Genomic DNA, 57143 nt, shown 5'->3' with positions numbered 1-57143 from the left:
CGCGTATGCGCAGCAGCGCCGGCGTGCGGGTGCCGCGAACGGACGGCACACGGATTGCGGACCCTGGCCGCATCCGTCAGACAACGCAACGAAGCGCCCCTATGGAGTGCAGATGAATCACGACCGCGATCAGTGGCTGCACCGGCCTGACCCGCCGATGCCCGACGTGGAGCCGGACCCCGAGCCGCCCGATCCCGACGACGTGCCGCCCGACATGCCGGAACCGTACCGCGAACCCGAAGGCGATCCGCCCGGGCATGCGCCGCCGGAACGCGAACCGCCTTTGCGCGATCCGCCCGTGCATGCACCGCCGGCGGGCGCGGCGCCGCGAACGCGAATGGAGGGCATGCAATGAGCATCCGTATCAGACCCGGCATGCTGCGCGACATCGCCGAGACGCTCGGCCGCCATTTCGAGGCGCGCGCGATGCCGTTCCATGTCGAGGAGCAGCCGGCCGGCGCATTGCATATCGGCTTTCGCGTCGACGGCCATCCGGCGTCGCTGACCGTGACCTTCGATGCCGACGCGTTCGCCGCGCTCGAACAGGCGGATATCGAGCGGCAACGCGGCACGCTCACGCGCGTCGCGGCCGAATTCGACGTGATGATGGCGCGCCGCGCACCCACCGCGTATGCGGGGGATTTTCATTTCAACCGGCTCTGAGCCGTCGATCCGACGGAGGATTTCGATGAACACGATCCAGACGATACGCGCGGGTGCATGCGCGTTCGCCGCCGCGTGCGCGTTGGGCGCATGCACGCAGGGCACCACCTACGGCACGCGCGCTGCGCCGCCCGCACCGCCCGACGGCCATGCGGCGCCGCCGAGCGCGACGATGCCGGATGCCAATACGCGCTACGAGACGCGCCCGTCGCCGGGCAACACGATGCCGCAGGGCGCGACCGGCGGCGATCCGGCCGACGTCCCGCCGCCGGGCCCGAACGGCGTGCAGGGCGACCAGCGGCTGCCGGGCACGCCGCCGCCGATGCAGTACTGACGCGTCGCGTGTGTCGCACGGCATGCGCGCCGAGCATCGCGCCGCGCGAAATGCGTGCCCCAAACTTGCCGCCGGCTTGTAAAAAAGCGGCCCCGTCAGGTTGCGTGATGGGGCACGAACCCGCGAAAGCCCCGGCACGGCGCGCGTGGACGGATTGGCACGAAAGCTGCGTAAACCCTGTCGACGAAATACCGCGAACCGAACCGTCAGGAGGCTTTCGATGTCCGTCTCGCTTGCGCTGCAGATGCGGCAGCATCTCGCACTTACGCCGAGGCTTCAGCAGTCGCTGCGGCTGCTGCAGTTGTCCTCGCTCGAGTTTCAACAGGAATTGCGGCAGGCGCTCGACATGAATCCGTTTCTCGAAGACGGCCAGGGCGACGGCGAAGAGGAAGTCCCCGCCGGAACGCCCGAGCAGGCGGCCGAAGCCGCCGCGCCCGAAGCGTCGCCCGAACCCGACGACGTGCGCCCGCCGGACGGCGAGGTGTCGTATACGGCCGCGCCCGCGCCGCGCGGTACGGGCCGCCAGGGCGACGACGCCGACGGCCTGTCGCCCGGCGAATGGATGGCCGCCGAGCCGTCGCTGCATCAGCAACTGCACGATATGCTGCGGCTCTACCCGCTGAACAAACGCGACCGCGAAGCCGCGCGCATCGTGATCGATGCGCTCGACGACGACGGCTACCTGCGCCAGGAGCTGCCCGACCTGCTGGTCGCGGCCGATCCGGCGCTGCTGCTGTCGCAACAGGATCTCGCGGTCGCGCTGCGGCTCGTGCAGATGCTCGACCGCCCGGGCATCGCCGCGCGCTCGCTGTCCGAATGCCTGGTGCTGCAGCTCGACGCGATCCCGGCGGGCACGCCGGCGCTCGCGGAAGCGAAGGCGATCGCGCGCGAGCATCTCGGACGGCTCGCGCGCCGCGAAACGGCCGAGATCCAGCGGCGCATCGGCTGCAACCCGCAGACGCTGCACGCGGCGTGCGCACTCGTGCGCGGGCTCGATCCGCGCCCCGGCAATCACTATGGCAGCACGCGCGGCGACTACGTGGTGCCCGACGTGATCGTGCGCCAGGTGCGCGACGAATGGATCGTGACGATCAACCCGGCCGTGCTGCCGCGCGCGCGCCTGCACGAGCGTTATGCGGCGCTGTTCGCGCAGTCGAGCGGCGAGCGCGATTCGCCGCTCGGCCAGCAGTTGCAGGAAGCGCGCTGGCTGATCCGCAACGTGCAGAAGCGCTTCGAGACGATCCAGCGCGTCGGCGAATGCATCGTCGCGCGGCAGCGCGATTTCTTCCGCTACGGCGAGATCGCGATGAAGCCGCTCGTGCTGCGCGATATCGCGGATGAGCTCGAGCTGCACGAATCGACCGTGTCGCGCGCGACGGGCAACAAGTACATGGCCACGCCGCACGGCACGTTCGAATTCAAGCACTTCTTCCCGCGCAAGCTCGAGGCGGCGGGCAAGGGCGTGTGCTCGGCATCGGCCGCCAAGGTGCTGATCCGCGACATGATCGCGGCCGAGCGTCAAACCGATCCGCTGTCCGACGTCACGCTCGCGCAGAACCTCGCGGGGCGCGGCATTCTTCTTGCGCGCCGCACGGTGACGAAGTATCGCCAGGCGATGAAGATTCCGCCGGCCGACCTGCGGCGCCGCGACGCCGCATGACGACCCGGGCGACCCAACCGCGCGCGTGCCGTCCGCTGCACCGACATTGCGTCGTATCGCGCGCGCCAACGAGAGGAGCGCAACCATGCCAGCAAAATCCCAGGCCCAGCAGCGTGCTGCCGGGGCCGCGCTGTCGGCCAAGCGCGGCGACACGAAGATGAAGGACCTCAAGCCGCCGGCGAAGTCGATGGCCAAGTCGATGAGCGAGAAGGAACTCGAGAGAATGGCTTCCACGCCGGTTCGCGGCAAACCCAGGCACAAGCACGATGCGTGATCGACGACGTGTGTTCGCGACCGCTGTCATCCAGGAGGGCTCCATGCTTCGATACGCCATCATTTTCTTCATCATCGCGATCGTCGCGGCCGTGTTCGGCTTCGGCGGCATCGCGGCCGGCGCGGCCGAGATCGCGAAGATCCTGTTCTACATCTTCGTCGTGATCTTCCTGGTCACGCTGCTGCTTGGCGTCGTGCGACGATGATCGGCGCGCCCGACCGCTCGCAGCGCGTCGCGGAACTCGAGCACGCGCTCGCGAACGGCTTCCCGTCGGAGTCGACCGTCGTCGTGCATGCGGACGACGCATCCGGGCGGTTGACGATCCAGGTGTCGTGGGTGCGCGTGCCGGCCGACGAAAGCGCGCGCGAATGGCGTTGCACGGTCGACCTGCGGTTCGATGCGCACGTGGTCGAGCGTTATGCGTGGCTCGACGAGGACGACCGGCTGCGCGTGCGCACGTATCTGTGCGATGGCGCGCGACGCGCGGTGGACGAACGCAAGCCGCGCGTCGAGGACGACGCGATCGAGTGCAACGTGGCGCTCGATATTACGGATACCGAACTCGACGCGGCATTGCGCGCGCCCTGACGCCGAGGCCGGCCGCCGCAGGCGCGCTCGCGCCGCAGCGGCTGCGTGCGTGGCGGCCGCCCATCGAATTCGACGAGGACGCCCCGATGACGAATCCCCCACCAGCCGGCAAGACGCAGCAGGCCGCGCAGCGATACGTGTGCAGGGCGTTCAGGCACCTGAAGCCGAACACGGCCGTCGGTGCCGAACGCCTGTTGCCGGGCGCCGCATATCCGCCGGATTCGGCGCAACGCGTGGGCATCGGGCAGGCGGTCGATCCCGACGCGGTAATGTGCACGTTCCCGGACGACATCGGCCGCCCTCGAATCCGGGCGCGCCGGCAGCAGGCGGCCGATCTGCCCGCATAGCGCCGCCATCATGGACGTCGTCGTCGCGCTGTTCGGACAGGGCCGGATGCTCGGCCCCGGCCAGATGGCGTTGCGTGCGATCGTCGTGTTCGTGGTCGCGCTGGTGCTGATTCGCATCGCCGGGCGGCGCGCGTTCGGGCAGCGTTCGCCGTTCGACTACGTGGTCGGCATTCTGCTCGGCGCGATCCTGAGCCGCGCGGTGGTCGGCGCGTCTCCGTTCGTCGCGACCGTCGCGGCGTCGCTCGCGATCGCGCTGCTGCATCGTGCGATCGGCTGGGCATGCGTGCGCTCGCGCCGGCTCGAGCGGTTGCTGGTAGGCGCCGAGCGCGAGGTGTATCGCAACGGCCGCTTCGACGACGCACAGATGCGTGCCGCGCTGCTTACGCCGACCGACGTGCGCGAAAGCGTCCGGCAGGCGACCGGCGCGACCGACCTGTCCGACGTCGACGCGGCGATCCTGGAGCGCAACGGACACGTGAGCATCGTGCGGCGCAGCCGCGGCCGCCGGCCGTAGCGTCGGCCGCGGACGGAGGCGTCCGACGCAACGACGCCGCAAGGAGGACACCCATGGCACGCATGATCTGGAAAGGCGCGATCAGCTTCGGGCTCGTTCACGTACCCGTGCAGCTGTTCCCGGCGACGCGCACCGTGAAGCCGTCGTTCCGGCTGCTCGACAAGCGTTCGATGGACCCGGTCGGCTATCGGCAGATCAACAAGCGCACCGGCAAGGAGGTCGCGCGCGAGGACATCGTGCGCGGCTACGAGTACGAGAAGGAGCGTTATGTCGTGCTGACCGACGACGAGATTCGCGCGGCGAACCCCGAATCGACGCAAACCGTCGACATCGTCACGTTCGTCGACGCGGACGCCGTGTCGTTCCTGTATCTCGACACGCCGTACTACCTGGTGCCGGACCGCAAGGGCGAGAAGGTCTATGCGCTGCTGCGCGACGCGCTGAAGGACAGCGGCAAGATCGGCATCGCGCATGTCGTGATGCACGATCGCCAGCATCTCGGCGCGCTGATCCCGGTCGGGCCGCTGCTTGCGCTCGATACGCTGCGCTGGCAGGAGGAACTGCGCCCGCTCGACGAGCTGCCGGTGCCGGCCGGCGACGCGAAGCGCGCGGGCGTCAGCGCGCGCGAGTTCGCGATGGCGAAGAAGCTGATCGACGACATGTCGGGCACGTGGACGCCCGACGAGTATCGCGACACGTTCCGCGACGACATCCTCGAACTGGTCGAGCGCAAGGTGCGCGCGGGCAGCGTCGAGGAGATCGAGGACCGGCCGGCGCAAACGGCGCGCACGGCGGCCAACGTCGTCGACCTGACCGAGCTGTTGAAGCGCAGCCTGAAAGGCGGTGGCAGCGCGCGTGCTGCGCGCGAGGACGACGACACCGGCGCGTCCGCGCCGCGCACCGCGAGCGGGCGACGCAAGCCGGCCGCGAAGGCTGCCGCGCGGAGCGCCGCGAAAGCACCCGCGAAACGGCCGGCCGCGAAGCAGGGCGCGACGGGCGCGCATGCGGCAAAGAAAACCGCCGCGCGCCGGAAGCACGCCGCATGACACCGCGCGACACGAGGTGACGCGATGGCCGGCAAGCTCGATCCCTATCGTCGAAAACGCCGCTTCGACGCGACGCCGGAGCCGGAAGGCGCGCGCGGGAAGCGTCGCGCAAAGCCGGGCGCCGAATCGAAGCAGACGAAGCAGACGAAGCAGACGAAGCAGACCAAGCAGTCGAAGCAGGCGCGCACGGCTGTCCGGGCGCGCCATCCGTTGCGTTTCGTGATCCAGGAACATCACGCGACGCGGCTCCATTACGACTTCCGTCTCGAACTCGACGGCACGCTCAAATCATGGGCCGTGCCGAAGGGGCCGAGCGTCGATCCGTCGGTGAAGCGTCTGGCCGTGCAGGTCGAGGACCATCCGCTCGAATATGCGTCGTTCGAGGGCGAGATTCCAGCCGGACATTACGGCGCGGGCACGGTCGTCGTGTGGGACGAAGGGACGTGGACGCCCGACGGCGGCGTCGCGCAGGCGCGCGACGGCTATCGCGCGGGCAAGCTGACGTTCCGGCTCGATGGCGAAAAGCTGCACGGCGGCTGGGCGCTCGTGCGCAGCGGGCGGCAGCAGGGGCGCCAGCCGCAATGGCTGCTGATCAAGGAGCGCGACGACGACGCACGCGATGCGGACGAATTCGATGTCGTTGCGCAGCAGCCGGGCAGCGTGCATGACCGCAGTGCGCGGGCCGCACGCGCGGCGCCCGCCGATGCATCACCGCCTGCACGCACGTCGCGACGCAGCCGCGACGATGCGCCCCGTACACGCGGCACGCCGCGCGACTGCAAGGATCGCAAGCCGCCAGCCGACGCCGACCTGTCGCACGTCGAAGGCGCTGTCCGCGCGCCGCTGCCCGAGCGCGTCGCGCCGCAGCTCGCGACGCTGGTCGATGCTCCGCCCGCGCAAGGCGACTGGCGCTACGAAGTGAAGTTCGACGGCTACCGGATTCTCGCGCGCGTGTCGGGCCGCGGTGCGCGGCGGCATGTTGCGCTGATGACGCGCGAGGGCCGCGACTGGACCGCGAAGCTGCGTGCGCAGCGCGATGCGCTTGCGGCGCTCGATATCGAAAACGCGTGGTTCGACGGCGAGGCCGTCGTGCTCGGCGACAGCGGCCTGCCCGATTTCCAGGCGCTGCAGAACGCGCTCGGCGCGGGCCGTTCCGATGCGATCACGCTGTTCGTATTCGATCTGCCCTATCTGAATGGCAAGGATTTGCGCGATGCGCCGCTCGCTGCGCGCCGCGCGTTGCTCGAACCGCTGCTGGCGGGCAGCGACGCCGCGCGGCTGCGCTATTCGCCGGATCTCGGCGGCGACGTCGCGTCGCTGATCGCGAGCGCGTGCGACACCGGCCTCGAAGGGTTGATCGGCAAGCGCGCGGATTCACGCTATCGCGCCGGCCGCTCGGCCGCGTGGATCAAGCTCAAATGCCGGCGGCGGCAGGAGTTCGTGATCGGCGGCTACACGGAGCCGTCGGGCAGCCGGCACGGCTTCGGCGCGCTGCTGCTCGGTGTGTACGAGCCCGAATCGGGCGGCAAGCGGCGGCGCGGCACGCCGCCGTTGCGCTATGTCGGCCGGGTCGGCACCGGGTTCGATGCGCGCATGCTCGACCGGCTCGCCGCGATGCTGCGCAGGCACGAACGCGACACGGCGCCGTTCGACCCGCCGCCGCGCGAACGGTCGCGCACGCGCGTGCACTGGATCGATCCGACGCTCGTCGCCGAATGCGAATTCGCGGAATGGACGGGCGACGGCATCGTGCGGCAGGCGGCGTTCGTCGCGCTGCGGGAAGACAAGCCGGCGGCGCGGATCGTCCGCGAGATGCCGCGCCGCACCGAAACGGAGACGACGATGGACGAACGCGATGCAGCGCACGACAAACACGACAAGCACGAACGCGCACGGCACACGGATACCGGGAGCGGCCACAAGCGTCGCGCGAAATCGCACGCGTCGTCCGGCGACGCGCGCGGCGAATCCGGCGCCGACCACGTCGGCCGCGTGCGCATCACGCATCCCGATCGCGTGCTCGATCCGCGGCACGGCACGCGCAAGATCGACCTCGCGCATTACTGGCAATGGGTCGCGCCATGGCTGCTGCCCGACCTGAAGGGCCGGCCCGTGTCGCTCGTGCGCGCGCCGGGCGACATCACGGGCGAGCTGTTCTTCCAGAAGCATGCGGAGCGCCTCGAGATTCCGTTCGTCACGCAGCACGAAGGGCTCGATCCCGGCCACGGGCCGCTGCTGTCGATCGACAGCGTCGACGCGCTGCTCGGTGCCGCGCAGATGGGCACGGTCGAGCTGCATACGTGGAATGCGCACGCATCCAATATCGAGCGGCCGGACCGCATCGTGTTCGATCTCGATCCCGATCCGGCGCTGCCGTGGCGCGCGATGATCGACGCCGCGCAACTCGTGCGCGGGCTGCTCGACGAGCTGGGGCTCGCGTCGTTCTGCAAGACGAGCGGCGGCAAGGGGCTGCATGTCGTCGTGCCGATCGCGCGGTACGCGGGATGGGACGACGTGAAAGACTTCGCGCGCGCGGTTGCGCAGCACGTGGCGGGCGCGCTGCCCGAGCGCTTCACCGCGACGATGGGGCCGCGCCACCGGCGCGGCAAGATTTTCGTCGACTATCTGCGCAACGGCCGCGGCGCGAGCACGATCGCCGCGTATTCGGCGCGCGCGCGGCCGGGCATGGGCGTGTCGGTGCCGCTCGGCTGGGACGAGGTGCCCGATACGACGGGCGGCGCGCAGTGGACGATCGACACGCTGCATGCGCGTCTCGACGGGCTGAAGCGCGATCCGTGGGAAGGCTATGCGGATGCGCGCCAGCGGATCACCGCGAAGATGCGAGCGCGGCTCGGCGCATCGTGAGCGCCGCGAGCAGCGGCACGTGACGATCATCGCGGTGCTGCACGGCAGGCGGCGCAGCACGGACGCCGCGATGCGGCGGTGGCCGGCCGCCGTCACGGCTTGCGGCCGAAGGCTTCGCGCAGTTTCCGCTTCGCGCGTTCGAGCGTCGCGCGGCGCGTTTTCGGCAGGTTGCGGCCCGCGCGGTTCACGTAGAAGTTCAGCATCGACATCGCCGACTGGAACGGCGAAGACTTGCGGCGGCGGCTCTGTTCGGCCGAGCGCTTCAGCGAAGCGGCGATCGCGCCCGGATCGTCGGACTTGAAGATGTCGGGCTCGATGTCGAGCACGTCGCTTTTTTGCGTGACTTCGGCGGACCAGCGGTGTTGCGGATCGGCGCTGCGGGCCCGGCCAGGGCGGCGCGTCGGGCGCTTGCCGTGCGCGCGGGAAGCGGAAGCGGAAGCGGAAGGCATTGCAGGGCTCCGTATGGCATCGCAGGGACGTACGGGCAACGGCGCCGCAATTCGCGTGCCGCGCGGCGACCTGCCGCCGGAGGCATGGCCCTTGCTGCAAGGTCCGGGCAGGCGTGCCATTCCGCCCTCTTCGTTCAGCACGAACACCTCGTGACATCCGCATTACATCCGCATTCGAACCGAATGGCCGGCGCGTTTGAAGCAAGCGCGCGCGGCCACCACGCAGGAGGACACCATGCGATCGAACTCCCGGATCAGTCTGGAAGACGATGCGACGGACGCCGACACGGTCGACGCCGGCGATTTCGATACGACGGTCCGTCTCGACGTCGAGGCAGGCACGGTCACGTTTCATGCGGCGTGGTCGATGGAGACCGATGCGCCACCCGACACGGGGCGGCATTCGGTCGTGCTGGTGCTCGACTGCGACACGATGGAACGCTACGCGGGCCTCGACGACGGCGCCCGGATGCGCGTGCACGCAATGCTGCACGAGGCCGTGCGGGACATGCTCGACCGGCTCCCCGACAACGACGACGACGATCTGACACTGACGGTCGAACTGACCGACGCGATGCTCGATGCGGCGATCCGCCTGCAGTAATCGTGCCGGGTCGGGTTACACGCCGTTGAAATCTTTTCAGCCCGTGCGCGGCGGCGCGGCATGGGCCGGTTTCGGCCGGTCTCTTCTGTCGCCGTCGTCCGGCCGGATGCGGCACGGCAATTGCTCCGTGACCGGGACGGCATAAAGGGTGCAGCGGCATCCACGGAGGTTTCCATGAGCGGCAGACTGGACCATTGCAAGGTAGCGATCCTGGCGGTCGACGGCTTCGAGGAGGCCGAGCTTGTCGAACCGCAACGTGCGCTGGCGGCCGAAGGCGCGCAGGTCGACGTGATTTCGCAGAAACGCGGCGAAATCCAGGGGTTCAGGCACGTCGACAAGGGCGCGCGCGTGAAGGTCGACCGCACGTTCGACGACGCGCGCGAGGGCGACTACGACGCGGTCGTGCTGCCCGGCGGTGTCGTCAACGGCGACGCGATCCGGATGATCCCGGCCGCGCGCGAGTTCGTGACGGCGGCCGTCGGCGCCGGCAAGCCGATCGCCGCGATCTGCCACGGCGGCTGGCTGCTCGTGTCGTCCGGGCTCGTGGAAGGGCGCACGATGACGAGCTGGCCGAGCCTGCAGGACGACATCCGCCATGCGGGCGGCAAGTGGGTCGACGAGGAGGTCGTGCGCGACGGCAACCTGATCACGAGCCGCAAGCCCGCCGACCTGCCGGCATTCAGCGGCGCGCTGGTCGAAAGTCTCGCGTCGCGGAGCGCGTAATCCGATGCCGGCCGATTCCCCCCGCCGCGTGACGCTGGCCGATGCGCCGCCCGAATTCGACGGCGCGGCGCTGCAACTGTGCTTCACCGTCGACGTCGACGGTCAGCCGGAGCACTGCGCGATCACGGTCGAGGCGCTCGAGGATCATTTCGGCGCGCCCTCGGCGCTGGAAGCCGACCTGCGCGACGCGTTCGAGCGCGGCCGCGCGCGTATCGAGGCTGCCTGCGCGGATGTGCTGGCGGACGGCAAGGGCGGCGTGGTACTGCACAGCGGCTATTTCCGCGCGCACGGCCGTGCGGCGGCGGGCAGCGTGAAGGCCGGCATGTCCCGTTCGCGGCGTTCCTGATCGAGGCGCCGTGGCCGACGCGTTTGACCCGCGTTCGCGTTCGGCCGCTCGGGTTCGGCCCGCTCGCATCCGGCATTACACATCGTTGAAAACTTTGCACGGGCGGCCGGACGCCGCGCGGTGCCGTATCGCGCCGCGCGCCCACGGCTCCGATGAGCACCGCTTCGCGCGCATTGGCATGGTCCGTGCACGCATCGACGATCGCCGGCGCGCGTGTCGCGCCGCATGCCGATGCGACGCCGTCGTCGCATCGCGTGAAGCCGTCAACGGGGAACGAGCATGCTGACCGCCCATGAATTTGCCGTGCTGTTCCTGGTGTATCGCGCACCGGAACAAATCCAGATCGATCGCGAGGACGTCGCCGCGCTGGTCGAACAGAACCTGATCGTGATGCAGGGCGACGACGCGTCGGGCGGGCGCCGGCCCGCGTTGACGGCCGACGGCCTGTCGGTGCTGCGGTGCGTGCAGCGGCACGACGGGTACGAGCCCGACGGCACCGATGCGTGACGTGTGACGATGACGCGCGGGCGCGCTGCTCACCGCGCGATCGCGACGGACGCGTTCACCTGCACGACGAGCGTGTCGCCGTCGAACGGCGGCGCGTACAGGAAGCGCTCGATCACGCCGGCCTCGAACAGCAGGCAGTACGTCGATCCGCCGAACTGGAAGCGGCCGATCTCGTCGCCCTTGTCGACGCGCTGGCCCGGCACGACCTCGATCACGCACGACGACACGTCGCCCATCCCGACGAACAGGGCGGCCACGGTGCCGATGCCCGGGTCGTCGCTCTCGATCGCGACGATCGCGCGCGCGGCGACCGCCGTCATGTAGCCCTGCGAGTCGTTGAGCCCGGCCGGGTCGGGGCCTTCGGCTTCGGCGACCGAGTAGTAGGTGCCGTCGATCCGGTATGCATGCGTGACGGTGCCGCGCACCGGCGCATGCCAGCGATGGTAGTTGTACGCGCTGAGATAGGCCTGGTAGAGATCGCCGCCGACGAAGCGCTCGGCGAGCGGCCGCCCCGCGCGCGTGAAGATGTCGTGCAGCGAATACGGCTGCGCCTTGATCCAGAAGGTGTCGCGCATCTTCACGTTCGTTTCGATGTGGTACGGCGCGGCCTCGCATGCGCTGACGATCACGTGCGGATCGTCCGGCGCGTCGACGGGCCGCGCGCCTTCCCGAAAGCGTCGCGTGAAGAAGTCGTTCCACGAATCGAAGCCGAGGTGCGGTTGATCGTCGCGATAGCGGAATTGCGACAGCCCGATGCGCTTGCTCGCTTCGTCGCAGAACCAGCCGTCGGGCGCCGACGTATCGAGATGCGCGCGCGAATGCGGGCCGCCGAGGAAGTCGCACCAGACGTTCAGTACCCGTTTCAGGTGCGCGTTGACGGTTGCGTCCCGAAACACGGCGTGGCCCGACGGCATGCACATCGGCCAGTCGAGGAACGCGTTCAGCGGGCACACGATCAGGCTCGATTCGCTGAACGGCGGCGTGTAGGTCATCAGGTGGTCGATCACGGTCATCAGTTCGCCGATCGACGTGTAGCCGAGCCGGCGGCCGGATTCGACCGCCTCGTCGATCGCGCGGACGAGACCCATGCGCAGCACGGCGCAGTCGTCGAACAGCCGCGCGAGCGCCTGCACGGCCGGCGAGCGCAATCGTTCGCCGGCATGCGCGCGCGCGTCGGCCGCGATTTTTTCGCGGAACGCGGCCATGTGCGCTTCCTCGCAGGTCAGCCATTCGCCGAGCCGGCGGCGCGCGGCGGGCGGCGTGTGGGGTTCGGTCGGCATCGTCGGCTCCTGCGGCTGGATTCGGTATGAACACGTAGCAAGACGCTTGCCCGGAGGCGGCATCGAAATTGCGGCGGTCTTTTCACCGGTTGTTCAGTTTTTCAGTGACGCAGGAGAGAAACGATGAATGCAGGTTCGAATGTGCGGCAGACGAAAGGCACGGCATCGGCCGACGAGCGCCGGGGCGGCGGGCAGCGCACCGTGACGCCGACGCGCACGCGGGTTCGTGCGGCGAAGCACGGCGAGACGCGACGGTCGAGGGAGCGCGATGCGAAAGGGACCGTGACCGCGGGCCATGGCGACAACGCGGGCGCGCCGCTGTGGGAGGACGACGGCGGGACGCTGCCGCCGGACGAGTGGTCGTGAGGTCGGGCGTTTACCGTCCCGCCTGTCGCTCTGGCCGGTAACGATCGACTAGTGCGCCATCGCTCGCTTCCCCGTCGCGAAAGGCCGGGGATACTGTGACATCACGGTTCGCGATCAGCCATGCGGCACCGATTGGATCGTCGGGTATCCGCGGACCGGTTTGCATCAATTCGATCATGACCGGGCGATTGAGGGATTCCGATCCGTTGGGTGAGCCGCGACGAGTACGGCAACAGGCAGCGCAGCCAGACAGCGATCGAGCCTGATCAAGCCATCCGGCGCGTCGATTCCGTCCCGCGCATTCAGCCAGTCCGTCCAGGGTCCTTTGACGCCACGCGGCAACACGACCGCCGTATCGCCCCATAACGCGGGCTCCACGCTCGGCAACCCGGGCCTGTCGCCGAGCAGCCGGCACGCAAACCGCGTTGCAACGATCACCACGGTCGCCGCATCGCCGCACCGCGCGAACGCAACCGCGTGACGCCCGAGCGTGCCGCGCACGCGCAGCGGCACATACGCACCGTCGGCGAACGTCGCCGGCCACCGCGCGCGCAGCGCGAGCATCCGTTCGATCAGCGCCCGTTTCACGCGCGCGTCCGGCCAGGTCGGCAGGTACGACGCGACCGGCCCGTCGACGCGCTCGGCCGCCAGCGCCGCGAACGGCACGTCGCGCCGGTTGTCCGGATCGACGAGCGAGTGATCCCATCGCTCGGTACCTTGATAGAGATCGGGCACGCCGGGGGACGCGATCCGCAGTGCCGTCTGCGTCAGGCTGTTGACGATGCCGGCCGGCGCGATCCGCGCCACGAACGCATGCAGCCGGTGCGCGAAATCGCCAGCGCCGCGCGGCGCCAGGATCGCGCGGACGAACGCTTCGCAAGCGCGCTCGTAGTCCGTCTCGGGCGCGAGCCAGTCCGTATGCCGCTTCGCTTCGCGCAGCGCCTTCGTCTGCCAGCGCACCACGCGTTCGGCAAGCGCCGCGAGCCCCGCGTCGTCGTCGGGCATCAGCGACGGCGGCCAGCAGCCGACCAGCGTCTGGTACAGCATCGCCTCGGCGGCCGGCCCCGGCGCCCACGCCAGGTCGCGATGCGCGCCGCCGCGCCGGGGCAGGTTGAGCGCCGACCAGTCGAGCGATACCGCGCGCCAGGCGTCGGGCATCTCGCTGAGCACCGCGAGCCGCGCGCGCGCGTCCTCGCCGCGCTTGTGGTCGTGCGTGGCCGTCGCGATGAGCGTATGCGGCACGATTCGGGCGCGGCGCCGGTTGCGCGCATGGAACGCGCCGCGCGACAGGCTGAAGTCGCTTGCGTCGGCGCCGACCTCGTTGCGCGACAGCAGCCGGCCGTAGCGATAGCAGGCCGTATCCTCAACACCCTTCGCGGCCAGCGGCGCGGTGAGCTGCGCGAACGCGACGCGGGCCGCATGCAGCGCGGCGGCGCCTGCGCGCGGCACGCGCCCGACCGGTAACCCGAGCCACGCGGCGACCCGGTCGAGCGCGTAGCGGTCGGCCGGATCGACGGCCGCGCATGCCCGTTGATACGCCTGCGCGAGCACCCGGCGGTCGGTGTCGGCGGGCGCGTCTTCCTGTGCCGGATACATTCGGTACACGGGCAGCCGCACCGCGAGCTCGCCCAGCACGCGCTGGATCGCGACCAGACTGACGTCGCGCGTCGCGGGCGACGCGCGCGCAATGCCGTGCAGCGCCCGCGCGACGCGCGCATGCTCGGCGGCGAGCTGGCGCATCAGCACGCGCCGCTTGCCGTCGAGCGCCTCCTGCGCGAACGTGCGCGACGAACCGGACACTGCCGCCCAGTGGGCGGCCAGCGGCGCGGCGCCGGCCGGGTCGTGCAGCAGCGCGCCGACGTCGTTCATGAAGTCGTAGCCGGTCGTGCCGTCGACGCCCCAGTCGTCGCGCAGCGCTTCGCCGGGCGCCAGGATTTTTTCGACGACGACGTACGGCCGCTCGTCGCGCAGCGCCGCGAGCCGCGCATGCAGGCGCCGGCAGTACGCGCGCGGATCGGCGAGCCCGTCGATGTGATCGACGCGCACGCCGTCGATATATCCGGCCGCGTAGAGGCGTAACGGCAGCGCATGGACGGCGTCGAACACCGCATCGTCGTCGATGCGGATGCCCGCGAGCGTCGCGATGTCGAAGAAGCGCCGCCAGTTCAGTTCGTCCGCGGCCGTGCGCCACCACGCGAGCCGGTAGTGCTGGCGTTCGAGCAGCCGGTGCAGCCACGCGCGCGAGCGTGCGCTGCGCGGATCGGCGCCGCGCAGCACGGCGTCGAACGCATGCGGGCCGTGCGCGGCCGCGTAATCGCGCAACGCCGCATGCGCGGCGGCCAGCCGGGCGCTGCCGTGCGCCGGCGCGGCGCCGAAGCGTTCGGCGAGCGTGTTCAGGTCCGAGCGGTTCGCGATGCGCAGGATGTCCGCATAAGTGGCGGCGGCCACGGGCAGCTGCCGCCCCGGGCACGCAACGAAGAAGCGGCCGGTCGACGGATCGGCGCCGAGCGCGATGTCGCCGGCCGTGAGCGCGTCGCCGTACGGCGTGCCGAGGCAGGGCAGCAGCACCTTGCCGTCGAGCGCCGCGTCGGGCGGATGCCAGTCGATGTCGAAGCAGCATGCGTACGGGCTCGCCGGCCCCCATTCGAGCACGTCGTTCCACCAGCCGTTCGACGAGCCGCCGACGCCCATGTGGTTCGGCACGATGTCGACGATCACGCCGATGCCGCGCGCGCGCAGCGCGCGGACGAGTCGGACCAGGCCGGCCTCGCCGCCGAGTTCGGCGCTGACCGAGCCGTAGTCGACGGTGTCGTAGCCATGCAGCGAACCGGGCTCGGCCGTCGTGACCGGCGACAGGTACAGGTGGCTCACGCCGACGCGCGCGAAGTAGTCGGCGTGCGTGGCCGCATCGTCGAACGTGAAACCCGCATGCAGCTGCAGCCGCAGCGTCGCGCGCGGCGTCATGCGTCGCGCTCCCGCGAACGGCGCGCGTGCACGACGGCCGCGATGCGCTTGCGCGCGTCGGCGTCGAACAGCGTGTCGACGGTGCGCGGCAGGCGCCGCAGCCAGTTCGGATGGCCGCATGGCGGCCCCGGCAGGTTCGGCTGCTCATCCAGCCCGAGCAGATCCTCGAGCGGCAGGATCGCGAGCGGCGACGGGCTGAGCGCGACATACGCGAGTATTGCGCTCACGGGCGGCGCGCCGGCCGGCGGGACAGCGCTGTTGGCGGGCGCGCAACCCGCGTGCTGCAATGCGTGCCACAGCGCCGCGCGTTCGGTTGCGCGTTCCGCCTGGGCGGCGATCAGGTCGGGATCGGACGCGGGCGGGGGCGTGGCGGGCGCGGCGCGGTCTGCTTCCGTGCGGGGCATGCCGTCATGCCCGACGTCGGCGCCTTGCACGATTTCGTTCGAGTCCTGCGCACTCGCATCGCTCGGCATGCTTTCGGCCGCGCCGTCTTGCTGCTTCCCGCTGTCGGCCGCCACCCGCCGCCACCCCAGATCGACCCCGCGCCACCAGCCGGCCACGGTCGGCAAGTCGTGCGTCGACGTCGTCGCGATCGCATCGCGATCCCACGCGGACGGCGGCCGGAACGCGCGGTTCGCATCGCGCTCGAACCACAGCACGCGCATCCCCGCGATCCCCTGTGCACCGAGCCGTTCGCGCAAACCGCCCGGCACCGTGCCGAGATCCTCGCCGATCGCGATCGCGCGATGGCGTGCCGCCTCGAGCGCGACGAGCCGCACGAGATCGTCGACCGGATAGCGCAGGTAGGCGCCGTCGCGCGGCGTGCCGCCGTCCGGCACGATCCACATCCGCGCGAAGCCGAGCACGTGGTCGATGCGGATGCCGCCCGCATGCGCGAACGCCGCGCGCAACAACTCGATGAACGGGACGAAACGGTCGGCGCGCAGCGCGGCGGGCGTCCACGTCGTGACGCCCCACGCTTGGCCGGCCGCATTGAACAGGTCGGGCGGCGCGCCGAGCGACACGCCGCGCAGCAGCGTCGTGCCGTGCGCCCACGCGTCGCTGCCCGCGCGGTCGGAGCCGACCGCGAGATCGGCGATCAGCCCGGTCGCCATGCCCGCGCCGCGCGCCGCATGTTGCGCGTCGCCGAGCGCGCGCGATGTGCACCATTGCAGGAACGTGTGGAACGCGATCGTGTCGGCATGCGCGTGCGCGAATGCATCGACTTCGGCCGATGACGGCATGCGCCACGGCGCCGGCCATTGCCGCCAGTCCGCGCCGATCCCGTGTTCGATGCAGAACGCCTGCAGCGCGTCGAAGCGCGCATGCGCGTCGAGCGCCGCGCCGCCGGCCGCGCGAAAGCGCTGGTACGCGTCGCGCGATGGCGCGCCGTTGGCACGCCATGCATCGAAGCATGCGCGCAGGCGGCGCAGCTTCGGCGGCAGCACGCGCGGCCAGTCGATCAGCGGCGCATCGATTGCATCGTCGCGCGCGTGAAGCGCAGCCTCGGCGCCCGGCACCGCGTCGCAGTCGAGATACGCGACGTTGTGCCAGCGCCGCGACGACGGCGAATACGGGCTGTCGTGCGCGGGCAGTGCGGGATAGCCGGCGTGCGTCGGGCTGATCGCCACCGCCTGCGCGCCGTGCCGCGCCGCGTGCGCGGCGAGCCGCGCGAGCGCGGTGTAGTCGCCCGCGCCGTCGTCGCCGGTACGGCGCAGGCTGTACAACTGGGCCGCGACGCCCCAGCGGCGGCCTGCGTCGGGCGCGCGCGCGAACGCGTCGAACGGGCGCGCGCGCAGCGGCGCGATCGCGAGCCCGATGCGCTGCTCGCCGATGTCGAGCGCGTGATAGCCGGGCATCGCGAGCGGCGGCAGCGTGCCGTGCTCGCCCGCACCGGCCACGCGCCCGTCGACGTAGCCGCCCGTTTCGAGCGCGACCCGGAAGTGTGCGCCCGGCAGTGCGATCGTATGCGGGAGCGTCAGCGGCAGGCCGGCATCGCCGGTGACGAAGCGCGGCGGCGCCGCGTTCGCATCGGCGAGCGCCGCCGCGCTGTCGACGCGCTGGAGCGCCGTGCCGCACGGCCAGCCGAGCGCGTCGACGAGCGCGGCGAGCGCATCGTCGCCTACCCGCCGCGCGACGCCGCCCGCATCGGTCCAGTCGGTTTCCAGTCCGGCCGAACGGGCGAGTGCCGCGATCGATACGTCGGTCGTCATGATCGGCCTCGCCCGTTCGTGCGGCGACTCAGCGCATCGTGGTTGACCGCGCCGTCGCGCCACGCGATGCACGCACGTGGCGGCAGGCGCAGGTCCCGCAGCCGGTCGCGCGCGCGCGGCGGCGTCTCGAACACGATCTTGCCGAGCGGCAGCGCGGGCAGCACCGCGTCGTGCGAGCCGAGGTTCAGCGCGATCGTCAGCGTGCTGCCGTTGCCGAGACGCCAGCGTGCGGCGAGCGCCTGCGGTTCGCCGTCGCCCGCGAGCAGGTCGACGCCGAGCGCGCGCGCGCCGGCCAAGTGCGGCGTCACGAGCGCCGCGCGCACGGTCAGCGCGCTGCGGTAGAAGTGCCGCCATGCATCGGCGTCGGGCCATGCGTCGTCGGCCGGGTGTTTCGACAACGAGCGCACGAACGTCGCGATGTCGTTCGGATCGGGAATCGCGTCGCGATGCGCGGGATCGGCGAACGCGGGAAACGCCGCGAATTCGCGGCGCCGGCCTTCGCGCACGGCGTCGGCGAGTGCGCCGCGATAGTCGGTGAAGAACTGGAACGGCTGCGTGCTGCCTTCCTCCTCGCCCATGAACAGCAGCGGAATCTGCGGCATGAGCAGCATCAGCGCGGTGGCCGCGCGCAGCGCGTCGTCGTTCGCGAGCGTGCGCAACCGTTCGCCGAACGCGCGGTTGCCGATCTGGTCGTGGTTCTGCAGGAATGCGACGAACGCGGTCGGCGGCAGGTGCGCGCTCGGCTCGCCGCGCGCGGCGCCGCCATGCAGCGGCGACGGCTCGCCCTGGTACGCGAAGCCTTCGCCGAGCGTGCGCGCGAAGTGGCGCAGCGGCGCGTCGGCATACGCGCGGTAATAGCCGTCGCGCTCGCCGGTCAGCAGCACGTGCGCGCTGTTGTGGAAATCGTCGTTCCACTGCGCGTCGAAGCCGCCGGGCCCGAGCAGGCTCGCCGCGTTGCGTTCGTTCTCGAGCACCAGATGCACCTGGCGTGCGTCGCCCGCGTGCGCGCGCACGCGGCGTGCGAGCTCGCGCAGCCACGCATCGTCGTCGATCGCATGCGCGGCGTCGATGCGCAGCCCGTCGAAGCGGTATTCGTCGAGCCAGTAGAGCGCGTTGTCGATGAAGAACGCGCTCGTCTGCGCACGCGCGAAGTCGATCGCGGGCCCCCACGCCGTTTGCCGGTCCGCGCGGAAGAACGCGGGCGCGTAGCGCGGCAGCAGGTTGCCGTCGGGGCCGAAGTGGTTGTAGACGACGTCCAGGAACATCTGCAGCCCGAGCCCGTGCGCGGCGTCGACGAGCGACTTCAGTTCCTCGGGCCGCCCGTACGACGCATCGGGCGCGAACGGCAGCACGCCGTCGTAACCCCAGTTGCGCGTGCCCGGGAACGCATTGACGGGCATCAGCTCGATCGCCGTCACGCCGAGCGCGGCGATGGCCGGCAGGCGCCGCTCGACGCTCGCGTAGCCGCCGCATGCACCGACGTGCAGTTCGTACAGCACCGTCTCGTGCCACGGGCGGCCGCGCCATGTGTCATGGCGCCAGCGATACGCGGCCGGATCGACGACCTGGCTCGGGCCGTGCACGTCGTACGGCTGGAAACGCGACGCGGGATCGGGCACGGCGAGATCGCCGTCGAGCACGTAGCGATACAGCGCGCCGGGGCCGCACGGCGCGACGGCGTCGAACCAGCCGTCGCCGACGGCCGTCATCGCGACGGATGGCCCGCCGTGCAGCTCGACGGCCGCGGTGCGGCTCGCGGGCGCCCACAGCCGGAAGCGCGTACGGCCCGCGTCGATGCAGGTCGCGCCGAACGACGACGCGAACGCATGCGTGCCGGGCGGATGAGCGGAACGTGACGTCATGGCGGTCCTCACGAAGGCGGGTCGGGCGGCACGGCCGCGACGGCGACCGCGGCCGCATGCGCGGCGACGTCGAGGCCGTCGGCCGGCCACGCGCGCGGGCCGGCATCCGGCGTGGCCGTGTCGACCAGCACGCGGTAGGCGAGCACAGGGGCGGGCGGCGCAAACGTGATCGTTTCGGACGACGCGTTCAGCATCACGAGCAGCGACTCGGTGCGCCCGGTGCGGCCCGCGCCGACGCGCCGCATCGTCAGCGCGCGGCGCTCGCGGTCGTGCCACGCGGGCACGGTCAGCACGTCGCCGCGTTCGTCGAACCAGTCGATCTCGGCCATGCCCGGCGCGCCGTCGTGATCGCCCGACGGATAGCGCGGCGCCGACATCAGCGGGTACATGCGCCGCAGCGCGGCGAGCCGCGACACGAAGCGCATCAGCTTCACGGCTTCGTCGCTGCGCGCCAGATCCCAGTCGAGCCACGACAGTTCGTTATCCTGGCAGTAAGCGTTGTTGTTGCCGTGCTGCGTGCGGCCGAACTCGTCGCCGGCGACGAGCATCGGCGTGCCGAGCGCGGTGAACAGCGTCGCGAGCATCGAGCGCGCGACGCGCGCGCGCACGTCGCGGATCGCCGCGTCGTCGCTCGGCCCTTCGGCGCCCCAGTTCGCGCTGCAGTTGTCGTCGCGGCCGTCGCGGTTGTCCTCGCCGTTCGCGTCGTTGTGCTTGTCCGCATAGGACACGAGATCGGCGAGCGTGAAACCGTCATGCGCGGTGACGAAATTGACCGATGCCCACGTATGGCGCCGCTGGTGGTTGAACAGGTCGGCCGATCCCGCGAGCCGCGCGGCAAGTTCCGGCCGCTGGCCCGCGTCGCCGCGCCAGAAGCGCCGCACGGTGTCGCGAAAGCGGTCGTTCCATTCGGCGAAGCCCGGCGGGTGGCGGCCGAGCTGGTAGCCGCCGGGGCCGAGATCCCACGGCTCGGTGATCAGCTTGCGCTGCGCGAGCACCGGGTCCTGCCGCAGCGCGTCGAAAAATCCCGCGCCGGGATCGAAGCCGTGATCCTCGCGGCCGAGCGTCACGCCGAGATCGAAGCGGAAGCCGTCGACGTTGAACGCGGTGGCCCAGTAGCGCAGCGAATCCATCACCATCTGCACGACGCGCGGGTGCGACAGGTTCAGCGTGTTGCCGCAGCCCGTCTCGTCGACATGAAAGCGATGGTCGCCCGGCACGAGCCGGTAGTAGCTCGCGTTGTCGAGGCCGCGCCACGACAGCGTCGGGCCGAGCTCGTTGCCTTCGCAAGTATGGTTGTAGACGACGTCGAGCACGACCTCGATGCCGGCCGCATGCAGCTGGCGGATCGCGATGCGCATCTCGTCGAGCCGCCGCGTCGCGAGATACGCGGGTTCCGGCGCGAAGAACGCGGCCGTGTCGTAGCCCCAGTAGTTGCGCAGCCCGCGTTTCACGAGTTCGCGCTGCTGCAGGAACGCATGGACGGGCAGCAGCTCGACCGTCGTGACGCCGATCGACAGCAGGTGATCGATGAACGCCGGATGCGCCAACGCCGAGAACGTGCCGCGTTCGGGCGCGCGCAGCCCGGCGCGGCGCATCGACACGCCGCGCACGTGCGCCTCGTAGATCACCGTGCTGCGCCACGGCACGCGCGGGCGCCGGTCGTTGCTCCAGTCGAACGCCTCGTCGACCACCACGCATTTCGGCATCGCGGGCGCCGAGTCGCGCCGGTCCATCGACAGGTCCGCGCGGCTCGAATGCACGCGATAGCCGAACAGCGCGTCCGACCAGCGGAAGTGGCCGACCAGCTTGCGCGCGTACGGATCGAGCAGCAGCTTGGTCGGATTGAAGCGATGGCCGTGCTGCGGCTGGTACGGGCCGTCCGCGCGCAATCCGTACACGGTGCCCGGATGCGCGTTGGGCAGGTAGCCGTGCCACACCTCGTCGGTGCATTCGGGCAGGTCGAGGCGCGCGAGTTCCCTGCGGCCGGTCGGATCGAACACGCATAGCTGGATGCGCTGCGCGTGCGCGGAAAACACCGCGAAGTTGGTCCCGAGGCCGTCCCAGGTCGCACCGAGCGGATAGCGGCGGCCGGATTCGAGGCGAGCGGGCAGGGCACTCGGCATGGGGCGGAACTCTCCGTGTCGAAGGGGTGGGGAATCAGGCGGGGCTCAGCCACAGCGTCGCGAGCGGCGGCAGGCGCAGCGTCGCCGACCACGCCTCGCCGTGCGCGGGCACGGCCTCGGCCCATACGGCGCCGTCGTTGCCGGCATTGGTGCCGCCGTACGATGCGGCATCGGTGTTCATCCGTTCGCGCCATTGGCCGGGCGCCGGCAGCCCGACGCGGTAGCCGGTGCGCGGCACCGGCGTGAAGTTGCAGACCGCGACCACCAGGTGCCCCGCGTCGTCGCGGCGTACGAACGCGAACACGCTGTTGTCGCGGTCGTCGCCGATCAGCCAGGCGAAGCCGGCTGCGTAGCAGTCGAGCGCATGCAGCGCGGGTTCGGCCGCATACGCGCGGTTCAGGTCGCGCACGAGCCGCTGCACGCCGCGATGTGCGGGCGCGTCGAGCAGATCCCAGTGCGGCGTCGAGTCGTGCGCGAATTCGGCCCATTGCGCGAACTCGCTGCCCATGAACAGCAGCTTCTTGCCGGGATGCGCCCACATGAAGCCGAAGTACGCGCGCAGCGTCGCGAGCCGCTGCCACGCGTCGCCGGGCATCTTCGCGACGAGCGAGCCCTTGCCGTGCACGACCTCGTCGTGCGACAGCGGCAGCACGAAGCGCTCGGAGAACGCGTAGATGAGCCCGAACGTCATCCGGTCGTGGTGATAGCGGCGGTGGATCGGGTCCTCGCGCAGATACGCGAGCGTGTCGTGCATCCATCCCATGTTCCACTTGAAGTCGAAGCCGAGGCCGCCATTGACGGTCGGCGCCGTGACGCCGGGCCACGCGGTCGATTCCTCCGCGACGGTGACGACGCCGGGCGGCGCGGCCGCACCGTGCAGCGTGTCGTTCAGCATGCGCAGGAACGCGACCGATTCGAGGTTCTCGCGCCCGCCGTACATGTTCGGCACCCATTCGCCTTCGTTGCGTGAATAGTCGCGGTACAGCATCGACGCGACCGCGTCGACGCGGATGCCGTCGACGTGATAGCGGCGCGCCCACGCGAGCGCCGACGCGACGAGGAACGCGCCGACCTCGGTGCGCCCGACGTTGAACACGCACGTGTGCCAGTCGGGATGCAGCCCTTCGCGCGGGTCGGCATGCTCGTACAACGCGGTGCCGTCGAACTGCGCGAGGCCGTGCGGATCGTCGGGGAAATGCGCGGGCACCCAGTCGACGATCACGCCGATGCCGGCCGCGTGCGCGCGGTCGACGAACCGCGCGAAGCCGTCGACCGGCCCGAAGCGCGCGGACGGCGCGAACTGCGCGAGCGGCTGATAGCCCCACGAGCCGCCGAACGGGTATTCGGCGATCGGCATGAACTCGACGTGCGTGAAGCCCATCCCGTGCACGTACGGAATCAGCCGCTCGGCAAGCTCGTCCCACGTCGCGCTGCGGTCCATCTCCTCGGGCACGCGCTGCCACGATTCCGGATGCACCTCGTAGATCGACCACGGCGCGCGGTAGCGGTCGGCGCGCGGCCGCGCGTGCATCCAGCCGTCGTCGTGCCACGCGAACGCGTCGAGCGCCGCGACATCGGCGACGACGGACGCCGTGCGCGGCGGCGCTTCCGTCGCGCGGGCGCACGGATCGGCCTTGTGCGGCAGCACGCGGCCGTCGGCCGCGCGCAGCTCGTACTTGTAGCGCTCGCCCGCGCCGATGCCCGGCACGAACAGCTCCCATACGCCCGACGGCCGCCGCAGCCGCATCGGATGGCGGCGGCCGTCCCATCCGTTGAAATCGCCGACCACCGACACGCGCTGCGCGTTCGGCGCCCATACCGCGAAGCGCACGCCATCGGTGTCTTCGATGCGCACGGGCGTCGCGCCCAGGCAGTCGAGCACGGCGGCCGGATCGCCGGCCGCGAAGCGCGCGAGCGCGGCGTCGTCGAGCAGCGTGCCGAACGCATACGCGTCGTCGGTCACCTGCCGCGCGTTCGGCCAGTCGATCGCGAGCAGGTAATGGGGAACCCCGCCGTCGTGCGCGATCGTGCCGGCGAAGCAGCCGGCGCGGTCGACGCACGCGAGCGCGCCGAGTTCGTCGCCGTCCGGCGACAGCGCGCGCACACGCTCGGCGCCGGGCAGCAGCGCGCGCACGACGATCCGGTCGGCCTGCCCGTGCGGGCCGAGACACGCGAACGGATCGGGATGGCGGCCGGCGAGCAGCGCGTCGATGTCGGCCTGTTCGAACAGCGTGTCGGTCATCGCGTTCCTCCGGGTTCGGGCGCGCTGCCGTCGTCGAGCAGGCGCTCAACAAGCGCCGCGAGCCCGCCGACCGGCACGCTCAGCCAGTCGGGCCGGTTCGCGGCCTCGTAGCACAGCTCGTACGACGCCTTGTCGATCAGGAACAGCGCGAGCAGGCGATCGGCATAACGCGGGTCGACGAAGCGTACGGGCGCGAGCGCGGCGGCCGCGCGATAGCATTCGACGAAACGGTCGGCGGCGGCCTGCCCGAACCGATCGAACAGCGCGCGCTTGCGGCCGGCTGCCTGCGGCGGCGCTTTTTCGATCGCGAATTGAGCGGTCGCGCTCACATACGACAGCGAGCGCAGGAAGCCGGCCACGTCGCGCAGCGGATGCGATTTCGCGCGGCGCCGTTCGAGCGGGCGCGCCGGTTCGCCTTCGAAGTCGATCAGCAGCGCATCGCCCTGCACGTCGAGCACCTGGCCGAGGTGGAAATCGCCGTGAATCCGCGTGCATTGCGCGTCGAGCGTGCGCGGCACGAGTTCCCCCAGCGCGCGCACGGCGGCGTCGCGCGACGCGAGCAGCGCATCGGCCGATGCGCGCATCGCGGGATCGAGCGCATCGAGCGCATCGAGCCGCGTGCGCAGCACGTCGAGCGCGCGTTCGAACGACGCGATCGCGTCCACGCACCAGCCGTCGACGTGATCGGGTGTCGCGCGTTCCGGCGCGAACGCGGGATCGTCGGACGGCTGCGCGAGCGCGACGTGCAACTGGCCGAGCCGCGTGCCGACGATGCCCGCGAACGCCGCATAGCCGACCAGCGCCTCGGGTTCCTCGTCCTGTTCGGCCGCTTCGTCTTCGTCGGCGGCCGGCAGCGCGAGCTCGTCGACCGCGCGCCGCAGGAAGTCGAACGAACGCGTCCATGCGTCGCCCTGGTTGTCGACGTAGCGCTGCAGGATCGCGACCGTGTGCGGCGTGCCGTCCGGATCGACGTGCACGACCTCGCCCGCGAGCGTCGCGGTGTTCGCATAGCCGATGCGCGTCAGGTGCCGGCTCATTTCCGCTTCCGGATGCACGCCGTGCGCGACCTTGCGCACCAGCTTCAGCACGATCGCGTCGCCGATCACGAGCGAGCTGTTGCTTTGCTCGGCCGCGAGCCAGCGCACTTCGGCGTCGTCGCCGGGATCGAGCGCGGCGAGCGCGCTCTCCGGCAGGAACGCGAGCCGGCCGCCGTCGGAGGTCGGCACCGTCGCGCCGTCGCGCAGCTTGCGCAGCATCCCGCGCGCGAACGACGGCAGTGCGAACGCATCGGTCAGGTAGCCGACCGTATGGCCGCGCCGCACGCGCGCGAGCGCGAGCTGCGCGAACAGCGGCTGGGACGTCTCGCCGCCCCAGGCCGTCGCGAGCGGCACGATATAGCGCTCGACGCCGCCGTCGCTGGCGCTGACCCACGCCTCCGCATACTGGAACGCTTCGCCCGGCACCGGCGTGACGACGTTCAGCCATGCATCGCCGATCGCGCGATCCTTCGACGCGAACCAGCGCCGCCGCGCGAGCCACGACGCGAGCGCATCGTGCGCGAGCGCGTGCAGCTGCCCGACGTCCGGCCGCGCGTCGCCGCGCCGCATCACGAGCGTCACGTATTCGGGCAGCGGCTCCGCATGCGGCTGCCGCCACGACGGCTCGCGGCCGTGCCCGGACAGCTCGAACCACAGGAACCCGTACGGCGGAAAGGTGAGGAGATACGGGAGCTGGCCGATCGGCGGAAACGGCGAATCCGACGTCATCTCGATCGGCACGCGGCCCGCGAATTCCGACAGGTCGAGCTCGACCGCCTGCGACGCGCGCGACAGGTTCGCGACGCACAGCACCGGATCGCTGCCGTCCAGCTCGCGCAGGTACGCGAGCACCTTGCGGTTCTCAGGGCGCAGAAAACGGATCGTGCCGCGCCCGAACGCCTGCGTCGCACGGCGCGTCGACAGGATGCGGCGGGTCCAGTTCAGCAGCGAATGCGGGTCGCGCGTCTGCGCCTCGACGTTGATCGCGTCATAGCCGTACAGCGAGCCCATCACCGGCGGCAGCACGAGCAGTTCGGGGTCGGCGCGCGAGAAGCCGCCGTTGCGGTCCGACGACCACTGCATCGGCGTGCGCACGCCGTCGCGGTCGCCGAGGTGGATGTTGTCGCCCATGCCGAGCTCGTCGCCGTAATAGATCACGGGCGTGCCGGGCATCGACAGCAGCAGCGAGTTGATCAGCTCGATGCGGCGCCGGTCGCGCTCCATCAGCGGCGCGAGCCGGCGCCGGATGCCGAGGTTCAGCCGCGCGCGCCGGTCGCTCGCATAGGTCTGCCACAGCAGGTCGCGCTCCGAATCGGTCACCATCTCGAGCGTCAGCTCGTCGTGGTTGCGCAGGAACACGGCCCACTGGTTGCTCGGCGCGAGCGCCGGCGTCTGCCGCATGATGTCGACGATCGGGAAGCGATCCTCGCTCGCGATCGACATGTAGATGCGCGGCATCAGCGGGAAGTGGAACGCCATGTGGCATTCGTTCTCGTCGCCGAAGTATTCCTGCACGTCTTCCGGCCACTGATTCGCTTCCGCGAGCAGCATCCGGTTCGGGTACTCGGCGTCGATCGTCGCGCGGATCCGTTTCAGGATCGCGTGCGTCTCCGGCAGGTTCTCGTTGTTCGTGCCTTCGCGCTCGACGAGATAGGGTACCGCGTCGAGCCGCAGCCCGTCGATGCCGAGATCGAGCCAGAAGCGCATCACCTGGATCACCTCGCGCACCACGGCCGGGTTGTCGAAGTTCAGGTCCGGCTGGTGCGAATAGAAGCGGTGCCAGTAGTACTGGCCGGCGATCGGGTCGTGCGTCCAGTTCGATGTTTCGGTATCGAGGAAGATGATCCGGGTACCCGCGTATTTCGTGTCGGTGTCGGACCACACGTAGTAGTCGCGATGCATCGAGCCCGGCTTCGCGCGCCGCGCGCGCTGGAACCACGGATGCTGGTCCGACGTGTGGTTGATCACCAGCTCGGTGATCACGCGGATGCCGCGCGCATGCGCTTCGCGGATGAAGCGCCGCACGTCGGCGAGCGTGCCGTAGTCGGGATGCACGTCGCGGTAGTCGGCGATGTCGTAGCCGTCGTCGCGGCGCGGCGACGGGTAGAACGGCAGCAGCCAGATCGTGTCGACGCCGAGTTCGGCGATGTAGTCGAGCTTCGCGATCAGGCCGGGGAAATCGCCGATGCCGTCGTTGTTCGAGTCGTAGAACGACTTCACGTGCACCTGGTAGATGATCGCGTCCTTGTACCACAGCGGATCGTCCGCACAGAGCGCGGGCGCGCGGCGGCGCGCGCGGCGCCGGCGCGGCGTGCCGGCCGGCGCGAGCGACGGGAACTGCGCGCGGCGCACGTCGTCGAGGGAATCTTCGCGTTTCATCATCCGTGGGCTCCCGAAGGTCGTCGGGCGTCGTCCGGTCCGGGCGCGGCCGCCCGCGCGGCGCCCGGAGACGGCGCGAGCCGCCAGATCGCATACGGCCGTACGTGCGGATCGAGCGACACGTACTGGCGATGGCCGCGCCAAGTCTGCGCGTGCGCGGCATCCAGTTCGAGCGCGTCGAGCGGTTCGCCGTCGGCGAGCCCGAAGCCGCGCCACAGCGCCGCGTCGAGCGTGAAGTTCGCGGCCTGCGGATGCCACGGGTCGAGGCTGATCGCGACGACGACGACGCTGTCGAACGCCGGCGTCGCCTTGACGAACACGAGCACGGCGTCGTTGTCCGCGTCGGCGAACGTCAGGCCGAGATGCGTCTGCAGCGCCGGGTGATCGCGCCGTGCGCGGTTCAGCCGCGCGACTTCGGCGCCGATGTGCGCGGCGCGGCTCCAGTCGCGCGCGCGCAGCTCGTACTTCTCCGCGTTCGCGTATTCCTCGCTGTCCGGCAGCGGCGCCGATTCGCCGAGCTCGAAACCCGAGTACATGCCCCATGAACCGGCCAGCGTCGCCGCGAGCGCCGCGCGGATCACGAACTGCGTGCGCGGCGCGTTCTGCAGGTGGCGCGGGTTGATGTCGGGCGTGTTGACGAAGAAATTCGGCCGGAAGAACTCGCGTGCGGGCCCGGCCGTCAGCTCGGTCAGGTAGTCGATGAACTCGCGCTTCGTCTCGCGCCAGGTGAAGTACGTGTACGACTGCGAGAAGCCGACCTTCGCGAGCCGATACATCATCGCCGGCCGCGTGAACGCTTCGGACAGGAACACGACGTCCGGATGCCGGCCGCGCACGTCGGCGATCATCCACGCCCAGAACGGCAGCGGCTTGGTGTGCGGGTTGTCGACGCGGAAGATCCGCACGCCCGCGTCGACCCAGAACTGCACCGCGTCGCGCAGCGCGAGCCACAGGCCGGGCAGTGCATCCGGCGCGTAGAAATCGGGGTTCACGATGTCCTGGTAGCGCTTCGGCGGGTTTTCCGCATAGCGCAGCGAGCCGTCCGGGCGCCACGCGAACCAGCCCGGATGCGCGGCCAGCCACGGGTGGTCGGGCGAGCACTGGATCGCGAAATCCAGCGCGATCTCGAGCCCGTGAACGCGCGCGGCCTCGACCAGCGCGCGGAACGATTCGAGCGTGCCGAGCTGCGGGTGCACGGCCGTGTGGCCGCCGTCGGGCGAGCCGATCGCGTACGGGCTGCCGACATCGTCGGGGCCGGCTTTCAGGCTGTTGTTGCGGCCCTTGCGCGCGGTGGTGCCGATCGGGTGGATCGGCGGGAAATACAGCACGTCGAAACCCAGGTCGCGAATGCGCGGCAATTGCGCGATCACGTCGTCGAACGTGCCGTGCCGATGCGGATCGTCGCTCGCCGAGCGCGGGAACATCTCGTACCAGCTCGAGAAGCGCGCCGCGCGGCGCTCGACGTCGACCGGATACACGGTCTCGTCGTGCGTGACGAACGGGCGGTAGCGCAGTGCGGCGAACGCGTCGGCCAGCGACGGCGCGCCGAGCAGCGCGAGCCGTTCGGCGGGCGGAGCGTCCCTGAACTCGGCGACGAGGCGTTCCATGTGCGGGGCCGCGCGCGGATCGGCCGGATCGGCGAGCTTGAGCGCGGTCGCGAGCAGCAGCTGGGCTTCGCGCAGTTCGAGCGTCACGTCCTGGCCGGCCGCGTGTTTCTTCGCGACGTCGTCGGCGAGCGACGCCCAGTCGTCGCGCCACGCGATCACGCGAAATGCGTGGCGGCCGACCCGGTCGAGCATGATGCGCGCGTGCCAGCGGTCGTTCGGCTCGGCTTCGAACGGCACTTCGCGCCAGTCGTCGTCGCCTTCCGCGCGCCACTGGAGCGCGGCCGCGAGATGCGCGTGCCCGTCGGAGAAGATCGATGCATGCACGACGAGCGGTTCGCCGATCACGCGCTTGACCGCGAAGCGGCCGCCGTCGACCGACGGCTCGACGCGCTCGATCGCGATCCGGTCGGCCGCGAGCGCGGCCGACAGCACCGTGCGTTCGCGCGCGGCGTCGGCGCGCGTCGTGACGGGCGGGGCGCGCCGGGCATCCAGCAGCGCGTGCGCGCCGGGCCCGAGCATGAAGGCTTCGAGCGCGGCAGGCGGGTGGGTTGGCGCGCCGTCCCGCGTCACGACGCGCGTGAAGCTGCCCGGCACGCCGGGCAGGATCGCGGCGGGATCGACGGTTGTCGCCGTGTCGAGATCGGGATTCAATGCGATCAGCAGTGCCGCTTCGTCGTGTTCGAGCGACGGCCCCGTGCCGCGCAGCAGCACCGTCGCGGTGGCGCCGGGCGCGCTCAGCTGCGCGATCTCGCCGCGCGCGGCCGCCACGGGCGTCGCGCGACGCCACGCGTTCGCATCGGCGATCGCACCCGACAGGTCGAAGCGCGCGCGCTCGAACGCGGTGCGGTAGCGATCGGCATCCGCGTCGCGCGACATCAGCGGCAGCGTGACGCCGCGCTCGAAGCCCATCGGCACGAGCCAGCCGGTGCCGACGGCCGCGGCCGTCCACAGTGCGCGGCGATACGCGCGTGCGACGGTGTCGTCCGGTGCGTCGGGCCAGTCGTCGGCGAGGCGCGGGCCGTCGAACGCATCGGGAAACGCAATCGGCGAGCCGATGCGCCGCAGCAGCCGGTGTTCGTCGGCGAACCACGGTGCGTGGAGATCCCACCAGCGCACCGACGAGAACACCGCATCGAACCCGGCCGCTTCGAGCTGCGCGAGCGCGTCGCGTGCATGGCCGGGCACGCCGGCGAGCACCGCGGCGTCCGGGCGCGCGCGGCGCAGCGCCGCGCGCCAGCCGGGCCACCAGTCCGCCGGCAGATGATGCGGCGCGTCGACCAGGAAGCCGGCCGCGCCCGCGTCCGCAAAGGCGGCGAGGTGCGCGCACCACCACGCCGACAGCGCGTCGCGCGCCGCATCGTCGCCGAGGTTGGCGTGCACGACATCCAGCGCGTGCGCGGTGCCGCGCGGGTCGATCAGCGCATCGTCGTGCGTGCGCTCGACGTACCAGTCCGGATGCGCGGCGCGCAGCGGGTTCTCGCGCGCGATGCGGTCCGGCACGACTTCGAGCAGCATGCGCAGCCCGTGGCCGTGCGCGAGCTGCGCGAGCCGCGAGAACGTTTCGAGCGCGCTCGCGCGCGTCGCGAACGTGTGGGCCGGGCGATGGAAATCGGCCACGTGGCGCGGGAAGCCGGCCACGCTCGCGGCCCAGAACGACCCGACCAGCACGTGATCGAAGCCCATTGCCGCGATATGCGCGCAGGTCTGCCCCCACGCGTCGAGCGGCCCGACGAGGCGGGCGTCGCAGAAATAGATATGCGGAGCGAAGGTCGGCGTGGAGTCCATGGCGCGGAGCGTGCGGGCGGCGGCGGTCGATAACGCCGGGTTGCCGCAACGCGTGTGCCTGCCGCGCGGAGTCCGGCGCGGCAATGGTCAGGCGGGATGCCGGCGCCGGCGGGCTGTCGTTTTTACATGACCGCTGTACTGCCGCTTGCACTTACATGCGCGGGATGGAGCGGATATCCGTGCTGTCGCCTGCGGCGCGATCGTCGTCCGTTTCGGGAAGCGGCATGCCGGGGTCGTAGCGCGCCATGGCGCCGTGTTCGATCCGGTGCGCGAACGGCGGCGGTGCGTCGACCTCGTCGCCGAAGCGCGCGCGCACGAATGCGCGCAGCAGCGCCACGCGTGCGTTGGCGGCACGCGCGCCGCAGGCGGACGGCCCGTCGATGAAGGTCGCGTCGCATTCGACGCTGTCGCCGTGGTGTGCGATCCGCAGGTCGTCGACGCGATCGAGCACGGCGCCCGCGTCGGCCCACGACGCCGACGGCGCGAACGGCGCGTCGAGGCGCCTCAATGCGTCGCAGGCGGCCGTCACGACGACCGCCGGCGCGACGGACGTGAAACGCAGCGTGTCTTCGTCATCCGCGCACAACGCGCGTGCGCACCAGTAGTCGAGATCCTTTCCGCCGAGTGCGTCGGTTCGCATGGGCAAGCTCCGCTGGACCGGAAAGGTTTTCAACGCGCAATCGACGTTCCCGTCGCGCGCATCCGCGCGACGAGCGGGTAGTGGTCGGATGCGTGCCGCGCGCGCATGCTGCGATGCACGATCACGTCGATCAGCAGTTCGCCCGGGTGGATCCAGATCCGGTCCAGCGAGAACACCGGATACAGCGTCGGGAACGTGCGCGGTGCGGGCGCGCGCCGGAACCGCGTGACGAGCGCCTGCAGCGCGCGGCCGCGCACGAACCATTCGTTGATGTCGCCGAGCAGGATCACCGGCATCGCGCCGGTGTCGAATGCGGCGAGCAGCCGTTGCACCTGCGCGCTGCGTTCGCTTGCCGACAGGCCGAGATGGGTCGCGACCACGCGGATCGTGCCCGCGCCGCAGTCGATGTCGGCATCCAGCGCGCCGCGCGGCTCGCGCTGATGGAACGACAGGTCGAGCGTGCGCGCCGCGCGGATCGGGCAGCGCGACAGCACCGCATTGCCGTAGCGGCGCTCCGGCGTGTCGATCGTCGGGCCGGCTACCGCGTGCATGCCGGTCGCGTCGCGCAGGTGCGCGAGCACGTCGGGCGCGCGCGTGCCGCCGAGCGGCACTTCCTGCAGCGCGATCACGTCCGCGTCGAGTTCGTCGATCACGGCCGCGATCCGGTCGGCCGCGCGCGCCGGCCACACGCCGTAGCCGCCGCGGATGTTGTACGTCGCGATCCGCAGGTCGCGCCTGCCCGGCGCCGCGGCGGGCGGGCCGTCGGCCATGACGACTTCGGGCGGCGCCGCCGCGTGTCGGCTCAGCGCCATCGCCGCAGCACCCTGATGAGGATCGCCGATACGCCGACCAGCGCGATGCCGATCGCCGCAAGCCATGCGAACGCGCCCGGCCGCGGATGGCTGAGCGCCGCGGTCAACTGGTGCGCGAACGTAACCGTCAACACGATGCCGGGCAGCATCCCGATCGCGGTGCCGACCAGGTAGTCGCGCAGGCCGATGTGCGACGCGCCGGCGACGAGGTTCACGACGGTAAACGGCGCGATCGGCAACAGCCGCAGCACGGCCATCGCGACCACGCCGCGCCGGCCGATGCGTTCGCTCAGCCGGTTCGCACGCGCGCCGGCGAGCCGGCGCACCGCGTCGCGGCCGAGCCAGCGGCCGAGCCCGTAGGTCGCGGCGGCGGCCGCCATCGAGCCGAGGCCCGCATACGCGAAACCGGGCCACGCGCCGAACACGAGCCCGGTCGCGGCGATCAGCAGCGTGATCGGCACCGCGAACGTCGCCGCGACCACATAGCCGGCGAGCAGCAGCGCGGGCGCGGCCGGCCACTGCGCGATGCCGGCCGCCGCGTGCGACAGCGAAGCGACATTCAGCCGCGCGCCCAGCGGCGAGAAGCGCCACACGAGCGCCAACGCGGTGATGGCGAGCACGATCGCGCCGAGCACGAAGAACCGCGCGCTCAGCGAGCGATGCTGTTCGCGCGGCACGAATTCGCGGACGAATCGGTCGGGTTCGATCGGCTGCTCGGGATCGAGCCGCGTGCTGACCGGCACGAGCGCGTCGAGTTGCGGTGCGACGGCCGGATCGAGCGTGCGCAGCGTGCGGCCATGCTTCGCGCGCAGCCGGTCGAGCACGGCGTTCGGCCGGTCGGCGCAGCCGAATGCGGCGGCAACCGCGGCGGGTGTCGTGCCGAGATGCTCGGCCAGCAGCCGCTCGCGCGTGCCGGCGATCGCCGCGCGGATGCGCGCGTCGCCGGCCGCGACGAGCGCGATGCAGCATTCGGTGTCGAGCAGCATCGAGCGGTTGTTCAGGTTCGCGCTGCCGATGATCAGGCATTCGTCGTCGACGATCGCGAGTTTGCTGTGCACGTTCACGCACGCGTCGCCGAGCCCGTCGACGTGCGGATACAGCAGCCGGTAGCGGCCGAAGCGGTCGGCCGCCGCGAGCGTCGCGTGCAGCCGCGCGCGCAGCACGCCCATCGTCGCTTCCTGCAGCCAGCCGCTCTGCACGCGCGGTGCGACGACCGTCACGTCCGGCCCGTGCGCGTCGGCGAGGCGCGCGGACAGCGTTTCCCGCACGACCGCCGCGGTGAAATACTGGTTCTCGACGTACAGGTGCCGGCGCGCGGCGCGGATCGCGTCCCCGACGAGCGCGCGCACCTGCAGCACCGGCTCGCGGCCGCCGTGGCGCGGCGCCGTATACGCGATGCCGAGCCGCACGTCGCGCACGTCGACGCGCGTATCGGGCGGCCACGGATCGTCGTCCGGCCGGTCGAGATGCCGCTGCGCGCGGATCGCGATCGGTCGCCCGCACGCGTGCAGCCAGCGCGTGCGCGCCTGCTCGCCGATCGCGGCGGCCGCGTCGCCGTCGAACATCGCCTGCACGTCGTGGAACGGCGCGTACGGCATCCCGTGCTCGTCGCGGCGGCGCGGGTCGCCGGCCGCATGCGCGGGCGTGTCCCAGCGCGCGCGCGTGAGGTCGAGGCCGCCGACGAACGCGAGCCGGTCGTCGATCACGACGAGTTTCTGATGATGCGACGCGCCGCGCGGATGCGTGTCGTCGAGCCGAAAGCGGATGCCGCGATGCGCGTGCCAGCCGGCGCGATACACGGGCGGCCAGTCGCGCTCCAGCGCGTAGATCATCGCGAAGTCCCACGCGAGCACGTAGATGCGCAGGTTGTGCCGCGCGGAGGCGAGTGCGTGCAGGAACGCAGCGAGCGTGTCGGGGAAGGCGTCGCCATCGCCGGCGCCGCCCGGCGCAAGCCGCATCCGGCTGTCGACGTCCCAGCCGACGATGAATACCGTATGGCGTGCCCGCAGCAGCGCGGCGCGCAGCGTCGCGAAATACGCATCGCCGTCGACGAGCGTCGCGAAGCGGTCCGCATGGCAAATCGCGTCGCAGTTGCGGCCGCGTTCGAGCAGGCCGTGTCGCGACGCGTCGCCCGGCGGCAGCGCGGCGGCCGCTGCATCGTCCGGGCCTGCCGTTGCGATGGCAGCGAGCCGCACGCTCCTGCGGTCCGGCGCGATCATCGTGCGTCGACGTCCCGGTCGCCGTCGATGCGCTGCAGCAGCGCGCCGCAGCGGGCGCGCAGCGCCTGCAGCTCCGGCGAACGGGCGTCGAGCCGCACGCGTTCGCCGTTTTCGAGGCCGTGCTCGACCGCGATCTCGTAGATCTCCTGCGCGATCGTCGCGGCCGCGCTCGCGATCCTGACCCGGTCGAGCCAGCTGCATTCGGCGTGATGGCACGCGAGCCACGCGCGCAGCGCACCGACGCGCTGGCTGATGGTGAGCCATCCGCCGAACCGCATGCGGGCGGCCAGCTCGCTCGTCACCAGATAGGAGAGCAGGTCGGTCTGGGTCACACGAAGCTCCTTGACGAAGTGTCGGGGCGGCAGGTCCGCACGCCGGCGATGTTCAGCAGCGTCTTGCCGAGCGCCGCAAATTCCGGTCCGCTTGTGCGCGAGAACGGGGCCGGGACGTTGTCGGCGTCCGGATCGTCGTCCGACTGCTGGACGATGAACCGCTTCACGCGCACGCGTCCCGCGCCGGGTGTATCGTGCAGCGTGCCGAGCGTGAGATCGCTATGCTCGACGACGAGCGCAGCGTGCGCGGTTGACGCTGCGCGATGAGGCGGCATTCGAGCCGCGAGCATCACGAGTGCCGGGTAGCGTGGCCGGTAGCAGGCGTCCGACGCGTTCGAGGTGCCCGATCATGATGTGCATTCCTTCCGTTTCACCCAGGCGCGTACCGGTAGCGGTTCGACGCGAAATGGGGACGTAAGGGGGCGCAAGGCGCGTGCCGGCCGGGCACGCTGCGTGCGAGCAGGGCGGCCGGCGCGCGCGGCGATCGGGCGGCGCGCATTTTTTGCATCGTTATCGCAGATAAGCACAGGAGGCCATCGTGCAACATCAACAGGATGCGCAGGTTCGCGACCCGTATCGCGGTCACGAGATCCTCGTATGGGCGCGGCGCAACGATAGCGGCGCATGGCGCGACGAGGTACAGGTGTATGTCGGCGGCGAGCGCATCGAGCTGGTCGAGCCGGCTGCTGCCGGCCCCGAATGGCTGACCGAGAATGAAGCATTGCGCGCGGGCGTCGAGCGCGGCCGTTACCTGATCGACAAGCGCGTCGACGACGATTGACCGGGATGCATCGACGCGCGATCCGCGCACCCGCGCCGTCTGCCGGTACGACCCCGGCCGCGCGCGTGGCCTTGCCTGCAGCCGCTACGAAATCGACGTGAACCCGGCCGGCCGCATGCTGTTCGCCGTGCCGGCCGCGTGAAGCGCGCGGGGGCTTCGATCCGGCGAAGGCGATCCCGGCGACGCGGACGGGCTACGGCCGCGCGGCAATTTCATCCAGATGCCACAGCAGATCCGCCGGATCGTCGTACACGCGCAGCGCGCCCGCGCGTTCCAGTTCGTCGCTGCCGTAGCCGCCCGACAGCAGCCCGACGCCGAGCGCGCGGCAGCGGCTGGCGGCGAGCATGTCCCAGATGCTGTCGCCGACGACCACCGTGTGTTCGATCGGCACGTTCAGTTGCGCGGCCGCGGTCAGGAACAGGTCGGGGTCCGGTTTCGCATATTTCACCTGGTCGCGCGTGACGACGACGTTCCTTGCCGGATCGACGCCGAGCGCCTCGAGATTGATGGCGGCCGTTTCCATCCGCCCGCTGGTGGCGATCGCCCAGCGGATGCCCGCGCTCGACAGCGCGGCAAGCAGCTCGCGCGCGCCCGGCAGCGGCCGAACCTGCGCGCGCAGCCGCTGGTACGCGGCCGCATGCAGCCGGGCGAGCCGTTCGACGCGCTCGGCGTCGATGTCGCCCGCCGTCTCGCGCAGCAGCTGGTTCAGGAACAGGCCGCCGCTCATCCCGATCTTGCGGTGGATGCGCCACACCGACAGCTCGATGCCCTCGGCATCGAGCGCTTCCTTCCACGCGAGCACGTGCTGATAGACGCTGTCGACGAGCGTGCCGTCGAGATCGAACAGAAAAGACGTTTCAATGCGCATGTGAATCTCCTGGCTCGATAGGGTTCGAGCGAATCGTCGATGAAAATCCTGCCGACACATTATCGGCGCGCGGCCATGTCATGGCGATGTCCCGTGGCTCCAACGGCCGCGCCGTGCCGCGACGAGTCAGGCGGCGCTGGTACAATCGCGCGATGCGCGGGGCCGGACTTTTCCGCGCCGTACGCGCCCCCAACCCTCGTCGATTCCAGGTATGGCAACACCGGACGCCGTCAGTTCCAGTCAATCGTGGTGGGGCGTATGGGCCCTGGCACTCACCGCCTTCATCTTCAATACCACCGAGTTCGTCCCCGTCGCGCTGCTCGGCGCGATCGGCGACAGCCTGCACATGCAGCCGACCGACGTCGGCCTGATGCTGACGATCTATGCGTGGGCAGTCGCCGTCGTGTCGCTGCCGCTGACGCTGGTCACGCGCCATGTCGAGCGCCGCAGGCTGCTGGTCTGGGCGCTGGTGGCGTTCATCGTCAGCCATATCGTCACCGGTATCGCATGGAATTTCGCGGTGCTGATGGCCGGCCGGCTGGGCATCGCGTGTGCGCACGCGGTGTTCTGGTCGATTTCCGTCCCGCTCGCCGTGCGGCTCGCGCCGAGCGACCGGAAAAGCCGCGCGCTCAGCATGCTGGCGATGGGCACGTCGATCGCGATGGTGGCCGGCATTCCGCTCGGGCGCGTGATCGGCGAGGCGTTCGGCTGGCGCGTCACGTTCCTGATCATCGCGGGCGCGGCGGGCGTCGCGTTGCTGCTGCTGCGCGCGACGTTGCCGGAACTCCCGAGCCAGGGCGCCGGATCCGTCGGCAGCATCGGCGTATTTCTGCGCAAGCCGGCGCTGGTGGCGCTGTACGCGATCACCGTGCTCGTCGTGTCCGCGCATTTCACGTCGTACACGTACATCGAGCCCTTCGTCCAGAGCGTGAACCACGCGAGCAGCAGCCGGATCACATATGTGCTGATCCTGTTCGGCATCGCCGGCATGCCGGCCGCGATCTGCTTCAATCGCGTCTATCCGCACCGGCCGGACGATTTCCTGCTGGCGTCGATCGTTGCGTTGTCGGGATGCCTGCTGATCCTGTTCCCGTGTGCGCTGAACATCGTCACGCTGTCCGTGCATACGCTGGTCTGGGGCGGGGCGATCGTCTGTTTCGGCCTTGCGATGCAGGCATGGGTGCTGAAGCTGGCGCCGGAGGGGACCGACCTGGCCGTGTCGATCTTCTCGGGCCTGTACAACGTCGGCATCGGTGCCGGCGCGCTGCTCGGCAACCATATCGCGGGCGACTTCGGGCTGCCGTGGGTCGGCACCTTCGGCGGCGTGGTCGGCGCGTTCGCGGTCGGGCTCGCGTGGCTCGCGTTGCGTCTTCACGCGAAACGGGCGATGGCGGAGCCGACACCGACCGCCGGCGTGCAGTGAAGTGAAGGCGGCAGCGGCCCGATGCATTTGCTTCCCGTGCGAACCGGGATGCGCGAACCGACAGCGCGCAGTCATTTCGCGCTGTCGGTCCGGTTACGCGACGATGAGCCGCCACGGAATTCAGGTTCGCGCTTCAGGTGTCATGCAATCGAATAGCCGCCGTCGGCCACGAGCGCATGCCCCGACACATAGCTGGAATCGTCCGATGCGAGGAACGCGACGATCGTCGCCATTTCCTCGGCGGACCCCCACCGTCCTGCCGGTGTCGCTGCGGCAAAGCCCTGCCGTGCATCGTCCGACGGCCAGATGCCGCGATGATGGAACGGCGTTTCGATCAGCCCGGGGCACAGTGCGTTGACGCGGACGCCTCGCTTGAACCACTCGATCGAAGCCGTCTTCGTCATCCCGATCACCGCGTGCTTGCTCGCGATATAGACCGACGCATTCTCGAAGCCGATGAGCCCGCCCATCGACGCGTTGTTGATGATGCTGCCCGAGCCCTGACGCAGCATGATTTCGGCCGCGTACTTCATCGAATTGAACACGCCGCGCACGTTCGGTTCGAACACCATGTCGAACCGTTCGGCATCCTGCTCGAGCAGCGGCGCGAACACGCCTTCCGTGCCGGCATTGTTGAACGCGATGTCGAGGCGTCCGTAGGTCGATACCGTGAAATCGAAGAGCGTGCGGAGCGCGTCTTCATTCGCGACGTCCGCAACGAAGGCCTTCGCTTCGCCGCCGGCGGCCGTGATTTCCTCGGCCAGTCGATCCAGTTCGGTCTTGCGCCGTGCGGAAACGACGACCTTCGCGCCGCGCCGCGCGAGTTCGATCACGGATGCGCGGCCAATGCCGGAACTCGCACCCGTCACCAGTGCGATGCGGCCCTCGAATTGAGCCGGATATGTGCTTGCGTTCATGATGAGATTCCCCAGAGTGGTTGACCATTCACGTCGAAACGACGCCTGATGCTCATTGTGGTCGTTCGCCGGTCGCAAAAAAATGGAACAATGGCGCATTCAGAATTCCTGTTTCGGGAATTAAAATCGCTTCTTCGCGAGCGTCAAAAGGGTTCCTCATGCTCAACCGGCTCGACATCCTGAAGATCTTTTCCGCGGCGGCCGCGGCGCCCACGTTCCGCGAGGCGGCCGCGCGGCTCGGGGTGTCGCCGCAGGTCGTGACGCGCGCGGTGCGCGAACTGGAAGAGATGCTGGGCGAAACCCTGTTTCATCGGACGACCCGCAGTATCCGGATTACCGCCTTCGGGCAGTCGTTTGCGCTTGAAGCGCAGGCGGCGCTTTCTGCCGTCGACGGGCTGTTCGGGCCCGCGAGCGCTCAGGTCGACGAGCCGGTCGGCGTCGTCAGGATCACGGCCCCGTCAGGCATGGGGCGCCATTATGTCCAGCCGATCCTGACCGATCTCACGCAGCGGTATCCGGGTCTCGTGCCCGACCTGAGGCTGTCGGATGTGCCTTCGCCGGTGGTCGACGAACAGATCGACATCGGCGTGCGGGTCGGGGCGATCGGAGATAACCGCTTTGTCGCGCGAATGGTCGGGCCGTTGCCGATGTGGGTCGTTGGCGCACCGTCGCTGATCAAACGGCTGGGCGAGCCGAAAAACCTCAAGGCACTCGAATCGATGCCGGTGACGTGCCTGATCGACCGCGCGAGCGGTCGGGCGTGGCCGTGGATTTTTCGCGGGGAGCAGCAATTCAAGCCCGCGTCGCCGGCCTATCTGACCGACGACGCCGAGGCTGAGATCGAGGCCGTGTGCGCAGGGCTGGGATTCGGCCAGTGCTCGGAATATCTCGTCCGGCCGACCATCAAGAAGGGGCGCCTGGTGCGGTTGCTGTCGAGCCTCGAACCCGAGCCGTGGAAGTTGCACGTCTATCGGCCGCGGCGTGGCCCGATGCCCCGTCGTATCCGGGTGGTGTACGACGAACTGGTGGCGAAGCTGGCGCAGGCAACGTGGCGAGGATAGGCGGCACCGCCGGGTCGAGTCGGCGTACCGACCGGGTAGTAAAGGCGGTCGCGTCATGCTCCGGGTGCGGACCTGACGACGTCCGTCTCCACGCGCCGGAAGGCATGTGGAAAGCCGACATATTGCGGCATCGCCATGGGGCAGACGCACCCGCGTCGGTGCCCGATGATCGACTGGAGACCCTGCATGCCGATACCCCGGATTGAAACGCGCGACGCCATGGGCGATCCCGATGTCGTTTATGTGAACCCGGATCATGTGCTCTGGATGTCGCTGCCGAGCGCCGCGCAGCGGCGGCCGGACAGCATGGCCATCCGCGTGGACGACCGCGTCAAGGGCGGCACGCTGCTGATGGCCGATCATCCGCCGGCTACCCAGCTCCTGCATGACCTCGGCCCGTTCGTGACGGTGACGCTGGCGAACCCGTCGTCCGACTATCCGAACGGTCTCGCGCATATTTGTGCGCCTGCGATCGTCAAGATCGCGACGGACGAGCACGACAAGCCGCTGGCCGTTCGGACGCTTGGCCGGGTCCATGTCCAGGACGGCTCGGCTTTCAAGGTCAAGGATTACGCCGGCGTGGCCGCGCAATGGCAGGCGTCGGTCGCGGCGGCTGGCCGCTGACCGGATATTCACCGCTTGCGGGACGACGCAGCGGCCTGTCATGCCGCTGCCGCCCGGCCGGCTTTTCCCTCAGGAAAACCCTTGCTTCCCCGCGACGACCGCTGATTTCCGCGGTCGCTACTCGCCTGCAAGCGGCCACGGCGCAACGCTCGACCGTCCGCCTCCCGCATCCGTTCTCATCCCGCTCCAGCAAGGCTCTGCGCATCAATAACTAGCCAAAACAGGTATGGTGCATCGCACTAAAACGCGAATATTCCCGTATTTCAATACCTGTCAGGTATTGAAATACGCGACTAAAAGTATTGGACGGTGAATTTGCCCGGCGCGTATAAATCCGTCCCATGAACTCCCCACAAGCAGCGCGCCCCATGTCCACCGTCACCATCGAACGCATCGAAACCCGTCTCGTCGACCTGCCGACGATCCGCCCGCACAAGCTGTCGGTCGCGACGATGCACGGCCAGACGCTGATGCTCGTGAAGGTGTTCTGCAGCGACGGCGTGACGGGCATCGGCGAAGGCACCACGATCTCCGGCATGGCGTACGGCCCGGAAAGCCCCGAGGCGATGAAGCTCGCGATCGACACGTACCTTGCACCGGCGATCGTCGGCAAGGACGCGACGCGCATCCAGACGCTGATGGCGTTCGTCGGCAAGCTCGCGAAGGTCAACCACTTCGCGAAGAGCGCGCTCGAAACCGCGCTGCTCGACGCGCACGGCAAGCGGCTCGGCGTGTCGGTCGGCGAACTGCTCGGCGGGCGCCGGCGCGACCGCCTGCCGGTTGCATGGACGCTCGCTTCGGGCGAAACGGCCACCGACATCGCCGAAGCCGAACGGATGCTCGACCTGCGCCGCCACAACGTGTTCAAGCTGAAGATCGGCGCGAAGTTGCCGGACGCGGATATCCGGCACGTGGCCGAGATCAAGCGGGCCGTCGGCGATCGCGCGTCGGTGCGCGTCGACGTGAACATGGCGTGGAGCGAAACGCAGGCCGCGCGCGCGATTCCGGCGCTGGCCGATGCCGGCTGCGAGCTGGTCGAGCAGCCGGTCGCGTCGGCCGCGGCGCTCGCGCGCCTGATGCGCCGCTTCCCGGTCGCGCTGATGGCCGATGAAATCCTGCAGGGCCCCGACAGCGCATTCGACATCGCGAAGCATCACGGCGCGGACGTATTCGCGATCAAGATCGAACAGAGCGGCGGGCTGTTCGCGGCACAACGCGTGGCCGCGATCGCGGACGCGGCCGGCATCGAGCTGTACGGCGGCACGATGCTGGAAGGCGCGTTCGGCACGGTCGCTTCCGCGCACCTGTTCGCGAGTTTCGCGAACCTGCAGTGGGGCACCGAACTGTTCGGGCCGCTGCTGATCACCGAAGAGATCCTGACGCAGCCGCTGGATTACAGCGATTTCGAACTGACCGTGCCGGACGGCCCCGGTCTCGGCATCGAACTCGACGAGGACAAGGTCAGGCGTTTCACCCGCGACGGGCTGACGAAAGTCGCGCGGTAGCCCGAGTCACGCAAAGCCGTCATTCCCCCAAATACACGTGGAGACACCATCATGAGCGTCAAAGTTTTCGATACCCGGGAAGTGCAGGATCTGCTGAAGGCCGCATCGAACGCCGGCGGCAACGGCGGCAGCGTGCGCACGCAGCAGATCGTGCTGCGCCTGCTCGGCGACCTGTTCAAGGCGGTCGACGATCTCGACATCACACCCGACGAAGTGTGGGCCGGCGTCAACTACCTGAACAAGCTTGGTCAGGATGGCGAAGCAGCGCTGCTCGCGGCCGGCCTCGGCCTCGAGAAGTATCTCGACATCCGGATGGATGCCGAGGACAAGGCGGCCGGCCTCGACGGCGGCACGCCGCGCACGATCGAAGGTCCGCTGTATGTGGCGGGCGCGCCGGTGCGCGACGGCGTATCGAAGATCGACCTCGACGCGGACGAAGGCGCGGGCCCGCTCGTGATCCACGGCACGGTGACCGGCCTCGACGGCAAGCCGGTAGCGGGCGCGGTGGTCGAATGCTGGCACGCGAACTCGAAGGGCTTCTACTCGCACTTCGACCCGACCGGCGCGCAGACCGAATTCAACCTGCGCGGCGCGGTGAGGACGGGCGCCGACGGCAAGTACGAATTCCGCACGCTGATGCCGGTCGGCTACGGCTGCCCGCCGCAGGGCGCGACCCAGCAGTTGCTGAACGGCCTCGGCCGCCACGGCAACCGCCCGGCGCACGTGCACTTCTTCGTCGACAGCCACGACCACCGCAAGCTGACGACGCAGTTCAACATCGCCGGCGATCCGCTGATCTGGGACGACTTCGCGTATGCGACGCGCGAGGAACTGATCCCGCCGGTGGTCGACAAGACCGGCGGCGCGGCACTTGGCATGAAGGCCGATGCGTACCAGGACATCGAGTTCAACTTCGTGCTGACGCCGCTGGTACAGGGCAAGGACAACCAGATCGTCCACCGCCTGCGCGCAGCCGCGACGGCCTGACCGCCCGCCGGCGCGGCGCGCATGCGCCGCCGCCGGCCGGGTCCCCCAGAGATTCAACCGATACCGATGCGAGCGTGCGTTGCAGGACGCGGCACGCGCATGGGAGGAGCCAACATGTCCGCCACCCTCGACCAAGCCAACGAACTGGATCACCTGCTTGCCACCGCCGTGCAGGATGACAAGGAGGCCGGCGTATTCCGCTGCCGCCGCGACATCTTCACCAATGCCGAGCTGTACGAGCTCGAGATGAAGCACATCTTCGAGAGCAACTGGGTGTATCTGGCGCACGAAAGCCAGATCCCGCACAACAACGACTACTACACGACGTGGATCGGCCGTCAGCCGGTGGTCGTCACGCGCGACAAGGCCGGCGAGCTGCACGCGGTGATCAATGCGTGCGCACACAAGGGTGCGATGCTGTGCCGCCGCAAGCACGGCAACAAGGGCAGCTTCACCTGCCCGTTCCACGGCTGGACGTTCTCGAACACCGGCAAGCTGCTGAAGGTGAAGGACGAGAAGACGACCGAGTATCCGGTGCAGTTCAACACGAACGGGTCGCACGACCTGAAGAAGGTCGCGCGCTTCGCGAACTATCGCGGCTTCCTGTTCGGCAGCCTCGGCGCCGACGTGCTGCCGCTCGAGGACTATCTCGGCGGAACGCGCGTGATCATCGACCAGATCGTCGACCAGGCGCCGAACGGGCTCGAAGTGCTGCGCGGCAACTCTTCCTACATCTACGAAGGCAACTGGAAGATGCAGATGGAGAACGGTTGCGACGGCTACCACGTCAGTACCGTGCACTGGAACTACGCGGCGACCATGGGCCGCCGCAAGGAAGACGGCACCAAGGCCGTCGACGCGAACAGCTGGAGCAAGTCGATCGCGGGCGTGTACGGCTTCGACAACGGCCACATCCTGCTGTGGACGAAAACGATGAACCCGGAAGTGCGGCCCGTGTACCAGCACCGTGAAGAGATCAAGGCGCGCGTCGGCGACGTGCAGGCCGATTTCATCGTCAACCAGACGCGCAACCTGTGCGTGTATCCGAACGTGTTCCTGATGGACCAGTTCAGCACGCAGATCCGCGTCGTGCGGCCGCTCGGCGTCGACAAGACCGAAGTCACGATCTTCTGTTTCGCGCCGAAGGGCGAGAGCGAAGCCGACCGTACGCTCCGCATTCGTCAGTACGAGGATTTCTTCAATGTGACGGGCATGGGTACCGCCGACGATCTCGAGGAGTTTCGCGCATGCCAGGCAGGTTACGCGGGCATCACGGCGATGTGGAACGACCTGTCGCGCGGCGCGCCGCTGTGGGTCGACGGCCCGGACGAGAACGCGAGGAAGATGGGGCTGAACCCGCGCATTTCGGGCGAGCGCAGCGAGGACGAAGGGCTGTTCGTGTGCCAGCACGAACACTGGGTGCAGGTGATGCGCGATGCGCTGAAGAAGGAACGCGGGGAGGTGGCGGCATGAACTTCGATTACCGGACTATCTGCGCCGCGTTGTATCGCGAAGCGCGCCTGCTCGACGATCGCCAGTGGGACGAGTGGCTGACCTGTTACGCGGAAGACGTCACGTACTGGATGCCCGCATGGGACGACGACGATCGGCCGACCGACGACCACCAGAGCCAGATCTCGCTGATGTACTACCCGGATCGCGGCGGCCTCGAGGATCGCGTGTTCCGGATCAAGACCGAGCGCAGCGGCGCGTCGACGCCCGAGCCGCGTACCAGCCACAACGTGACGAACGTCGAGGTGCTGGCCGAGCGCGACGACGAGGTCGACGTGCGCTACAACTTTCATACGCTGAACCATCGTTACCGCGTGACCGATCACTTCTTCGGCACGATGTTCGTCACGTTGCGCAAGGCGGGCGACGCGTGGCTGATCTCGTACAAGAAGATCGTGCTGAAGAACGACTACATCCGGCAGGTGCTCGACGTCTATCACGTCTGACGCCGCTGTTTTGTCATGAAGGGAAGTGGAGGTGATGCCATGTCCAGCTACAAGATTGCACTGAATTTCGAGGACGGGGTGACCCGCTTCATCGACTGCAAGGCCGGCGAGAAGGTTCTCGACGCGGCCTTCCGCGCGAAGATCAACCTGCCGATGGACTGTTCCGACGGCGTGTGCGGCACCTGCAAATGCCGCGCCGAAAGCGGCAGCTACGACCTAGGCGACGACTACATCGACGACGCGCTCACCGAAGACGAAAAGGACGGCGGCCTCGTGCTGACCTGCCAGATGGTGCCGCAAAGCGATTGCGTGATCGCGGTGCCGACGTCGTCGGTCGCGTGCAAGACCGGCCACAGCGGGTTCGCCGCGACGGTGACCAAGGTCGAGCAGCACAACGATGCGGCCGTCGTGCTCGAACTCGACGTCGGCGCGGCCGCGCCCGTGTTCCTGCCGGGCCAGTACGTGAACATCGACGTGCCCGCGAGCGGCCAGCACCGTTCCTATTCGTTCTCGTCGGCGCCGGCCGATGCGAAGGTCAGCTTCCTGATCAAGAAGATTCCCGGCGGCGTGATGAGCACGTGGCTCGAATCGGCGCGGCCGGGCGACAAGCTGGAACTGCACGGGCCGCTCGGCAGCTTCTACCTGCGCGACGTGCAGCGGCCGCTGCTGTTCCTCGCGGGCGGCACGGGCCTCGCGCCGTTCCTGTCGATGCTCGAGGTGCTGGCGCGTACCGGTTCGCGGCAGAAGGTGCACCTGATCTACGGCGTGACGCGCGATCTCGATCTCGTGCTGGTCGACGCGATCGAAGCGTATGCGGCGAAACTGCCGAACTTCAGCTTCGCGACCGTCGTCGCGGACGCCGGGTCGGGCCATCCGCGCAAGGGCTGGGTCACGCAGCACATTCCGGCCGATGCGCTGAACGACGGCGACGTCGACGTCTATCTGTGCGGGCCGCCGCCGATGGTCGACGCGGTGCGCACGTACTTCGACGACGAAGGCGTGAAGCCGAACAGCTTCCACTACGAGAAGTTCACCCCCAACGTCACGGCAAAGGCGGCATGATCATGCAACGATTCTCGGGCAAGGTCGTCGTCGTTACCGGCGCGGCGCAGGGCATCGGCCGCGGCGTCGCGCTGCGCGCGGCGGCCGAAGGCGGCAAGGTGCTGTTCGTCGATCGCGCGGATTTCGTCGCCGAGGTGGCGGCCGAAGCGACGGGCGGCGAGACGGCCGGATTCGTCGCGGATCTCGAAACCTACGAAGGCGCGCGCGCGGCGATCGCGTGTGCGGTGCAGACGTTCGGCGGCATCGACATCCTGATCAACGGCGTCGGCGGCGCGATTCGGATGCGCCCGTTCGCCGAATTCGAGCCGGCGCAGATCGACGCGGAGATCCGCCGCTCGCTGATGCCGACGCTCTACACGTGCCACGCGGCGCTGCCGCACCTGCTTGCGCGCGGCGGCGGCACGATCGTCAACATCTCGTCGAACGCGACGCGTGGGATTCGCCGCGTGCCGTATTCGGCGGCGAAAGGCGGCGTCAATGCGCTGACGGCGGCGCTCGCGATGGAATACGCGGAGCACGACATCCGCGTCGTCGCGACCGCGCCGGGCGGCACCAGCGCGCCGCCGCGCCGCGTGCCGCGCAATGCGGCCGGCGACAGCGAGCAGGAACAGGCGTGGATGAGCGAAGCCGTGCGGCAGGTGACCGATTCGACGTTCTTCAAGCGTTACGGCAGCCTCGACGAGCAGATCGCGCCGATCCTGTTTCTGGCATCCGACGAGGCGAGCTACATCACCGGCACGGTGCTGCCGGTCGCGGGCGGCGATACGGGCTGAGCGGTGCACGGTGAAGCTGCTCGCACGTGTTCATCGATAACCAACTAGCCGGCCGGCGCCGAGACGCCGGCCACGGAGACATCCATGCGTGATCGCAAAGCCATCGTTCCGGCGGGAATGGAAGCGGTGTACGAAAAAATCGGCTACGCGCCGGGCCTGCAGGTCGGCGATACGCTTTACGTGTCCGGCCAGATCGGCCGCGACGCGGCGATGCAGCTGGTCGACGGCCGCGAAGCTCAGATCGTGCAGGCGTTCGAGAACCTGAAACGTGTGCTGGACGCGGCCGGCGCATCGTTCAACGATGTGGTCGACCTGACGACGTTCCATACCGACATGCGCGACCTGCCGCTGTTCATGCAGGTTCGCGACCGTTACATCGATGCGCATCCGAAGCCGGCGTGGACGGCGGTCGGCGCGCACATGCTGGGCGGGTCGCCCGGTTATATCGTCGAGATCAAGGCGGTGGCGGTGCTGCAACGGTGATCGCCGATGGTGCTCGACTTGTCAGGAATCCGGCGTGTGCCGCTGGCGTCGATTGCGTACGGGTTCAATCCTCCGAATGCGCGAATTCCCTCAGGCCTTCAAGATCCAGGATGTGCACCGCCCCGTATTCGGCGAGGATCAGGCCTGCATCGGCCAACGTGCGAAGCGCGCGATTGGCGTTCTGGCGGGAGAGCCCCGAAAGCCTGCCGATTTCTTCCTGCGAGAAGCCCAGCGTCATCGCCGTAGCAGGATGCAGCTGCCGGTTGAACAGCTCGGTCAGGCAAAACGCCACGCGGGCGGGCGCCTCGTGTATGCGCAAGTTTTGAACCAGACCGATGTAGTAGCCGCATCGGGCGTTGAGCTGGTCGATCACGTAGCGGCTGAACGTGTGGCTGTTCTCCAGGAGCCAAAGAAATGTCGAACGAGGCATGAAGGCCAGCCGGCTGTCCCGGACCGCGGTGACGGAGTAGGCGCGAGGTTCTTCCTTCAACACGCTGCCTTCCCCGAACCACGAGCCTGCCGGGATACCTGCGAACGTTACGACACGTCCTTTTTTCGACGCGGTATCGACTTTGACTATTCCTTCGATCACACCGAGCCAATGGTCCACGGCGTCGCCCCGGTGGCAAGCAATTGCACCGGGACTGTAAGACCTGTCGAAGCAATCGCGCTTGACTATCTCCCTTTGGCCATCGGTCAGATTGCCGTACCAGGAGCAGCGGGCGAGAAAGTCGTCGACGGCAAGGCCTTCGGATTTGCCGGGACCTTCGTCATGTTTGCGGACGCCGAGATCTTCCGGGTTGCAGGGCCGGGTTATCTCCGCGGCCGGAGGCGCCGCTTCCCGCTTTGCCTTGATGGTTTGCATGCCACAAAGTTGATTCATCGTTCGGAACAGTAGCGTGCCGTTGCGTGAGGGCTCTTTGCGCCGCGGATCACGTGGTGCGAAGGTCCGTGTGCCGTCCGGAAAATCTGGAGGTGTCGATCGATCCGTTAAATAGAATTCAAGTTCGCTTAAGAGTAGATTCCGGCATACTGGCTGTCAAGAAGCGGGCGATAGGTGTTTGTACCGGCACATCGCAAACCCATGCTCGATTTTTCGCATAGGCGTATCATTCGCGACATACAGGGGCTCAACGGTCAGACGATTCGACGTCAGTGATCATGGTCGTGCATGGAAGAACGACGGGATTCCAGCGTGCGCTTCAGATGTGACGGTAAATGAAATGGAAATTCTAGGTAGTCCGGCGCGTGTTCGCGTTCGCCGCAGAGGGGCCGACAAGCATCCGTTGATCGTGAAAGCTGCTCGCGATCTGGTTGCCGAAGTGGGGTTTCGCGACGCGCAAATGTGTGCGATCGCGGAAGCCGCCGGGATAGCGATCGGCACGCTGTACCGCTATTTCGCATCGAAGACGGATCTGATGGTCGAGGTGGTCAAGACGACGGCGCAGCGTGAAGTCGATGTTGTCGCGGGCATCGCCATGCGCGACGGCACAGCCGCAGAGCGGCTAGGCGCCGCGGTCTGGACTTTCGCCAGCCGCGCGTTGCGAGGCCGGCGCCTGGCCTATTCGCTGGTTGCCGAACCTGTCGAGCCCGATGTCGAGGCAATGCGCCTGACCTATCACAGGGCGCTGGCGAGGGTATTCAAGACCATCATCGAGCAGGGGATGGCGGATGGAGAGTTCCCGGCACAAGATGCGATGGCTTCGGCGGACTGCATTGTCGGGTGTCTTTTCGAGGGACTGGTCGTCCCGTTAACCAGCAGCGCCGCGCCCGATGCAGAGCAGATGAGCGCCCACGTGACGGCTATCATCACGTTTTGCTTGCGTGGCGTTTCCGGCTCGCAGGTATCGCCGGTAACGGTCGCGCGGTAGCGACATCGTCTGCGGGGGCGCGGCAGGCACGGTTCGCCGGCATCTCCCGCAGGGGCCCGGTACGATTGCGGCTTCGAATGCCCGCGCTGCGTCCTCTTCGCTGGCGATCTTGCAGCTTCGGCGCGTGAACGCGAACCCTGATCACCAGGTATCGATGCGCCGTTATCGATCGGCATCGACCGGGCCCCGCCCTGGAATGAATCGTCTAGCTGCTGGCGGACGACGTGGCATCGAGGCGCGTCGGAGCCATGTCCGCATCGCGCAGAGATGCCGCGCTGCGGCGATGGTCGATCATCGTGACCGCGATGGTGCCAAGTACGCCCGCAAAAGCGATTGCCAGAAAATTCTGTTCGAGGGGCAGGCGCATTGTGACCAACATGCCGATCAGCACGGGCGCGGCAATCGCGCCAAGGCGACCGACGCCCGACGCGAACCCGACGCCCGTCGATCTGATCACCGCAGGGTAGAACTCCCCGGCATACGCGTAGGCCAGGAGTTGGGTTCCGAGCGTCGAGCCGCCCACCACGAACACGATCAGGAACAGCAGTTCGGTGGACCTGGTATACCCCATCAACGCCAGCGAGACGGCTCCCGCAGCATAGAATGCAACCAGCACATACTTGATGTTGTACTTGTCGCCAAGCCACCCTCCGCCGACTGCGCCGATGACGGCACCGACGTTGAAGACGAGTACGAACGTCAATGCCGACCCCGGGCTGTAGCCCGACATTGCCATGAGTTTCGTCAGCCAGGAACTCAGCGCGTACACCATGAAGAGGCCCATGAAGAACGCAATCCAGATCATGACCGTGCTGAATCCGCGGCCACCGCGAAACAGGCTCGCCACGGGCGTGCTGCCCATTGCCTGCTGCGGTATGACGAACCGATCGCCGGGGTGAAGCCGGACATTCGGTGCAATCTTCCGAATCATCCTTGCGATCTTCTCGGTGCGATTTTTCCGTACCAGGAAAGCGAGAGAATCGGGCATCGTCATCAGGATGAACGGGATAAGCAACACCGGTGTCCCGGCAATGAAGAAGACCGATTGCCAGCCATAGGATTCGATCATCTGCTTGCCGGTCAGCGCGACGAGAATCCCGCCGATCGAGTAGCCGGCAAACACGATCGTCACGAGGCGCGCCCGGATGGCACGCGGTGCGAACTCACCCATCTGCGCGGTTACGATCGGAAGGACGCCGCCGATTCCCAGGCCGGCCAGAAACCGGGTGATGCCAAAGGACACGGGATCGTGTGTGAGACCGGCCGCAGCGGTAAAGACGCTGAATAACCCGATGCATGCACAGATCGAAATCGGACGACCGATCTTGTCAGCCAGTGTTCCGAGGTAAATGGCGCCAAACATCATGCCGAACAGTGCCGAGCTCGCCATGAAGCCGGCCTTTGCGGCGTTGACGCCCATATCCTTCATGATCGACGGCAGCGCTGCGCCGACGACGGCGAGGTCGTAGCCGTCGAGCACCAGGATCAGCACACACCAGAACAGAATGACGCCGTGAAACCGGGAGAGCCTTGCGCCCTGAACAATCTTCTGAACATCGATGTCGTTACTCATTGTCTCCTCCATTTCCTTATGGATTTCGTGGATGCTGCAAGCGACCGCTCTGTGGGCGGATTCAGGTGGTGTGATAGACGGTGAAAGAGGAAGAGGGCGCTCGCTCGGAGACGAGTGTGTTTTCAATGCGGCTTTCGTCCGCATAGCCCATGCTCATTCCGATCAGGAACATTTCGCCGGACTCGAGAGCAAGCTCTTTCTCGATGATCTTGTGATACTTCATGAAGGCGGCCTGCGGGCACGTGCTGATGCCATGGGTGCGCGCGACGATCATGATGTTCTGCAAGAACATCCCGTAGTCGAGCAGACTGCCCTGCTGCATCACGCGGTCGATGGTGAAGAACAGCCCGACGGGCGCATCGAAGAATTGGTAGTTGCGGCCGTGCTGTTCGCGCATCCTCGATTTGTCTTCTTTCTGGATACCGAGCAGCCCGTATAGCGTCCATCCGAGCGCGCGACGCCGGTCGATGTAGGGGGATACCCATTCGTTCGGGTAGTAGTCCCACTCATCGGCGTGCATGTCTGCCAGCGACGGATCGGCGTCGATTTTTTTGATCGCGTTGCATACGCGATCTCGAGCCGTGCCGGCGACGACGTGGACTTTCCACGGTTGAATGTTCACGCCGGTTGCCGCGTAGCGAGCCACGTCAAGAATTGCCTTGACGGTCGCCTCGGGCACTGGCGTCGGGAGATAGGCTCTTGCGCTGCGTCGCGTGGTAATTGCCCATTCAACGGCCGACCGGATCGCTGACAGTTCATCCGGCGGTGCTGCTACTCGTTCCATCTACGACCTCGCTATCCAGTCATGCGGACCGCATGTCCACACGACGAGAGTAGCCATCTACCTCCGGCACCAATGTCTTGCACAAGACAATCGGCGTTTCGCTTCGATGAAATTTTCATGCTCCGCGGGAATGTCTCGGGGGTGACATTTCGCCCGCCGAACCTTCTCTAGACTGCTGTAGCAGATCAAAGACGGGATGCCTGGAAGGACGAGCATTCATAAACCGATGAGGAGACGTGGAAATGAGCGAAAACATCTATGGGAAAGGGCTGGATCGCACGCCGGCCAATCACGTGCCGCTGACACCGCTTCACTTTCTCGACCGATGCGCGGACCAGTATCCCGATCGCACTGCCATTGTTCACGGGGAATTGACGCAGTCATGGAAACAGACAAGGGAGCGGTGTCGTCGTCTAGCCAGCGCGCTGGTCAAGCGCGGGATCAAGCGTGGGGACACGGTATCCATCCTTGCTCCGAACACCCCGGCGATGGTCGAAGCGCATCACGGAGTGCCGCTGTCCGGGGCAGTCCTCAACGCGATCAACTGCCGATTGGACGCCGATGGCGTCCGGTTCATCCTGCGTCATGGCGAATGCAAGATCTTGTTGGTGGACAGGGAGTTTTCCTCGTTGGCGGCAAGCGCGCTTGAACAGCTCGAGAACAAGCCGCTGGTCATTGATATTGCCGATATCGAAGCGGCGTCTGGAGATCCGATAGGTGAGCTCGAGTACGAGGCGTTCCTTGCGGAAGGCGATCCCGATTTTTCCGGCGTCTGGCCATCGGACGAGTGGGATGCAATCGCCTTGAACTACACGTCGGGAACGACTTCGGACCCCAAGGGCGTTGTCCCGAGCCACCGCGGCGCGTACCTGATGAGCATGCTTCAACTGACGGATTGGGGAATGCCGCGTCGCCCGGTATACCTCTGGACGCTTCCGTTGTTTCACGCGAACGGCTGGTGCTTCGCATGGGCCGTTACGGCGGCAGCGGGCACGCATGTTTGCCTGCGGAAGGTGACGGCCTCGAATATCTTCAAGGCCGTTCGGCAGCACCGCGTCGATCATTTCTGCGCCGCGCCCATCGTGCTCGCATCGTTGGCCAGTTCCTCCGAAGCGGAGCGCTTGCCGGTGCCGCATACCGTTCGTGTGCGCACGGCCGGTTCGCCTCCACCGGCTGCCGTACTGAAGGCCGTGTCGGAGATGGGCTTTGACGTCGAGCATGTCTACGGCATCACCGAAGCGTCGGGTACGCCCGTGAGTTGCTTCGTCGAGCCCGCCTGGAACGATCTGCTGCCGGACGACAAGGCGCGCCTGATGGCGAGACAGGGTAGTCGGGCGGCGGGCCTGGAGGGACTCCGCGTCTCGGATCAGGGTAGCGGTACGCCCGTGCCTTGGGACGGCAAGACGCAAGGCGAACTGCTGATCCGGGGCAATATCGTGATGAAGGGCTACCTCAAGAACGAGGCCGCGACAGCGGCTGCGTTCAGCGGAGGGTGGTTCCATACGGGCGACGTCGCCGTGGTGCATCCGGACGGCTATATCCAGATCACCGACCGCTCGAAAGACGTCATCATCTCGGGGGGAGAGAACATCTCTTCGGTTGAAGTCGAAGACGTTCTGCATCGGCATCCGGCGGTTCTCATCGCCGCTGTGGTAGCCCAGCCCGATGCGAGATGGGGTGAATCGCCCTGCGCCTTCATCGAGTTGAAGCCAGGCGCTTCGGTCCCGGACGAAGCCGAGATCATCGGCTTTTGCCGCGAACGGCTTGCCCACTACAAATGCCCTGTTCGAGTCGTCTACGGGGTACTGCCCAAGACCGGCACGGGAAAGATCCAGAAATTCCGGCTTCGAGAACTGGTCGGAAGTCGAGAAGCCATTGCAGATTTATCCGGCGTGTAGTGTCTTGCGATCGAGCGGTTCCTCCCGCTGACCTCCGTGGAGTCAGGCGTCAAATTGCGCAATCGCTATCGAACCCTCTGCGGTTTTCCGCGAAGAACCAAAAAATCGGGCTCGCAAATTTCCGAAGGACGAGATGTCAATCCGGGTGTGCCGAAAACGCGCCCGGGATAATGCACCGTGTCGCGAGATCCACCCGACGAACAGGATGACTTAATTACGTGATGCCTGGAACGCTGGCGAAACCTCTGCTTGCGGCTCCGCATCACTTTCTCGAAAGGTGCGCGAAGCTCGTCACATAACAAGATGACGTGCGACACATCGGCCCATTTTCTGATAGGTGTTTTCCCGAAAACGGTTTACGTAGCCGTCGAATGTCATTCGCAAGACAAATGCGGACGCGCAACGCGGGCAGCATTTCCTTGCGCTCTCGACCATGGCGCTATGCGATTCCAATCAGGAGGAGACAAAGATGAGAAAGACGCCCAAACAGCCGGTGTTGGCCATGACCCTGGCCGTCATTGCATCCTTGGGAATATCGGGTTGTGGTGGAAGCGACGACGCTCCACCGCCCCGGATATCGCTGTCAGCTCAACAAGCCTGCGACGCGTTGAAGGGAAAGTCCGCAGGGGGGGCATCGGTAACCGATGCATCGATGGTGCCGGCGACAAGTGCCGGTCCAGCCTACTGCAAGGTCTCGGCGCTGATCTCGCCTCAACTCGTCATGCAGGTGCAGTTACCCGATAACTGGAACGGCAAACTGCTGTATGCGGGCGGTGGCGGTTACGACGGTTCGATCCAGAATTTCGTATGGAGCGGACCGGAAATCCTGAAGGCAGGATACGCAATCGTTCAAAGCAATGGCGGGCACATCGGTACTTCCGTCGCGGACGCCTCATTCGCTGCGGATCCTTTTTTGGCATCCATGTTCGGCTCAGGCTCGGTTCCGACGACTGCTGCGGCCGCCAAGGACATGCTGCATCTGGTCTATGGCAAGGCACCGGATCGGTCGTATTACGAAGGCTGCTCCAACGGCGGACGCGAGGGCCTGATGGCTATCCAGCGGAACCCCGATCTCTTCGACGGTGTGATTGTCCGGGCGCCGGCATACGATTGGCCGGGCTTCATGGGCGCATTCAATCGCAACGCCAAGGCGATCGCGGCCCCCGGGGCGGCATTCACTGCCGGGAAGATTTTGCTACTGGCGAAAGCGGTTCGAGACACATGCGATGCTGCGGACGGAATCGCGGATGGAGTGGTGTCAAACCCGTCCGCATGCAACTTCGATCCCGCGGTGCTTCGCTGTCCCGGCGGGAGCGACGCGGGCGATTCGTGTCTATCCGACGCTCAGCTTGCCGTGGCGAACACCTGGACGAGTGCGTCAAGTTTTGCCAATGGTGCGTACACCTATCAAGGCTGGGCGCTGACGGGAAATGAAGACGATCCGGGCGGATGGCCGCAATGGCTCACGGGCGCAACGGGCAACGGTAGCGGTTCGGCCCAGTTCCTTCTTCAGGATGCGACGGTGAAGTCCTATCTGAGCAATGACCCCAACGCGAATTCCCTGACGTACGACTGGAATTCGAACACGGCGGCATTGTTCACGATGGCTGAGCTCAATAGCGCGACGAATGCGGACCTGAGCCCGTTCGTCAGCCATGGCGGGAAGCTGCTTCTCTGGCACGGCACGTCGGATATGGCATTGAGTCACCGTGCAACGACGGCGTATTACCAGAAGCTGCAAGCTACGCTCGGTGCATCGACGGTTGGCTCGTTCGCCCGGTATTACCAGGCGCCGGGGGTTGATCACTGCTCGGGCGGACCGGGTGCGGATTCCGTCAACCTGGTGGCGGTGCTGGATCAATGGGTAACGAAAGACAAGGCGCCGGAGAACCTTGTTGCATCGAAGTTGAACACGGATGGCAGCGTGGCGTTCACCCGACCCTTGTGCCAGTATCCGCAGTACCCGCGCTACACCGGACCCTCCAATGACGCAAAGGCGGCGACGCTGGCGGAGAACTATACGTGTACGTCACCGTAAGCGTTTCGCGTCGGAGGCGATAGGTCGCGGTCAATCATGAGTCGAGCCGAAAGGCTCGACCTTCGATCATGTATTTCGACGCTCGATGTCGTGAATGCCCGACTCAGCGCTCGATCAACGCAAGCTGCCGATCGAAATCGGTCGGATCGAAATAGTCCCGCCACACGGTGATCATGCCGTCTTCGATCGTGAGCGTCCCCATGACGGGCAGCACGATCGTGCCGCCGCTGGCAGCAACCAGGCGGCTCTTGTTCAAGGCCGTTTCATTGCCAACCGCATTACGCGAGCCGGAATTTCTTTCTCAGGCTCGCATCGACAGGGCCGGCCGGCATGAAGCGCCGCAACTTGCGCAAAAGCGATGCCTCTCCGTTCGGCGTGCGCCGCATGCGCCATGCGCCGAGCGCCGCTTCGACAATGGTGGCGGCCACGCCGTCGGGCTCGGGCGCGGTTTTCACGCTGTCGACGACCGCGCGCGATGCAAGCGTTCGCTCGCGGTCGTAATCGGCGATCGGCGCGCTTGCTTGCGGCGCATTGACGTCCAGGTTGGTCCGCGTAAACGACGGTTCGACCAGCGTCGCGCGAATACCGAACTGGCGCACTTCGTGATCCAGCGTTTCGGTCAGCCCCTCCACCGCGTGCTTGGACGCCGCATAGAGTCCCATGTATGGCGCCGGCAAAAAGCCGAGCACCGAGCTGACATTGACGATCCGTCCGCGCCGTTGTGCCCGCATGTGCGGAAGTACGGCCTGGGTCGTACGCAGGATGCTGAACACGTTGGTGTCGAACAACGCTGTTGCTTCCGTCACGGAGGTTTCCTCCACCGCGCCGATCAGGCTTGTTCCCGCATTGTTGACGAGCACGTCGATACGCCCGGCGCGATCGACGATCGTTCGAATACCTGATTGAACGGACGCATCGTCGCGAACGTCCATCTCGATCAGCTCGACGCCGGCGACGGGTGCCGTTTTCGCGATGCTGCGCACGGTGCCGAACACGCGGCACCCGCGTTTGGCGAACTTCTCTGCGGCGGCGCGCCCGATACCCGACGACACCCCGGTCACGAGTACAACGGTGGAATTCGACATGCTGTTTCCTTCGATATGGTGAATGGAGGGGGTGTCAATCGCGCGCGTCGAGCGCATGCTGGAGCACGGGCTCGGCAGGCGCATGTCGGCCATCGCGCGAACCGGCGGTATGGCCGGGCCGGATCCTGAACCAGATCGCGTACATGGCCGGCAGGAACACCAGCGTGAGGACCGTCCCGGCGAACGTGCCACCGATCAGCGTGTACGCGAGCGTTCCCCAGAACACCGAATGGGTCAGCGGGATGAACGCGAGCACCGCCGCCATGGCCGTGAGAATCACCGGGCGCGCGCGCTGCACGGTGGCCTCGACGACCGCATGGAACGGATCGAGGCCCGCCTGTTCGTTATGATGGATCTGCCCGATCAGAATCAGCGTGTTGCGCATCAGGATGCCCGACAGCGCGATGAGGCCGACCAGCGCGTTGATGCCGAACGGCTGCCCGAACAGGATCAGCGTCGGCACCACGCCGATCAGCCCGAGCGGGCTCGTCAGGAACACCATCACCATCGCGGAGATCGAGCGCACCTGGAAGATGATGATGATCAGCGTGACCGCGAGCATGATCGGGAACAGCGGCAGCATCGCGGCTGTCGCCTTGCCCGATTCCTCGATGGAGCCGGCCTGCTCGATCCGATAACCGCTCGGCAGTTTCGCGATGATCGGCTGAAGC

51 protein-coding genes and 1 pseudogene (1 of these 52 only partly in view) are annotated in these 57143 nt (G+C 68.2%); 30 read left to right on the top strand and 22 right to left on the bottom strand.

The window, feature by feature from the left end:
• Positions 1-112 precede the first annotated feature (112 nt).
• From BT264_RS14655 to ligD, 11 genes are all read left to right on the top strand, one after another.
• Positions 113-355 (top strand): hypothetical protein, encoded by a 243-nt coding sequence (locus BT264_RS14655; RefSeq protein ID WP_072437847.1) that lies wholly within the window; start codon positions 113-115, stop codon positions 353-355.
• Positions 352-663 (top strand): hypothetical protein, encoded by a 312-nt coding sequence (locus BT264_RS14650; protein ID WP_072437848.1) that lies wholly within the window; start codon positions 352-354, stop codon positions 661-663. The genes BT264_RS14655 and BT264_RS14650 overlap by 4 nt, the downstream gene beginning before the upstream one ends.
• A gap of 25 nt (positions 664-688) precedes the next feature.
• Entirely contained in the window at positions 689-997 is a 309-nt protein-coding gene (locus tag BT264_RS14645; protein WP_072437849.1) for a hypothetical protein, read from the top strand.
• 220 nt (positions 998-1217) lie between these two features.
• Positions 1218-2657: an RNA polymerase factor sigma-54 gene (rpoN, locus tag BT264_RS14640; RefSeq protein ID WP_072437850.1), complete on the top strand. Its 1440-nt coding sequence runs from the start codon at positions 1218-1220 to the stop codon at positions 2655-2657.
• Between the two features lie 85 nt (positions 2658-2742).
• Positions 2743-2931, top strand: coding sequence for a DUF3008 family protein (locus BT264_RS14635; protein ID WP_072437851.1), 189 nt, complete (start codon positions 2743-2745; stop codon positions 2929-2931).
• A gap of 43 nt (positions 2932-2974) precedes the next feature.
• Positions 2975-3136 (top strand): DUF1328 family protein, encoded by a 162-nt coding sequence (locus BT264_RS14630; RefSeq protein ID WP_027792525.1) that lies wholly within the window; start codon positions 2975-2977, stop codon positions 3134-3136.
• On the top strand, positions 3133-3519 hold the full coding sequence (locus BT264_RS14625; protein ID WP_072437852.1) for a DUF3022 domain-containing protein: 387 nt from the start codon (positions 3133-3135) through the stop codon (positions 3517-3519). The genes BT264_RS14630 and BT264_RS14625 overlap by 4 nt, the downstream gene beginning before the upstream one ends.
• A gap of 86 nt (positions 3520-3605) precedes the next feature.
• Positions 3606-3866 (top strand): hypothetical protein, encoded by a 261-nt coding sequence (locus tag BT264_RS14620; protein ID WP_072437853.1) that lies wholly within the window; start codon positions 3606-3608, stop codon positions 3864-3866.
• 10 nt (positions 3867-3876) lie between these two features.
• Positions 3877-4380 (top strand): DUF421 domain-containing protein, encoded by a 504-nt coding sequence (locus BT264_RS14615; protein WP_072437854.1) that lies wholly within the window; start codon positions 3877-3879, stop codon positions 4378-4380.
• A 53-nt stretch (positions 4381-4433) separates the two neighbouring features.
• Positions 4434-5426, top strand: coding sequence for a non-homologous end joining protein Ku (locus BT264_RS14610; RefSeq protein WP_072437855.1), 993 nt, complete (start codon positions 4434-4436; stop codon positions 5424-5426).
• 24 nt (positions 5427-5450) lie between these two features.
• A complete protein-coding gene (gene ligD, locus BT264_RS14605; protein WP_072437856.1) occupies positions 5451-8291 on the top strand; it encodes a DNA ligase D in 2841 nt (946 codons plus the stop codon).
• Between the two features lie 92 nt (positions 8292-8383).
• Here the strand turns inward: ligD and BT264_RS14600 are convergent, their stop codons facing one another.
• A complete protein-coding gene (locus BT264_RS14600) occupies positions 8384-8740 on the bottom strand; it encodes a DUF3175 domain-containing protein (RefSeq protein ID WP_072437857.1) in 357 nt (118 codons plus the stop codon).
• Between the two features lie 235 nt (positions 8741-8975).
• Here BT264_RS14600 and BT264_RS14595 point away from each other — a divergent pair, with 235 nt between their 5' ends.
• The 4 genes from BT264_RS14595 to BT264_RS14580 all read left to right on the top strand — a co-directional run bounded on the left by BT264_RS14595 (position 8976) and on the right by BT264_RS14580 (position 10920).
• The gene (locus BT264_RS14595; protein WP_072437991.1) at positions 8976-9344 is read left to right on the top strand and encodes a hypothetical protein; all 369 of its coding nucleotides are present in this window, start codon (positions 8976-8978) and stop codon (positions 9342-9344) included.
• A gap of 174 nt (positions 9345-9518) precedes the next feature.
• A complete protein-coding gene (locus BT264_RS14590) occupies positions 9519-10067 on the top strand; it encodes a type 1 glutamine amidotransferase domain-containing protein (RefSeq protein WP_034184452.1) in 549 nt (182 codons plus the stop codon).
• Positions 10068-10071: 4 nt separating this feature from the next.
• Entirely contained in the window at positions 10072-10413 is a 342-nt protein-coding gene (locus tag BT264_RS14585) for a DUF1488 family protein (protein WP_072437858.1), read from the top strand.
• A 279-nt stretch (positions 10414-10692) separates the two neighbouring features.
• Entirely contained in the window at positions 10693-10920 is a 228-nt protein-coding gene (locus tag BT264_RS14580; protein ID WP_072437859.1) for a hypothetical protein, read from the top strand.
• Between the two features lie 29 nt (positions 10921-10949).
• Here BT264_RS14580 and BT264_RS14575 read toward each other — a convergent pair whose 3' ends face one another.
• Positions 10950-12200: a phosphatidylserine decarboxylase family protein gene (locus tag BT264_RS14575; protein ID WP_072437860.1), complete on the bottom strand. Its 1251-nt coding sequence runs from the start codon at positions 12198-12200 to the stop codon at positions 10950-10952.
• 123 nt (positions 12201-12323) lie between these two features.
• Between BT264_RS14575 and BT264_RS14570 the strand changes: the two genes are divergently transcribed.
• Positions 12324-12566: a hypothetical protein gene (locus BT264_RS14570; protein WP_072437861.1), complete on the top strand. Its 243-nt coding sequence runs from the start codon at positions 12324-12326 to the stop codon at positions 12564-12566.
• A 174-nt stretch (positions 12567-12740) separates the two neighbouring features.
• Here BT264_RS14570 and treY read toward each other — a convergent pair whose 3' ends face one another.
• From treY to BT264_RS14510, 12 genes and pseudogenes are all read right to left on the bottom strand, one after another.
• Positions 12741-15530, bottom strand: coding sequence for a malto-oligosyltrehalose synthase (gene treY / locus BT264_RS14565; protein WP_072437862.1), 2790 nt, complete (start codon positions 15528-15530; stop codon positions 12741-12743).
• Entirely contained in the window at positions 15527-17743 is a 2217-nt protein-coding gene (gene malQ, locus BT264_RS14560) for a 4-alpha-glucanotransferase (protein ID WP_072437863.1), read from the bottom strand. The genes treY and malQ overlap by 4 nt, the downstream gene beginning before the upstream one ends.
• The gene (treZ, locus tag BT264_RS14555; RefSeq protein ID WP_072437864.1) at positions 17740-19605 is read right to left on the bottom strand and encodes a malto-oligosyltrehalose trehalohydrolase; all 1866 of its coding nucleotides are present in this window, start codon (positions 19603-19605) and stop codon (positions 17740-17742) included. Before treZ ends, malQ begins: the two co-directional genes overlap by 4 nt.
• 8 nt (positions 19606-19613) lie before the next feature.
• Complete coding sequence (glgX, locus tag BT264_RS14550) at positions 19614-21728, bottom strand: glycogen debranching protein GlgX (protein WP_072437865.1); 2115 nt, start codon at positions 21726-21728, stop codon at positions 19614-19616.
• A 34-nt stretch (positions 21729-21762) separates the two neighbouring features.
• Positions 21763-23970, bottom strand: coding sequence for a 1,4-alpha-glucan branching protein GlgB (gene glgB / locus BT264_RS14545; RefSeq protein ID WP_072437866.1), 2208 nt, complete (start codon positions 23968-23970; stop codon positions 21763-21765).
• The gene (gene treS / locus BT264_RS14540; protein WP_072437992.1) at positions 23967-27386 is read right to left on the bottom strand and encodes a maltose alpha-D-glucosyltransferase; all 3420 of its coding nucleotides are present in this window, start codon (positions 27384-27386) and stop codon (positions 23967-23969) included. The genes glgB and treS overlap by 4 nt, the downstream gene beginning before the upstream one ends.
• Positions 27386-30778 carry a maltotransferase domain-containing protein gene (locus BT264_RS14535; RefSeq protein WP_072437867.1) on the bottom strand — a complete coding sequence of 1131 codons (3393 nt, stop codon included), beginning with the start codon at positions 30776-30778 and terminating at the stop codon, positions 27386-27388. Before BT264_RS14535 ends, treS begins: the two co-directional genes overlap by 1 nt.
• 151 nt (positions 30779-30929) lie before the next feature.
• Positions 30930-31418: a phage protein NinX family protein gene (locus tag BT264_RS14530; protein ID WP_072437868.1), complete on the bottom strand. Its 489-nt coding sequence runs from the start codon at positions 31416-31418 to the stop codon at positions 30930-30932.
• A gap of 29 nt (positions 31419-31447) precedes the next feature.
• Positions 31448-32230 (bottom strand): endonuclease/exonuclease/phosphatase family protein, encoded by a 783-nt coding sequence (locus BT264_RS14525; protein ID WP_072437869.1) that lies wholly within the window; start codon positions 32228-32230, stop codon positions 31448-31450.
• Positions 32221-34449, bottom strand: coding sequence for a VTT domain-containing protein (locus BT264_RS14520; RefSeq protein ID WP_072437870.1), 2229 nt, complete (start codon positions 34447-34449; stop codon positions 32221-32223). The genes BT264_RS14525 and BT264_RS14520 overlap by 10 nt, the downstream gene beginning before the upstream one ends.
• Complete coding sequence (locus BT264_RS14515) at positions 34446-34781, bottom strand: hypothetical protein (protein WP_072437871.1); 336 nt, start codon at positions 34779-34781, stop codon at positions 34446-34448. The genes BT264_RS14520 and BT264_RS14515 overlap by 4 nt, the downstream gene beginning before the upstream one ends.
• A pseudogene (locus tag BT264_RS14510) lies at positions 34778-35061 on the bottom strand (MgtC/SapB family protein); the annotation flags it as partial. The pseudogene BT264_RS14510 and the gene BT264_RS14515, both read right to left, overlap by 4 nt.
• Before the next feature lie 258 nt (positions 35062-35319).
• Between BT264_RS14510 and BT264_RS14505 the strand changes: the two are divergent.
• A complete protein-coding gene (locus tag BT264_RS14505; protein WP_034184441.1) occupies positions 35320-35562 on the top strand; it encodes a DUF6566 family protein in 243 nt (80 codons plus the stop codon).
• Between the two features lie 193 nt (positions 35563-35755).
• Here BT264_RS14505 and BT264_RS14500 read toward each other — a convergent pair whose 3' ends face one another.
• Positions 35756-36430, bottom strand: coding sequence for an HAD family hydrolase (locus tag BT264_RS14500; RefSeq protein WP_072437872.1), 675 nt, complete (start codon positions 36428-36430; stop codon positions 35756-35758).
• Positions 36431-36641: 211 nt separating this feature from the next.
• On the opposite strand from BT264_RS14500, the gene BT264_RS14495 reads away from it, so the two are divergent.
• The gene (locus tag BT264_RS14495; RefSeq protein ID WP_072437873.1) at positions 36642-37853 is read left to right on the top strand and encodes a sugar transporter; all 1212 of its coding nucleotides are present in this window, start codon (positions 36642-36644) and stop codon (positions 37851-37853) included.
• Positions 37854-37993: 140 nt separating this feature from the next.
• On the opposite strand, the gene BT264_RS14490 is transcribed toward BT264_RS14495, so the two are convergent.
• A complete protein-coding gene (locus BT264_RS14490; RefSeq protein WP_072437874.1) occupies positions 37994-38770 on the bottom strand; it encodes an SDR family NAD(P)-dependent oxidoreductase in 777 nt (258 codons plus the stop codon).
• Positions 38771-38928: 158 nt separating this feature from the next.
• Here BT264_RS14490 and BT264_RS14485 point away from each other — a divergent pair, with 158 nt between their 5' ends.
• The 9 genes from BT264_RS14485 to BT264_RS14445 all read left to right on the top strand — a co-directional run bounded on the left by BT264_RS14485 (position 38929) and on the right by BT264_RS14445 (position 47223).
• Entirely contained in the window at positions 38929-39831 is a 903-nt protein-coding gene (locus BT264_RS14485) for a LysR family transcriptional regulator (RefSeq protein WP_072437875.1), read from the top strand.
• A 219-nt stretch (positions 39832-40050) separates the two neighbouring features.
• A complete protein-coding gene (locus BT264_RS14480) occupies positions 40051-40455 on the top strand; it encodes a hypothetical protein (protein WP_072437876.1) in 405 nt (134 codons plus the stop codon).
• A 368-nt stretch (positions 40456-40823) separates the two neighbouring features.
• Entirely contained in the window at positions 40824-41960 is a 1137-nt protein-coding gene (locus tag BT264_RS14475) for a muconate/chloromuconate family cycloisomerase (protein WP_072437877.1), read from the top strand.
• Between the two features lie 51 nt (positions 41961-42011).
• Positions 42012-42947, top strand: a complete 936-nt coding sequence (gene catA / locus BT264_RS14470) for a catechol 1,2-dioxygenase (protein ID WP_072437878.1) — start codon at positions 42012-42014, stop codon at positions 42945-42947.
• A gap of 114 nt (positions 42948-43061) precedes the next feature.
• Complete coding sequence (locus BT264_RS14465) at positions 43062-44420, top strand: Rieske 2Fe-2S domain-containing protein (protein WP_072437879.1); 1359 nt, start codon at positions 43062-43064, stop codon at positions 44418-44420.
• Complete coding sequence (benB, locus tag BT264_RS14460; protein ID WP_072437880.1) at positions 44417-44905, top strand: benzoate 1,2-dioxygenase small subunit; 489 nt, start codon at positions 44417-44419, stop codon at positions 44903-44905. Before BT264_RS14465 ends, benB begins: the two co-directional genes overlap by 4 nt.
• A 39-nt stretch (positions 44906-44944) precedes the next feature.
• A complete protein-coding gene (benC, locus tag BT264_RS14455; protein ID WP_072437881.1) occupies positions 44945-45967 on the top strand; it encodes a benzoate 1,2-dioxygenase electron transfer component BenC in 1023 nt (340 codons plus the stop codon).
• Positions 45964-46740 (top strand): benzoate diol dehydrogenase BenD, encoded by a 777-nt coding sequence (benD, locus tag BT264_RS14450; protein WP_072437882.1) that lies wholly within the window; start codon positions 45964-45966, stop codon positions 46738-46740. Before benC ends, benD begins: the two co-directional genes overlap by 4 nt.
• A gap of 84 nt (positions 46741-46824) precedes the next feature.
• On the top strand, positions 46825-47223 hold the full coding sequence (locus tag BT264_RS14445; RefSeq protein WP_072437883.1) for a RidA family protein: 399 nt from the start codon (positions 46825-46827) through the stop codon (positions 47221-47223).
• Positions 47224-47287: 64 nt separating this feature from the next.
• Here the strand turns inward: BT264_RS14445 and BT264_RS14440 are convergent, their stop codons facing one another.
• A complete protein-coding gene (locus tag BT264_RS14440; RefSeq protein WP_083534016.1) occupies positions 47288-48088 on the bottom strand; it encodes a Crp/Fnr family transcriptional regulator in 801 nt (266 codons plus the stop codon).
• Positions 48089-48446: 358 nt separating this feature from the next.
• Between BT264_RS14440 and BT264_RS14435 the strand changes: the two genes are divergently transcribed.
• Entirely contained in the window at positions 48447-49094 is a 648-nt protein-coding gene (locus BT264_RS14435; protein ID WP_072437884.1) for a TetR/AcrR family transcriptional regulator, read from the top strand.
• Positions 49095-49299: 205 nt separating this feature from the next.
• Here BT264_RS14435 and BT264_RS14430 read toward each other — a convergent pair whose 3' ends face one another.
• Together BT264_RS14430 and BT264_RS14425 are read right to left on the bottom strand one after the other, a co-directional pair.
• Positions 49300-50667: an MFS transporter gene (locus BT264_RS14430; RefSeq protein ID WP_072437994.1), complete on the bottom strand. Its 1368-nt coding sequence runs from the start codon at positions 50665-50667 to the stop codon at positions 49300-49302.
• A 61-nt stretch (positions 50668-50728) separates the two neighbouring features.
• Entirely contained in the window at positions 50729-51451 is a 723-nt protein-coding gene (locus BT264_RS14425) for a nitroreductase (protein WP_072437885.1), read from the bottom strand.
• Between the two features lie 242 nt (positions 51452-51693).
• Between BT264_RS14425 and BT264_RS14420 the strand changes: the two genes are divergently transcribed.
• On the top strand, positions 51694-53349 hold the full coding sequence (locus BT264_RS14420) for an acyl-CoA synthetase (protein WP_072437886.1): 1656 nt from the start codon (positions 51694-51696) through the stop codon (positions 53347-53349).
• A 469-nt stretch (positions 53350-53818) separates the two neighbouring features.
• Complete coding sequence (locus BT264_RS14415; RefSeq protein ID WP_072437995.1) at positions 53819-55387, top strand: tannase/feruloyl esterase family alpha/beta hydrolase; 1569 nt, start codon at positions 53819-53821, stop codon at positions 55385-55387.
• A 103-nt stretch (positions 55388-55490) separates the two neighbouring features.
• Here BT264_RS14415 and BT264_RS39905 read toward each other — a convergent pair whose 3' ends face one another.
• The 3 genes in view from BT264_RS39905 to BT264_RS14400 are tightly spaced (at most 34 nt apart) and all read right to left on the bottom strand, a layout consistent with a single transcriptional unit that may run on beyond the window.
• Positions 55491-55643 carry a limonene-1,2-epoxide hydrolase family protein gene (locus BT264_RS39905; protein WP_256260630.1) on the bottom strand — a complete coding sequence of 51 codons (153 nt, stop codon included), beginning with the start codon at positions 55641-55643 and terminating at the stop codon, positions 55491-55493.
• 22 nt (positions 55644-55665) lie between these two features.
• On the bottom strand, positions 55666-56472 hold the full coding sequence (locus tag BT264_RS14405; protein ID WP_072437887.1) for an oxidoreductase: 807 nt from the start codon (positions 56470-56472) through the stop codon (positions 55666-55668).
• A gap of 34 nt (positions 56473-56506) precedes the next feature.
• On the bottom strand, positions 56507-57143 hold the 3' end of the coding sequence (locus BT264_RS14400) for an efflux RND transporter permease subunit (RefSeq protein ID WP_072437888.1). It continues 2495 nt past the right edge of the window; the window shows 637 of its 3132 coding nt (coding positions 2496-3132); its start codon lies off the right edge, out of view; it ends in the stop codon at positions 56507-56509.

This window comes from Burkholderia sp. NFPP32, from assembly GCF_900119325.1.
Taxonomy (GTDB): Bacteria; Pseudomonadota; Gammaproteobacteria; order Burkholderiales; family Burkholderiaceae; genus Burkholderia; species Burkholderia pyrrocinia_C.
Note: the sequence above shows the minus strand (reverse complement) of the source record. Positions and strands in the feature narration are given on the sequence as shown.

What these genes read in the sequence shown, in the direction of transcription:
- BT264_RS14655 (WP_072437847.1), top strand. Translation starts at nt 113, where the DNA reads ATGAATCACGACCGCGATCAGTGGCTGCACCGGCCTGACCCGCCGATG.
- BT264_RS14650 (WP_072437848.1), top strand. Translation starts at nt 352, where the DNA reads ATGAGCATCCGTATCAGACCCGGCATGCTGCGCGACATCGCCGAGACG.
- BT264_RS14645 (WP_072437849.1), top strand. Translation starts at nt 689, where the DNA reads ATGAACACGATCCAGACGATACGCGCGGGTGCATGCGCGTTCGCCGCC.
- rpoN (WP_072437850.1), top strand. Translation starts at nt 1,218, where the DNA reads ATGTCCGTCTCGCTTGCGCTGCAGATGCGGCAGCATCTCGCACTTACG.
- BT264_RS14635 (WP_072437851.1), top strand. Translation starts at nt 2,743, where the DNA reads ATGCCAGCAAAATCCCAGGCCCAGCAGCGTGCTGCCGGGGCCGCGCTG.
- BT264_RS14630 (WP_027792525.1), top strand. Translation starts at nt 2,975, where the DNA reads ATGCTTCGATACGCCATCATTTTCTTCATCATCGCGATCGTCGCGGCC.
- BT264_RS14625 (WP_072437852.1), top strand. Translation starts at nt 3,133, where the DNA reads ATGATCGGCGCGCCCGACCGCTCGCAGCGCGTCGCGGAACTCGAGCAC.
- BT264_RS14620 (WP_072437853.1), top strand. Translation starts at nt 3,606, where the DNA reads ATGACGAATCCCCCACCAGCCGGCAAGACGCAGCAGGCCGCGCAGCGA.
- BT264_RS14615 (WP_072437854.1), top strand. Translation starts at nt 3,877, where the DNA reads ATGGACGTCGTCGTCGCGCTGTTCGGACAGGGCCGGATGCTCGGCCCC.
- BT264_RS14610 (WP_072437855.1), top strand. Translation starts at nt 4,434, where the DNA reads ATGGCACGCATGATCTGGAAAGGCGCGATCAGCTTCGGGCTCGTTCAC.
- ligD (WP_072437856.1), top strand. Translation starts at nt 5,451, where the DNA reads ATGGCCGGCAAGCTCGATCCCTATCGTCGAAAACGCCGCTTCGACGCG.
- BT264_RS14600 (WP_072437857.1), bottom strand. Translation starts at nt 8,740, where the DNA reads ATGCCTTCCGCTTCCGCTTCCGCTTCCCGCGCGCACGGCAAGCGCCCG.
- BT264_RS14595 (WP_072437991.1), top strand. Translation starts at nt 8,976, where the DNA reads ATGCGATCGAACTCCCGGATCAGTCTGGAAGACGATGCGACGGACGCC.
- BT264_RS14590 (WP_034184452.1), top strand. Translation starts at nt 9,519, where the DNA reads ATGAGCGGCAGACTGGACCATTGCAAGGTAGCGATCCTGGCGGTCGAC.
- BT264_RS14585 (WP_072437858.1), top strand. Translation starts at nt 10,072, where the DNA reads ATGCCGGCCGATTCCCCCCGCCGCGTGACGCTGGCCGATGCGCCGCCC.
- BT264_RS14580 (WP_072437859.1), top strand. Translation starts at nt 10,693, where the DNA reads ATGCTGACCGCCCATGAATTTGCCGTGCTGTTCCTGGTGTATCGCGCA.
- BT264_RS14575 (WP_072437860.1), bottom strand. Translation starts at nt 12,200, where the DNA reads ATGCCGACCGAACCCCACACGCCGCCCGCCGCGCGCCGCCGGCTCGGC.
- BT264_RS14570 (WP_072437861.1), top strand. Translation starts at nt 12,324, where the DNA reads ATGAATGCAGGTTCGAATGTGCGGCAGACGAAAGGCACGGCATCGGCC.
- treY (WP_072437862.1), bottom strand. Translation starts at nt 15,530, where the DNA reads ATGACGCCGCGCGCGACGCTGCGGCTGCAGCTGCATGCGGGTTTCACG.
- malQ (WP_072437863.1), bottom strand. Translation starts at nt 17,743, where the DNA reads ATGACGACCGACGTATCGATCGCGGCACTCGCCCGTTCGGCCGGACTG.
- treZ (WP_072437864.1), bottom strand. Translation starts at nt 19,605, where the DNA reads ATGACGTCACGTTCCGCTCATCCGCCCGGCACGCATGCGTTCGCGTCG.
- glgX (WP_072437865.1), bottom strand. Translation starts at nt 21,728, where the DNA reads ATGCCGAGTGCCCTGCCCGCTCGCCTCGAATCCGGCCGCCGCTATCCG.
- glgB (WP_072437866.1), bottom strand. Translation starts at nt 23,970, where the DNA reads ATGACCGACACGCTGTTCGAACAGGCCGACATCGACGCGCTGCTCGCC.
- treS (WP_072437992.1), bottom strand. Translation starts at nt 27,386, where the DNA reads ATGAAACGCGAAGATTCCCTCGACGACGTGCGCCGCGCGCAGTTCCCG.
- BT264_RS14535 (WP_072437867.1), bottom strand. Translation starts at nt 30,778, where the DNA reads ATGGACTCCACGCCGACCTTCGCTCCGCATATCTATTTCTGCGACGCC.
- BT264_RS14530 (WP_072437868.1), bottom strand. Translation starts at nt 31,418, where the DNA reads ATGCGAACCGACGCACTCGGCGGAAAGGATCTCGACTACTGGTGCGCA.
- BT264_RS14525 (WP_072437869.1), bottom strand. Translation starts at nt 32,230, where the DNA reads ATGGCGCTGAGCCGACACGCGGCGGCGCCGCCCGAAGTCGTCATGGCC.
- BT264_RS14520 (WP_072437870.1), bottom strand. Translation starts at nt 34,449, where the DNA reads ATGATCGCGCCGGACCGCAGGAGCGTGCGGCTCGCTGCCATCGCAACG.
- BT264_RS14500 (WP_072437872.1), bottom strand. Translation starts at nt 36,430, where the DNA reads ATGCGCATTGAAACGTCTTTTCTGTTCGATCTCGACGGCACGCTCGTC.
- BT264_RS14495 (WP_072437873.1), top strand. Translation starts at nt 36,642, where the DNA reads ATGGCAACACCGGACGCCGTCAGTTCCAGTCAATCGTGGTGGGGCGTA.
- BT264_RS14490 (WP_072437874.1), bottom strand. Translation starts at nt 38,770, where the DNA reads ATGAACGCAAGCACATATCCGGCTCAATTCGAGGGCCGCATCGCACTG.
- BT264_RS14485 (WP_072437875.1), top strand. Translation starts at nt 38,929, where the DNA reads ATGCTCAACCGGCTCGACATCCTGAAGATCTTTTCCGCGGCGGCCGCG.
- BT264_RS14480 (WP_072437876.1), top strand. Translation starts at nt 40,051, where the DNA reads ATGGGCGATCCCGATGTCGTTTATGTGAACCCGGATCATGTGCTCTGG.
- BT264_RS14475 (WP_072437877.1), top strand. Translation starts at nt 40,824, where the DNA reads ATGTCCACCGTCACCATCGAACGCATCGAAACCCGTCTCGTCGACCTG.
- catA (WP_072437878.1), top strand. Translation starts at nt 42,012, where the DNA reads ATGAGCGTCAAAGTTTTCGATACCCGGGAAGTGCAGGATCTGCTGAAG.
- BT264_RS14465 (WP_072437879.1), top strand. Translation starts at nt 43,062, where the DNA reads ATGTCCGCCACCCTCGACCAAGCCAACGAACTGGATCACCTGCTTGCC.
- benB (WP_072437880.1), top strand. Translation starts at nt 44,417, where the DNA reads ATGAACTTCGATTACCGGACTATCTGCGCCGCGTTGTATCGCGAAGCG.
- benC (WP_072437881.1), top strand. Translation starts at nt 44,945, where the DNA reads ATGTCCAGCTACAAGATTGCACTGAATTTCGAGGACGGGGTGACCCGC.
- benD (WP_072437882.1), top strand. Translation starts at nt 45,964, where the DNA reads ATGATCATGCAACGATTCTCGGGCAAGGTCGTCGTCGTTACCGGCGCG.
- BT264_RS14445 (WP_072437883.1), top strand. Translation starts at nt 46,825, where the DNA reads ATGCGTGATCGCAAAGCCATCGTTCCGGCGGGAATGGAAGCGGTGTAC.
- BT264_RS14440 (WP_083534016.1), bottom strand. Translation starts at nt 48,088, where the DNA reads ATGCAAACCATCAAGGCAAAGCGGGAAGCGGCGCCTCCGGCCGCGGAG.
- BT264_RS14435 (WP_072437884.1), top strand. Translation starts at nt 48,447, where the DNA reads ATGGAAATTCTAGGTAGTCCGGCGCGTGTTCGCGTTCGCCGCAGAGGG.
- BT264_RS14430 (WP_072437994.1), bottom strand. Translation starts at nt 50,667, where the DNA reads ATGAGTAACGACATCGATGTTCAGAAGATTGTTCAGGGCGCAAGGCTC.
- BT264_RS14425 (WP_072437885.1), bottom strand. Translation starts at nt 51,451, where the DNA reads ATGGAACGAGTAGCAGCACCGCCGGATGAACTGTCAGCGATCCGGTCG.
- BT264_RS14420 (WP_072437886.1), top strand. Translation starts at nt 51,694, where the DNA reads ATGAGCGAAAACATCTATGGGAAAGGGCTGGATCGCACGCCGGCCAAT.
- BT264_RS14415 (WP_072437995.1), top strand. Translation starts at nt 53,819, where the DNA reads ATGAGAAAGACGCCCAAACAGCCGGTGTTGGCCATGACCCTGGCCGTC.
- BT264_RS14405 (WP_072437887.1), bottom strand. Translation starts at nt 56,472, where the DNA reads ATGTCGAATTCCACCGTTGTACTCGTGACCGGGGTGTCGTCGGGTATC.